Below are 55,896 nucleotides of genomic sequence, written 5' to 3'. Positions count from 1 at the left end.
GTCGACGTCTCGGGCTCGATAACCCAGGACACGACGTGGGACTGCCGGTACCGGATGACCGGCGACGTGACCGTCACGAACGGCGCGACGCTGTTCGTCACCGGCGCGCTGGTCGAGGCGGAACAGGACACGATACTCTCGGTCGAGGACGGGACGCTCGTCACCGACGGCACACAGCAGGAGCCCCCCGAGTTTCGCAGCGTGGAGGGCGACCCCGGTAGCTGGAAGGGTATCGAGATAACCGCCGACAGCACCGACTCGTCGCTGCGAAACGCCGTCGTCCGCGACGGCGGCGCGAGCGGCTGGGCCAACGTCTACGTCCAGAACGGAGCCGCGGTGTCGTTCAACGGCTGCCTGTTCGACAGGTCCGCGACCTACGGCATCGACGCGGAGGAAAACACCACGCTCCAGCGGTTCAGGAACTGCTCGTTCCGCGACAACCAGACGCGAGCGATGCGGGTTCCCGCGACGGTCCTGGGCAGTCTCGACACGGCGACCGCGTACGACAACACCACTGAACCGGGCGGTGTCGACGTCCGGAACGAGACCGTCACCAGTGACACAATCTGGCTGGACATCGGCGAGAACTACTACTTCCCAAGCGGTGTGGCGATAGAGGCCGAGGTGGTTATCCGCGAGGGAGCCGACCTCCGCTTCGGTCAGGACACTCGGTTCAGCGTCGAAACGGGCGGGTTGCTCAGAGCCGAAGGCAGTTCGGGCAGCCAGGTCACCTTCACCGGCGAACAGACCAACACGCCGGGATACTGGCACGGTATCGAAATCGTCTCCGACAACCGGAACAACCTCTCATACGCCACTGTCGTCGACGGCGGTGGCGACGGCTGGGCGAACGTCTACGTCCAGAACGGCGGGCGTGTCAGCATCGACAACTGCACGCTCAGAGCCTCGGAGACCTACGGACTCCACGCGGAGGCCAACACCACGCTGGAGTCGTTCACGGGCAACGACGTGTGGGCGGGCGGGACGGGGTCGATGTACATTCCGCTTGCGAACCTCGACGACATCGACGCCGACACGACGTTCACCGGGTCGGGCGACCAGACGCGGGTCGAGGTCACCGCCGAGACCGTCCCGCGCCAGACGACCTGGCCCGCGCTGGACACCACGGTACACTTCACGGAGAGTTGCAGTATCGACGCCCCGGTCACGGTGGACCCGGGCGCGTCCTTTACCTTCGCACAGGGCTCGCTTCTCAGTGTGGAGCAGGGCGGGAGCCTCAACGCGGTCGGCACCGCCAACGACCCGATAACGTTCGAAGGGGAGACGGACGTGTCGGGCTTCTGGGGCGGTATCGAGGTCGTCTCGCTCGAACCCGACAACGTCTTCGACCACTGTGAGATCGCCAACGGCGGCAGCGGAGGCTGGGCCAACGTCTACATCCAGGACTCGGGCATGGCGACGGTCCGGAACTCCACGCTCCGGGATAGTTCGACGTACGCCATCTACGTCGAGGACGGCGGTCGGCTCACGCGGTCGAACAACACCTTCTCGGGGAACGCCAGCGGTCAGGTCTCGCCGTAGGCCGCGCCGTCGTGCGCTTCCGGCGACGACGCCCCGCTCATGAACGGCGGGCCGAACCGCTCGACAGGCCGACCGTACCGAGCGTCGGACCGCCAGTCCCGCGGGAGCGAGCGGACGACTGCCGCGGTGACGCCAGCGCGCATCGGTTCCGGGCCCGATAAGCCACCCCACAGCGGCGTGTGCCAACACATAACTAACTCGGCGCGGGACCGACTGTCCGCCGTGGAACACAGCCGCCGGGCTGGCCACACAGAGCCATGGCAACACAGGAGCCGGAGACAGACGTGGAACAGCAGATGACCGACACCTTCGGGCAGGTCCCGCCGCCGCTGGGCACCATCCCCGAGGACGACGCGGAGAGCGAGTGGCCGTTCTTCGAGAAGTACACCGTGGGCGAGTCGGAGATTCCGCCGAAGTATCGGGAGCTGATGGGACTGGCCGTCGCGGCCAACATCAAGTGTCCCTACTGCGCGCACTTCCACCGCAAGGCCGCGCGGCTACACGGCGCGACAGAGGCCGAACTCGAAGAGACATACGCGCTGTCGAGCCTGACCTCGCGCTACAGCGCGATGCTCCACGCCCAGGAGTACGACCTCGACCAGTTCAGAGTCGAAGTGGCACAGATGGCCGACCACCTCCAGGCACAGGCCGACGACTGATACTGGTCGCTGTAACAAACGGAGATAGTTCGCCACCCCGGGGCGGCGAATATTTTTGCGAACGGACAGCCACCAGTACGAGGGCCGCGAGCGACACCCCTTTATTCCCCTTCTGGCAACTGCGGGTATGCAACCGCCCGAAGCCGGCGTCGTGCTCGTCCGCCACGGCGAACTCGGCGTCAAGAGCGAGCAGGTCCGCCGGAAGATGGAGGGCCGGCTGGCCGAGAACCTGCGGGCGATGCTCGACAGCCGCGGCCTGTCGGCCGACATCGAGCGGCGGCGCAACCGGCTGTTCGTCCACACCGACGACGCGGACGCGGCGGCCGACGCCGCGGCTGACACCTTCGGGGTCGTCTCGGCCTCGCCGGCGGTGACGGTCGAGCCGACGCTAGACGCCATAGAGACGGCGCTCGCGGCGGCCGCCGAGAGCCACCACGACGGCGGCAGCTTCGCCGTCGACGCCACTCGGGCCGGCCCCAGCGACGCCCACCCCTTCGCCAGCACCGACATCGAGTCCGAGGGCGGCGCGGCGGTGTGGGCGGCCATCGAGTCGCTGGGCCACGAGCCGGAGGTCGACCTCGACGACCCGGAGTTCCGGCTGTTCGTCGAGTGTCGACGCGAGGCGGCGTACGTCTTCCTGGAGAAGCGAGCGGGACCGGGCGGGCTACCGCTCGGGACCCAGCGACCGGTGGTCGCACTCATCAGCGGCGGTATCGACTCGCCGGTCGCCGCCTGGAAGCTGATGGCTCGGGGCTGTCCCGTCGTCCCCGTGTACGTCGACCTGGGGGACTACGGCGGTCCGGACCACCGGGCGCGAGCGCGGGCGACCGTCGAGACGCTTGCGGGCTACGCGCCGGGCGAGGCGATGGCGCTGCACGTCGTCGACGCCGGCGCGGTCGTGGCCGACCTCGAAACGGGGATGGGCGACCTGCGGATGCTCGCGCTCCGACGATACATGCTCGCGACGGCCGAGGCGGTCGCCGAGAGCGAGGGGGCCGTCGGCGTCGTGACCGGCGAGGCCATCGGCCAGAAGTCCAGCCAGACGAGCGCGAACCTCGCCGTCACCGACCCGGCGACGAGCCTGCCGGTCCACCGCCCGCTGGTCGCGACGGACAAATCGGAGATTACGCAACTCGCCCGGCACATCGGCACCTTCGAGGACGCCACGGTCGACACCGGCTGTAACCGGGTTGCCCCCGAACTCCCCGAGACGAACGCCGACATCGAGACGGTCCGGGCGGCCGAGCCCGACGACCTGTTCGAACGAGCGCGGGCCTGCGCTGCCGAGCGGTCGGTCGTCCCCATCGAAAGGTAAATTTCCGGGGGGCTGGTGAGTCGTGGTATGGCGCAGGTGTGTCTCGTCGGGAGCGACGACGTGAACCTCCGGTACGAGTTGCTCTCCCGAGAGACCGCGCGGAACGCGCTGGTCACCTACGACCTCCGTGAGCCCTTCGAGAACACGCTGCAGGTCGAGACGGTGAGCCTGGGTGCGGCGGTCGCCCTGCTCAACGACCTCAACTGGTATCTCGTCCGCTTCACCGATGCCGCGTTCGTGAAGGTGCCCTCCATCAGCGAGAGCGAGTGGCTCTCGCGGGAGCTGGCGACCGCAATCAGGGACGACGAGCTAGGGCCCGACGAGACCGGGCGGTTCCTGACGGTGTATGGCGTGGTCGCGGCCGACGACGACGGTGACGAGAATGCGGACGTCGGCACCGACCGGCCGCCGAGGCTCGTAGAGCCGATGCTGTTGACCCGGACGGGCCAGACGATTCCCGACTACGACCTCCGCGAGGTCGACGAGACGCTGGTCGTGCGCGTCACGGAGACGGAGTTCGGAGCGTGAGAAGCGCAGTCGTCTCGGACGTGTCTTCGTGGCGTCCCCACCGGACGCCGCGCCGAGTCACCGGTCAGTCCGTAATTGAATAGAGACCGCCAGAGGCGTCACTGACGAACAACCGGCCACCAACGGCAATCGGCCCGGCTATCCGGCTATCGGAGACGCTGTACTGCCAGTTGGCGTCGCCGGTCGCCGCATCGTACGAGTGGAGTGTCCCGGCTTGGTCCGCGAAGTGTACCGCGCCGTCGACGAGAACCGGCGACGAGACGATACCCGCGTCGACGCTGTCTGACCACACGGCGTCGCCCGTCCCGCTCTCGACGGCGTTGACCATCCCGTCGACGGTGGCGTAGTACACCGTGTCAGCGTCGACCGCCGGTGAGGTCTTGACGCCGGCATCGGGCGTAATCGTCCACTGGCTGGCGCCCGTCTCCGCATCGAGTGCGATGACTCGCGGCGCGTCCCGCCACCCGGTGATATAGACGGTTCCGTCGCGGAGTGTCTGTTTCCCCTTGAAGTCGGCCGGTGTGTGCTCCCAGTTCGAGGAGCCATCTGCGCGGTTCAGGGCGAAGAACGGGTGGTTCTTGTCCCGGGCCTCCATGTAGACGAGGTCCGGGCCCACGGCCGGGGCCGAGAACGTGCCCCAGCCGAGCACGTTCTCCCATTCTTCACTGCCGTCGTCGGCCGAGACGGCGTAGCCGGTCCCCTGGAGATACGTCGAGTCGCTCCCCTTGGTCCCGAAGTAGACGGTCCCATCGGCGACGGTCGGCTGGGCCGTCACGCCGCCCTGGGGGGTGTACGTCCAGCGTTCAGCGCCGGTCGACGCGTCGAGCGCGTACAGGGTGCCGTATCGAGGGCTGTGATGGCCGTCGTCCTGCTTGTGCGTCCCGATGTACACCGTTCCGTCGACGACGGCGGCCGGGGAGCCGACCGGATGTTCGAGGGTGGTTTCCCACGCGATGTCGCCAGTCGCCCTCTCGACGGCCACGACCTGTCCCTCCGTGCCGTCGGTCTGGTCGGTCCCGACGCCGACGAAGAGGTAGCTGTCGTTCGCCACCGGTCGCGTCACGTTCCGGCTCCCGAAGGAGGTTTCCCACTCCAGAGCGGGCTCAGCCGCGATACTGGTCCCGGCGGAACTCGTCCCGGTGTTCCGGCTGTCGAACTGGAACATCGGCCACTCCCCGGCCGTCTGACCGGACGGACTGACCGAGACGGTGACCGACTGTCCGCTGGCGCCGTCGTTGCCGCTGGCGTCGGCGGCAGTGTCCAGCGTGGCCGTGAAGCGCCCGTCCGAGTCCGCCTCGTAGGTCGCCTCGTAGGTGTAGCTCCCGCCGCCGGCCGTCCTGGCAAAGTCGCTCGTCGTCAGAATCACGTCCGCCTCGCCGCTGATTGAGACCTGTATCGTCGCCACCGCCTCGGTGGCATCGAACGACGTTCGGAGGGTCTGGCCGGACGGGTTCGAGAGACTGAACGCAGAGATGGACGGCGGAGTCGTGTCCGGTTCGGGCGTTTCGGTCGGTTCCGGCGTTTCGGTCGGCTCGGGCGTCTCCGTCGGCTCCGGCGTCTCCGTCGGCTCCGGCGTCTCCGTCGGTTCGGGCGTTTCGGTCGGTTCGGGCGTTTCGGTCGGTTCGGGCGTTTCGGTCGGCTCCGGAACTGTCGCCGTCGGTTCGGGCGTCTCGGTCGGCTCCGGAACTGTCGCCGTCAGCGTCGCGCTCTCCGGCGGGGTGAATCGGCCGAGCGTCGAGGGCGTCTCCTTCCCGACGTAGACGAGACGGACCGTCTCACGCAGCCCGACCGATTGCTCCCAGTTGAGGATGTCCGCACCGAGGACGGCCGTCGCGCCCGCACCGAGTTGCTCGTCGGGACCGGTGAGCGTCGACCCCAGCTGGGCCCAGCTGGCTTGCTTGCCGGTAGAGGACCGAATCTGGAGATTGCGAGCCAGGATGGTCGCGCCACCGTCGAACCGAATCTGTAGCTGTTGGCCGTCCGACGCGTACTCGAACGTGAACTTCGCCCCACCGAGGTCGGCGGCCGGTGTCGACTCCTGAGACGACTGCGTCATCGACCGAAGGTCGGTACATCCGGCTAACCCGGTGAAACCCGTCGCGGAAAGTGCCAGTAAGTACTTCCGCCGCGTCGGCTGCTCACCCATACAGGTACGCGTCAACAATCCGTAATAAAGAGTTACATCCAATATCAAGTTCTGATACTCGTCCCGCGAGAACCGAGCGGGTGCCACAGCGGCCCCCCATCGTCACGGCTGGCTGTCAGAGGCACGGCACCGTGACGAGTGGACAGTCCTGTCGAGTGTCAGTCACAGGCGTGGCCACCCGTCGGAACGGACGGCGGCCAGATACATATACCGAGCTTCCGGGAAAATTCCCACATCCTGACGAGCCGCCGAGTCCGGTGGTCGAAACCGCAACAGCCATCAGATAGTGACCGAGTTACTCACAGGATGGTAACGGTGCCGAACGACGCCGACGTCGTCGCGAAGCGGCGGGACGTGCTCGCCGCGCTCTCGACGCCGAAGACGAAGCCCGCGCTCGTCGAGGCGCTCGACGCTTCGCGGTCGACCGTCGACCGGGCCGTGGACGCGCTGCAGGAGCACGATTTCGTCACGCGCCGGGGCAGCGAGTACGTGGCGACCTACGCCGGTCGGGCAGCGGTCGACGCCTACGGACAGTACCTCGACCGGCTCGACGCCCTCGCGGCGGCCCAACCGGTCGTGGCCGAGTTGCCGCCCGACGTGGACATCCCGCCCGCGGTCCTCGACGGTGCAACAGTCACCGAGTCCGTGCCGGAGGCGCCGGAAGCGCCCGTGGAGACGAACGTCCCGATAGTCACCGATGCCAGGCGGTTTCGGGGCACGGGACCGGTGGTCCTCCCGCGGTACATCGACGTGACCGCGTCGCTCGTCGAGTCGGGGACCGAGACGGAACTGGTGCTTACCGAGGCCGTCGTCGACGTGCTCGCCGAGACGTACCCCGAGGGCCTCTCGACGTTCGAAGCAAACGACGGCATCTCGCTGTACGTCACCGACGAGCAGATGCCGTACGCGGTCTGGACGGCCGAGACCCCCGAGGGGACGGTCAGCGGTATCGTCGTCTACAGCGAGAGCGGGATCGTCGGGAACATCAACAACGACACGACGGCGATGAACGAGTGGGCGGCCAGCCAGTACGACCGAATCAGGCGCGAGGCTCGTCCGCTCGATTAGTCGAACATCCCGGTCGACATATACCGCTCGCCGCTGTCCCAGTAGACCGTGACGACGAGCGGGTCGGTCACGCCCGCCTCGAGCAACTCACCGGCCACCTCGCGGGCTGCGAGGCTCGACGCGCCCGAGGACTGGCCGACGAGGATGCCCTCCTCGCGGGCGAGGCGGCGACACTCGGCTTCGGCGTCGTCCAGTTCCACCGTCTTCACGTCGTCGAGCAGGTCGACGTCCAGGTTGTCGCTGACGAAGCCCGGCCCCATCCCCTGGAAGCTGTCCTCGCCGGTGCCCGGCTCCAGCCCCGAGAGGACGGCGTTTTTCGCCGGTTCGACCGCGACGACGCGCAGGTCGGGGAACGCCTCGTGCAGTCGGCGGCCGGTGCCCGTGATGGTGCCGCCGGTGCCGACGCCGGCGACGAGCGCGTCGACGGTCCGGTCCCCGACCTGGTCGAGTATCTCCGGCCCCGTCGTCTCGTAGTGGGCCTGCGGGTTCGCGGGGTTCTCGAACTGGCGCAACTGGACGTGGCCGTCGCGGTCGGTCAACTCGTCGGCGCGGTCCTTGGCGGCGGAGATGTCGCCCTCGACGAGTTCGATGTCGGCGCCGTAGGCTTTCATTATCTGGCGGCGCTCGGGCGACTTCGAGGCCGGCATCACCAGCACCACGTCGTAGCCCTTTCCGGCGCCGACCATCGCCATCCCGATACCCGTGTTGCCGCTGGTCGGTTCGACGAGCGTGTCGCCCGGGCTGATGACACCCTCCCGCTCGGCGCGCTCTATCATGAACCGCGCCGGGCGGTCCTTCGCGGAGCCGCCGGGGTTGAACGACTCGACCTTCGCGGCCACGGTCGCGCCCTCGGGCGCGGCGACCGACACCAGCGGCGAGCCGATGGTCTCGACGATGGAGTCGCTGAGTGACTCGTGCATGGGTCGCGGCTACGCCGTCGCCGGTTAAAACCCCCCGTGGAACCGCCAAGGCCGACGGGGAGTCGCGAGTGTCGGCAGTTCTTTCCGGCAGCGGAGCCAACTGCCGCCCATGAGCGGGACCGTCTCCGAGACCTACGTCGCGGCGATACAGCACGACCTGGCCGACCTCGACGGCGGGGAGACGCTCGTCGGCGTGGTCCGCGAGCCGACCGGCTGGTTCCACGCGGCGGTCGACGAGAACGTCGCCGAACTGGGACCGCCGTCTGCCCTGCTCGAAGAGACGAAACAACGCGCCGAGGACCTCAAGCTACAGGGGCTCTGCGAGGAGGGCGCCCACAACGCCGCCTGGGACGAGACGGAGTTCGAGTCCCGGTATCTGGCCCACCTTGCGGACGCGGCCCCCCGGCGCGCGCTCGACGACCTCACCGACCGCGTCGCCGACGGCGAAGACGTCGTCCTCGTCTGCTTCGAGGGCGAACGCAAGCGCTGTCACCGGACGCTCCTCCGGGACCGGCTCCGTGACCGGGTCGACGGGGGCCGGGAGCCGGGAGCTTCAAGCCGGTCGCCGCGCAACAGGGGGCCATGAGTGAGACAGGTCACCTCGAGACGATGGAACCGAACCCGGTCTGGGTCCAGGACGCCTACGCCGACACGGTCGACCTACTGACCCGATACCGGAACGAACTCGACTACCACATCTGGGGTGGCGACTGGTGCAAGGACTGTCGCGCGCAGTTGCCCGACTTCGGCGCCGCCCTGGAGGCCGCCGAGGTCCCCGAGCGGCGTATCCACCACCACCCGACCGAGAAGGAAGACGACGGCTCGAAGACCGGCCCCGGCGTCGAGGAGTACGGTATCGAGTTCATCCCGACGGTCGTGGTCGAACGCGGCGGGGAGGAAATCGCCCGCTTCGTCGAGGAGGAACGCGTGCCCATCGCCGTCTATCTCGCCGACGAAATCGAATCCGCGCTCTGAGGCCACCGCGTCGTCTCCAGCCACAGCGTCCGAGACGGCCGACAACCAGCGTGACGACGCCGCATACTTTTAGGTCCCCTCGGGGAGGAGTTGTTATATGGCTGAAACTTGGAACGTGCTGGTCCCACGGCAGATAGACCCGTCCGGGCCGGAGTCGATAGCCGACTTCGCGGCGTGTACCGGCATGGACGAGTACGACAGCGTCGACGCCGCGCTCGACGATATCGACCGCTACGACGCCGTCGTCGTCAGGGTCGCCGAACTCGACGCCGCGGTCATCGACCGGGCGGACCGGTTGCGCGTTATCGCCAAACACGGCGCGGGGCTGGACAACGTCGACATCGAGGCGGCCTCGGAGCGGGGCATCGTCGTCTGTAACACGCCCGGCGCGAACTCCCGCTCGGTCGCGGAGCACGCGCTCTCCTTGCTGTTTGCCCTGCGGCGCAACCATCGGGCCGCCGACCAGCACGTCCGGGGCGGCGGCTGGGACCGCGGGGCCTACACCGGCCGGGAACTGACCGGGAACACGCTCGGCCTCTTTGGCTTCGGCGCTATCGCCAGGGAGACCTCCGACCTGGCACACGGCATCGGCCAGGACGTGCTCATGTACGACCCGTACGTCCCCGACGACGACGTGCCGACGCGGGTCGAACGCGTGACCGACTTCCGGGAACTGTTCGCCCGGTCGGACGCGGTGAGCATCCACGCGCCGCTGACGCCCGAAACACGACACGTGGTCTCGACCGACGAACTGACGGCCCTGGGCGAGCGCGGCGTCCTCATCAACACCGCCCGCGGGCCAATCGTCGACGAGGAGGCGTTGCTGGAGGCGCTGGACAGCGGCGCGCTGGGCGGCGCGGGCCTCGACACGTTCGAGGAGGAGCCACCGGCCGAGGACCATCCGCTGTTTGGCCGGGACGACGTCCTCCTGACACCCCACGTCGGTGGCGTCACCGAGGAGGCGCTCGCCCGGATGAGCCAGCGGGCGGCCGCGAACGTCCGGACCGTCTACGAGGGCGGGGTCCCCCCGTCGACGGTGAACCGCGACGCCGTCGAGGACGACGCGGAGTAGCCGACGGCTCCGTCGTGTGCTCGGTCGACGGGGACTACCGACGGCGCCTACCAGTCGAGGACCCGTTCGTCCACCCACACGACTAGCAGCGCCACCGCACCGGCCAGCATGCCGTACGCGGCGAAGATGTTCCCGAGAGGGCGCTCGCCGACCTGCGTGAGAAGCCCGACACCAGTGACTACCACTACGATGAGGGCGGATGCGAGTCGGGCCTTCCGAAACCAGTACGTTGGGTCGGTGTCCGCGGGCCGCGGGTGTCAGCTATCGGGTAGACGGACGCGACGCGACCGTACTCACCGGTCCTCGACGCTTTCGGCTCGCCAATGGGCGAACGCGTCGAGTGTATCGCTCTCGTCGAACCGTTCGATACACGGGACCTCGTGGGGGTGGAGTTCGAGGGCACGGTCCCGGAGGTCGGCGTACCGCTCCTCGGTCGTCTTCACCAGCAGTATCGTCTCCTCGTCGGTGTGAACCTCGCCCTCCCAGCGGTAGACGGAGTCACAGGGGACGCGGTTGACACAGGCGGCCAGTCGCTCGTCGACGAGCGCGCGGGCGATTTTCGGGGCCGCGTCCGGTGGTGCCGTGATGTAGACGGTCGGCATGTGTGGGCCGACGGCAGCGAGCGCAATCAGCGTGCTGCTCGGTGTCGATACCCTCGTCGAGGCCGGACCTGACGACGGAACGTCCGCCGGGCACCAACCAGGAGTTCCGGAGGTAGCGGGCACCGTCGTCGCCTGGCAGACAGCGGACGGTTTTTCCGACTCCGTCTCCCTGTCGAGACGGCCGCGAGTGACACTCTCTCGACACTACGTCGGGGAACTATCTTATACAATGATACGCAAGTACCGCCAGTATGGCTACCGATATTCACGTTCTTCATGTCGACGACGACCCGGATCTGGCTGCGGTGACTGCCGAGTTTCTCGAGCGCGACGACCGCTTCACTGTCGAGACTGCCCTCACTGCCGCCGAGGGGCTAGAGTGTCTGACCCAGGCGGTCGACGGCGTCATCTCCGATTACGATATGCCCGGGATGAACGGCCTCGAGTTCCTCGAGGCCGTCCGCGAGACATATCCCGACCTCCCCTTTCTCCTCTTTACTGGCAAAGGGAGCGAGGAGGTCGCGAGTGAGGCCCTCACCCTCGGAGCGACCGACTATCTCCAGAAAGCGGCTGGCACAGACCAGTACGAACTCCTCGCGAACCGGGTCAGTCGAGCGGTGGGGCAGTTTCGCGCGGAACGGGAACTGGAACGGAAAAACGAACTGCTGGAGAAGACACAGGACCTCGCCGACGTCGGAGCCTGGGAGTACGACCCACAGGAGGAGGCGGCGTACTTCACGGACCATGTGTACGAGATCTACGGCGTCGACCGGAGCCACGACCCGGAGCCGGAGTCGGATATCCGGCAGTTCTACCATCCCGCGGATCAAGCGACGGTTCGGACGGCCGTGGCGCGAGCGCTGGAGGACGGCGAGCCCTACGACATCGAGGTCCGCATCACTGCCGCCGACGGCACCGAGAAGTGGGTCCGAACGCGCGCCGACCCGCAGTTCGAGGACGGCGCCTGCCAGCGCGTCCGCGGGACGATTCGGGATATCACCGAGCGCAAGGAGCGCGAGCGCGAACGCGAGCGCCAGAACGGCCGACTCGACGAGTTCGTCACGGTGGTCAGTCACGACCTCCGGAACCCGCTGCGGACGCTGTCCGCGTCGCTGGACCTGCTCGAGACGGACGCCGACTCCCTCGAGCGGTGTCACCGGGCGGTCGCTCGCATGGAGCGTCTGATCGACGACCTCGTGCGCCTGGCACGACACGGCGAGACGGAGTTAGCGCCGGCTCCGGCCCACCTTCCGGCCCTCGCGCGGGAGTGCGCACGGACGACCGGGCTGTCCGACGAGGCGCTCTCGGTCACCACGGACGCGACCGTCGTCGCCGACGAAGCGCGGCTCAGACACCTGTTCGAGAACCTCTTCGCGAACAGTATCGAACACGGCTCGCCAGCCCCCGACTCGCAGGCCTCAGAGAGCGCACCCGACCGCGACGGGCAGCCGGTCTCGCTCACGCTCGGGCGCCTCGACGACGGCTTCTACGTCGCCGACGACGGGTCGGGCATCCCGACGGCCGACCGCGACCGGGTCTTTCGGGTCGGCTACTCGACGGGCGAGGAGGGCACCGGCTTCGGGTTGAACATCGTCAGGCAGGTCGTCGAGGCACACGGCTGGGAGATCCGAGTGACAGAGAGCGACGGGGGCGGAGCCCGCTTCGATATCACCGGTGTCGAGTTCGCCGACAACTCAGCGCGGGCAAGTGGCAGTGCTGGCGGGTAGTGACACTGCTGAGAACGGCGACCCCGCCTCGCTGGCGTGTCAGACTGTTCGAACGGCCGGAACTCGCCAGCGACGACGATACCACTCGGGCAGCGCCAGAGGGTCGTCGCGGGGGCAAAGTACACCATGCTGGGCGACAGAAACTTGGCTACTAATGCCCGAAATCACCGTCACCGAGTCACAGCGTGAGCGCCTGGCGGCCATCGAAGGGGAACTCGACGCGGCCTACATCGACACCTACGGCTGCATACGGACGAAAGATGTCGTCCAGTATCTCCTCGACACGTACACCCCGCCGGAAGAGCGGGGCGCCGACGCCGCGTACGACCGGCTGGCGACGGCCGATTTCCAGGCCCTCCAGGCTGTCGCTGCCGACGTCGAGGGCGTCCCCGGCAGCGGCATCGACGCGGAGACCATGCGGGGGGAACTGCTCTCGGCGCTGGGCGCCGCGGAGTTCGCGGCGCGACTCGCCGACGCCGACGACGATGTGGCCCAAGCGCCCGCGGACGCGGGCGAGACGACTCCCGACGGCGACGCGGCGGGCGAGAGCGACGCGGACGACGCGTCGGCAGATGACGACGACACCGAGAGCGACGCGGACGACGACGCCAGCGACGAGACGGGAAGCCAGTCCGGGTCGACGCCGGGCGGCGACGGGCCGGGCGCGATTCTCTCGGCGGCCAATCAGCTGTTAGACGACCACGACGACAAGTGGCGCGACGGCGGCTCCGACGAGCCATACGAGGTCGACCTGCCCGACGGGACGACGAAGAAGGTCCGGACCAAGGACGACATCAGAGGGCTGCTGTTCAAACACTACTGAGGGGCGCGACGGGCCGCGGATTTAGTTCTCGCCCCAGTCCAGCGCCGCCCCGAGGTCGTGCCGGGGCGGCGAGCAGGCGAAGTTCCGGCAGGCGTACACCGTCGGCTCGCCGTCGGCGGCGTCCCGCCCGGCCCAGATGGGCGGCGCCTCGGCGAGGTCCAGCGTCTCCAGCCACGAGTCGAACGTCGCGTCGTCGGCCGGTCGGGGGGCCAGCAGGCGGCGCGGGACGTACCGGTCGGCGAGCGTCTCGGTCCACTCGGCGGGCGGGTCCGCTGGGTCACAGACGAGCGTGAGTTCGAGCGACCCCTGCTCGTAGGTGTCCGTCGCCAGCGTGAGCGAGGCGTGTTGCAGCGGGTTCGCCGAGGTCCGGTCGGCGTGGCTCCGAATCGCCTGTTCGGCCACCTCGGCGAAGCGGTCGTCGCCGCTGAAGTGAGCCAGTTCGAGCAGCAGCGACACCGCGACGCCGGTGCTGGAGGGCGTCGACTGGTCGGTCAGCTCCTGGGGCCGGGCGACCAGCGACTCGCCGCCGGTCGGGGTGAAATACAGCGTCTCCTCGGTCTCGTCCCAGAACGCCTCGACGATAGCGGCCGCGAGGTCCAGCGCGAAATCGAGGTAGTCGACCTCGCCCGTCGCCTGATAGCAGTCGAAGGCGCCCCGCCCGAGGAAGGCGTAGTCCTCCAGGTAGCCGTCGATGGCCACGTCGCCGTCCTTGTAGCGCCGTGAGAGGCGCTGTTCGCTCTCGTCCCAGAGCTGTTCGCGGACGAAGCCCAGCGCGTCTGCGGCCACGTCGGCGTAGGCGTCGTCGAGCACGATTGCCCCCTCGGCGAGGGCGGATATCATCAGCCCGTTCCAGCCGGCCAGAATCTTCTCGTCGCGGGCGGGCCGCGGGCGGTCCGCGCGGGCCTGGAAGGCCTCGGTGAGCGCGGTCTGGAGCGTCTCGGTCAGTTCCGCCTCGCTCGTCTCGTACTCCTCGGCGAGCACGTCGACGGGCTTGCGCACGCCAAGCACCGTCGCGCCCTCGAAGTTGCCCCGCTCGCTGACGCCGAAGTACTCACAGAAGATATCGGCCGCTTGCTCGTCGCTCACGGCGTCGTGGACCTGCTCGGGCGTCCAGACGTAGAAGGCGCCCTCCTCGGTGTCGGCCTCTGCGTCGCTCCCAGGTGGTCGACTGACGGCGTCTAACGTACTGAAGAAGCCGCCATCCTCGTGCTGGAGTTCCCGCTGGACGAACTCGAACGTCTCTCTGACCACCGAGGCGTACCGCTCCGACCCGATGGCCTGATAGCCCGCGAGGAACGCCCGCGGGATTTCGGCGTTGTCGTACAGCATCTTCTCGAAGTGAGGGACCGCCCACTGCATGTCCGTCGAGTAGCGGTGGAAGCCGCCGCCGACGTGGTCGTACAGCCCCCGGTCGGCCATCGCGTTCAGCGTCTGCTCGACGACGGTGAGGTAGTCGTCGTCGGGCTGTGAGTCGCCCTGTGGGCCGGCGAGACCGGCGCCACTCGGGGACTGTCCATCGGCGTGTGCGCGAAGCAGCGCGTGGATGCGTCCGGTCTGGGGGAACTTCGGCCCGCCGGAGCCCCAGCCGCCGTGGTCGCGGTCGGCACCCCGGTGGGCGATGGTCGCCGCCGTCCCGACGATGTTCTCGTCCGGGTCGCCCGGTTCGCCGACGTCCTCCAGGTCGCTCTCGATGGCGTCGGTCCACTGCTGGGCGCGATTCTCCATCTCCGTGCGCTGTTCGGGGTCCGACCAGGAGTCCGCGAGCCGTTCTATGAGCTGCGAGAAGCCGGGGCGGCCCTGCTTCTCCTCGGGCGGGAAGTACGTCCCGACGTAGAAGGGCTTGCCCTCGGGCGTGAGCCACGCGGAGAGGGGCCACCCGCCGCCGCCGGTCACCTGCTGGCAGATGCTCATGTAGACCGAATCGAGGTCGGGCCGCTCCTCGCGGTCGACCTTGATAGGGACGAAGTTCTCGTTCAGCAGTTCGGCGACGGCCTCGTCCTCGAAGCTCTCTTCCTCCATGACGTGACACCAGTGGCAGGCGGCGTAGCCGATAGAGAGGAAGATGGGCATCTCGCGTTCCCTGGCCGCTTCGAGGGCCTGCTCGTCCCAGGGCTGCCAGTTGACGGGGTTGTCGGCGTGCTGGCGGAGATAGGGGCTCTCGGCCTCGTCGAGTCGGTTCCGCTCTGTGGGCTCGGCGCTGTCGCTCATGTCTACGCTTCGGTGGGCCGGCCTCAAAAGGGGGTCGGACGCGAGTACCACCGCTGGGGCGGCCCAGACGCGACACTCCGGAGATACCCCACCGGAACGCATTTCTCGGTTGTCATGTAATCCATATGTATATGCCGCGACTCACCGAGAGCGACCGTCAGCAGTTGCGTGCGGAGTTCGACCGCCAGCTAGACGTCGGCCTCCACCACGGCGCCCAGTTGGCCGTCTACGTCGACGGCGAGCGCGTCGTCGACTTCGCCGGCGGGACGACCGGGCCGGACGGGGGCGAGACCACGCCGGAGACACGTCACCTCGTCTTCTCGTGTACGAAACCCTACGCGGGCGTGGGACTGCACCAGCTCGTCGAGGACGGGAAGGCCGACTACGACGACCCAGTCGTCGACCACTGGCCCGAGTTCGCCGATGCGGGCACGCAGAAGGCCGACATCACCGTCCGGCAGGTACTCAGCCACACCGCCGGTATCCCGTACGGCGAGTTCGACGACGCGGCCGAGCAGTGGGGCGACTGGGACGCCGTCGTCCAGGCCATGGAGGACATCGAACCGGTGTTCGAGCCCGGCGAGCAGCCGGCGTATCACACGTTCAACTACGGCTGGGTCGTGGGTGAACTCGTCCACCGCCTCAGCGGCCAGCACGTCGACGAATACGTCGCCGAGAACGTCTTCGAGCCGCTCGGGATGGACCAGTCGTCTATCGGGCTCGGACCGGACGAACCGGACGACGTGGCCACGCTCTCCGGCTTCGAGATGTTCGACCGCTGCCGCGACCCGGGCGAGGGGCTCGGGATTCCGGCCGCCGAGTCCGCGGCGGCGTTCAACGACGACGCCGTCCGGCGGGCCGTCATCCCGGCGGCGAACGGCATCGGGACGGCCCGCGACATGGCGCGGTTCTACGCCTGCATAGCCAACGGCGGCGAACTCGACGGGACGCGCCTGCTCGAACAAGAGACGGTCGACGTGGCGACCGAAACCCACGCGGAGACTGACTCGGACGGCACCCTCTCCCGGCCCGCCCGGTACGGCCTCGGCTTCTGGACCGGCGGCCTGGCAAACGACATGTTCGGCTCGTTCAGCCGGGAGCGGATGTTCGGTCACGCCGGGCTCGGGAGCATCTTCGGCTGGGGCGACCCGGACCTGAACGTCGGGTTCGCCTACGTCACCAACGGCATCCGCGAGGAGTCCTGGGAACACGCGGCCCGCGTCGCCGGCATGTCCGACGCCGTCCGGCTGGCGTTGCTGGAGTAGCCCGCAGACGCCGCCGACGGCGGCGTCCACCGGGGAAAGACAATACTTACGTCGAAGCCAGCCAGGGCATGAGGTATGACAGAGACAGTGCTGCTCGTGGGTGGCGGCGGCCGCGAACACGCCGTCGCGCGCGCACTCGCAGACTCCGACGCCGAACTCTACGCCTGTGCGGGCAACCGCAACCCCGGTATCGTCGACATCGCCGTCGGGTTCGAGACGCTGGACACGACGAACCCCCAGGCCGTCACCGAGTACGCCGAAGCAGTGGGCGCGACACTGGCCGTCGTCGGTCCGGAGGCGCCCCTCGCGGCCGGCGTGGCCGACGCGTTAGACGAGGCCGGCGTCTACGCCTTCGGCCCGCAGGCCGAGGAGGCCCGCATCGAGACGGACAAGGCCTTCCAGCGCCGGTTCATGGCCGAACACGACATCCCCGGCTGTCCGGACTTCGAGACGTTCGACGACATGGAAGCGGCGTGTGAGTACATCGACGAGTACGACGGCGACCTGGCGGTCAAGCCCGCCGGTCTGACCGGTGGGAAAGGCGTCCGCGTCATCGGTGACCAGTGTACCGCCGAGGAGGCCAAGGCGTACCTCCGTGACGCCGACTACGACCGCGTCGTCCTCGAAGAACGGCTCGTCGGCGAGGAGTTCACCGTCCAGGCGTTCGTCGCGAACGGCCAGCTACGGGTCACGCCCGCGGTACAGGACCACAAGCGCGCCTACGAGGGCGACGAGGGCCCCAACACCGGCGGCATGGGCAGCTACTCCGACGCCAGCCTCGAACTCCCCTTCATGACCGAGGCGGACTACGACGCCGCCGTCGACGTGCTGCGAGCGACCGTGGACGCCCTGGAAGGGTACAAGGGCGTGCTGTACGGCCAGTTCATGCTGACCGAGACCGGTCCCCGGGTGGTGGAGTTCAACGCTCGCTTCGGCGACCCCGAGGCGATGAACACTCTGCCGGTGTTGAACACCGACTTCCTCGACGTGCTCGTCGCCGCCCGCGAGGAGCGGGCGATTCCCCAGCTCTCTTTCCAGCCCAAGGCGACGGTCTGTAAGTACGCCGTCCCCGACGGCTACCCGACCGACCCCGAGGCCGGCGCGAAGGTGACCATCGACGCCGAGAACGCGGGCGACGCCCTGCTGTTCTACGCCTCCGTCGACGACCGCGAGGACGGCATCTACACGACGACCTCCCGCTCCTACGCCGTCGTCGGCATCGCCGACACCGTCACCGAGGCCGAGGCCATCGCCGAGGGCGCCCTGGAACGCGCCGGTACCGAGGGCCTGCGGGTCCGCCACGACATCGGCAAGCCCGACCTCGTCAAGCAGCGCATCGACCACATGGACGAGATTCGGGACTAGGTGCGGTATTTTTCTTCGGTAGAGTGGCTGCTGAGAGCCTCACTGCGAGTGAGAGGCATTTCGACAGCCAGAAAGCCCCCGAGCGTTGCACGAACCCCGGCGATGCAAGCACCGCAGGAACGAGCGCAGCGAGTGACGAGACGCGCAGCGAGCCGCGGGAGTGCAACGGAGGGGCTTTCTGGCTGTTCGCGAATCCGCTGGCGTCCCCGTTCACGACTTCGTGCTCGAAAGCTAGCGGGGTGTTCAAGACAGTCGCCGTTCTACCGGCGGGCGTGAGCGACGCGACAGAGCCGGACGAGACGCACGGAGAGACCGACACGGAGCCGCGACACGACCGACTCCATCGCGTCGCGACGCCGGGGCCGCGCAACTCGCTTTACCCGTGGCCCGACGCCAAACACCCGCTGCGGGTGATGCTCAACTACGCTGTCGTGCTGGTCTGTCGGGTGTCGCCGAGCCTCCCGCTGAAGAACTGGCTCCTGCGTCGCCTCGGGACGACCGTCGGCGAGGGGGTCGCGTGGGGGCTCGAATCGACGCCGGACGTGTTCTGGCCGGAGCTTATCACCGTCGAGGACGACGCGATAATCGGCTACGACGCGACGCTGCTCTGTCACGAGTTCCTGCAAGACGAGTACCGCACCGGTGAGGTGGTCGTCGGCGAGCGGGCGATGATAGGCGCGGGGGCTATCGTCCTGCCGGGCGTCGAAATCGGCGCCGACGCGCAGGTGGCGGCGAACTCGCTGGTCGTCGAGGACGTGTCCCCCGGCGAGACGGTGGCGGGTGTTCCGGCGGAACCGCTGGGCGATGACACGGGCGCCGACGAGGAGTGAGCCGCTGCGAGCGGACGGCTACCGACGAGTGTCTCAGTCCCGGACGCGGACGATACCCTCTTGCATCACTTTCCGGTTCGGGATGATGTACTCCTGGCCGTCGCTCTCGACGCGGGTGACGAACATATCGACTTCCTGGACGATGCCGCGCTGGTCGCCGATGACGACCTCGTCGCCGATGCTGTAGGGTTCTGTCAGGAGCAAGTAGAGACCGGCGGCGGCGGCGGCGAGCAGGTCCTTCAGCGCGAGTCCGGTGAGAAAGACCAGGCCGAAGGCGTAGGCGGCGAGCAGGATGAGCAGCGCCATCGTCGCCACGCCCAACTGTCCGAGCGCGACGAGGACCGCCAGAGAGAAGATGCTGTACTTGACGAGTTCGGGGATAACGCCCGCCTCGGGCAGCTTGACGCTCCGCAACCGCTCGGAGACGACCAGCTTCGCCTTGTCGCCGGCGATGAGGCCGATGATGATGGCGAAGACCGCGATGAACAGATTTGGAAGGAAGGCGGTAAAGCGGGTCCAGTACGCCTCCGGCTGGACGAGCTGGGCGATGTTCAGAGCGACCGTGATGGCGATGATGTAGACGAACAGCGCCGCCAGATTCGAGACGATACCCACCGTCGACGTGCCCAGACTGCGAGCGGTCCGCTCGAAGGGGGTGCCCTCGACGGTCTCGGGGACGCCGATCTCCTCCATGAACTGCCGGGCGGCCCGCCAGACGATAAAGCCGGCAAGCAAGCCGATGCCGAGGACGATGAGGGAGACGACGAACGTCCCCTGCGGGGAGAACAGCGTCCGAATGACCTCCGGCCAGTCCGATATCGACTGCATCGTCAGTACTCCTCGGGGTCGATCTCCATGACGAGTTCACCGCCCTTGAACGCGCGGACGAGCCCGTCGCTCTCCGAGAGGACGATTGCCGTCGCGTTCGTGTCGCGGGTGATGGCCCCACCGGCCATGTGCCGGGCGCCCAGCCCCTTCGGGATGTCGACGCCCTCGGCGGAGGGTTCGAGATAGCGGTAGGCCGAGACGATTTTGCCGGCGTCGGAGATGACAAAGGCGCCGTCGAGCCGGGAGAACTCCTTTAACATCACGTTGACGATGGGGTCGCCGACGTGGACGTGGGACTTCTCGAAGGGGTTGTACGAGAGCGGGCGGGACTTGTTCATCACCTTGCCGGCGTCGCCGACGACGAACAGCGCGCCGACGGGTTTGCCCTTCTGGCCCTTCTTGCCGAGTTCGACGGCCACCTCGAAGACGTCCCGGACGACGCCGGGTTCGGCCCGCGAGTTGACGAACAGGTCGTAGACGCCGGAAGGGGAGAACTCGTTGGTCTGGATGCGGGCCACGGTGTTTGCCGTCCCGTTCATGAAGTCCGAGACACAGACTACCTCGTCACCCTCCTCGATGAGTTCCTGGTCGAGGGCGCCCTCGATACCGAACCGGATGCGGCCCTCCAGGTCGGTGAAGTCGATGGGGAGTTCGACGAACTCGTCGGCGTCGACAGTGTTCTCGGGTCCGACCACGACCACGGTGCCGTCGGCCTCCCCGAGCGCCTCGAAGTTGCTCATGCTCGGCGAGAAGAGGAAGACGGCGTCGGTATCTGCGACCAGCCCCTCGAACAGGTCGCGCAACTCGTTCATTGTCCCTATTGCGACGGCAAACGGGAAAAAACCTTATGCGGAGTCAGCCGCCCGTCAGCGCGGCGTCTGACGATTCGCCACTCGCTCTCATCTGTCGGCTACCAGCGCGTCGAAGGCACCGCGTTCCGGGTGGACGTGACAGTAGGTGGCGACCGTGGCGTACTCGGTCAGTCCGTCGCGGTCGCCGTCGATACCGTCGCCCCGCTCGACGTCGAAGGCGAACCTGGCGTCGCCGTCGACCGTCGCCGCGGAGTAGTGGAACTCGTGGCCACGCCGGCGGCTCCCCGTGGCCCCGACCGGCGTCTCTCGCGTCGCCCGCAGTTCCACGTGGTCCAGTGCCTGGTACCGCTCGCGCATCTCGACGGTCGCCGGGAGGACGCCGGCCATCCCGTACGTGTCGCCATCGACGGTCGTCAGCGACTCCGACAGGGCCATCAGGCCGCCGCACTCGCCGTAGACCGGGAGGCCGTCGGCCGCCCTGTCAGCGATGTCGTCGAGCGTCGCGGACGCCGAAAGCGCCTCGGCGTGGAGTTCCGGGTAGCCGCCGGGGAGGTAGACGGCGTCGGCGTCGGGCACCGGGTCGCCGGCCAGCGGCGAGAACGACTCGATGCGGCCCGCGAACCGGTCGCGGAGGCTCGGATACCGGAAACAGAAGGCCGCGTCGCTGGCGACGGCGAGCGTGGCGCCGGAGTCCGGCGCCGTCTCCGGGGCCGCTGTCGGCGGCTCACGAGCGATGGCGGCGATGGCATCCGCGTCGATATGTTCGGCGGCATCGTCGAGTGTGCCGGTGTCGACCGGCGACTCGCTGCCCATCTCCAGGCCCAGGTGGCGGTCCGGAATCGAAAGGTCCGGCGTCGGCGGAATCCGCCCGAGATAGGCGATGTCCTCGGGCAGCGCCTCCCGGATGCCGTCGGCGTGGCGTCCCCCGTGAGCACGCTGGGCGAGGACGCCGGCCACGTCGATGTCGACGCCGGCGTGGGCGGCGTACGCCCGGAACCCGAGCGCCGTCGCGCCGACGCTCTGCATCCCGGCTTTCGCGTCGACGACGAGGACGACGGGGAGGTCAAGCACCTCGGCCACGCGGGCCGTCGACACCTTCGTCCCGTCGTAGAGGCCCATCATCCCCTCGACGACGCAGACATCGCCCTCGCCCCGGTGGTAGGTCCGCCGGGTCCCCTCCTCGCCGGCCAGCCACGGGTCCAGCGACCGCGAGGGTCTGTCGGCGACGGCCGCGTGGTGGCTCGGGTCGATGAAGTCCGGGCCAGCCTTCGCGGGTTGCGGGTCGTACCCCGCCGCGTCCAGCGCCCGCATGGTCGCCATCGCGGCCACGGTCTTGCCGACGCCCGAGGCGGTCCCGCCCAGCACGACCCCCTTCATCCAGACCCACCGCTGGCGGGCGATTTCTCGGCGTCGGTAGCGTCGCTCTCCAGGAGGTCGTCGTACACCCCGGCGAACCGCTCGCGCACCTCGGCCATCGGAACCCCGGCGCGGTCGGAAAGCGCCAGCGCCCCGCCCATCCCGACGCCCTCCTTGGCCTCGCCGGCGACGAAGCGTGCCATCCCGACGTGGTCGCTCGCGTCGAAGCCGGGGTCGGTGACGGTCAGGTCGAGGCCGAGGCCCGCGGCGCTGGCCCGGAGGTCCGCCGTGGGGTCGTCGGCGACGTAGCTCGTCGTCGCCAGCCCCAGTCGCCCCTCGTAGCCGGTGTGTCGGACCAGCGCCGCCACGGCGAGTTGCTGGGTGCCGCCCGCGAGCGTCACGGGCGTGTCGGTCTCCAGGGCCCCCGTCGCCAGCCCCGAAAGCGTCGCCAGCACGGGGTCGCCCATCCGCCTGACCGCCCGCTTTGGCTCGCCGGCGGCCTCGCCCGGCGCCAGCGAACTCGCTTCGAGCCCCTCGCTGACGGCGGCTCGTTTTCGCTCGACGGGGTTCTCGGGCAGCGACGAGGAGACCATCGCGTCCTCGCCCAGCGCCCGCAGTACCCCCAGCGCCGTCGTCGTCCCGCCGGGCACGGTCTCGGCCAGCCACAGTTCGTTCGTCGGCAGTCGGCGGCCGAACTGCCGGGCCGCCTCGAAGGCGCCGTACGCCGTCGGCACCGGGTCCTGTTCGCCGATGTCGCGGCCCACGCCCGCACCGACCGAGACGGTGGGGGCGCCCGTCGGCTCCGCGAGACCCCCGTCGACGACCGTCAGGTCAAAGCCCACCAGTTCCCGCACCGCTCGCGTCACCAGCGCCGGCGTGGGACAGCCGCTCGGACTCACCGGGACCGTGTCGGTCCTGACCGGCCGGCCGTAGGTGAGCAGCTCCGCGTCGGCGGCGGGCGTCGTCGACAGCAGGTCCGGGTCCGCGCCGGCGGCGCTCAACCCGTCCCGCCGCGCCGTCTCCGTCGTGCCGGCCACCAGTACGAATCGCGTGGCCTCGGGGGACCGTTGCATACTAAGTTGGGTTACTGCAACCGGACTTTAACGCATCGGTCCTGGCAGTCGTCGGTGGAGTACGACGAACAGTGTCAGCCAGCCGTATCGCCGACAGCCGGGAAGCCCCCTTTCAGTCCCGCCCGTGCCCGCTGTGCAACCGGCTACGGGTGGACTGACGGCGGGCGGGCGCTTTCCGGCTGTACGAACCCTGCGAATCAGCCCTCGAGTCGGCCTCCCCTCCACCGCTAGCACCCACAATTTAAGCGGTCCGGGCTAGCACATCTCGGTATGGAAGATTTCGACGAGATAGTCTCCTCGCTGACGCCGCGGGAGGACAACGCGGCCATCAAGTCCTACCAGAACACGACGGCGGTGGCCTGTCCGGCCTGCGAGAAGCCCTTCGACGACATGGTCGTCTGCAAGGACCCGCCGACGTCGCTGAACCTGGACTTCGAGATGGACCTCTGTACGGGCATCCACGACGACCGCGTCGTCATCTTCACCCACCGATAGCGTCGAGGACGGCCCGCCGGTCGGCCGCGTCGAGCGTCGCGGCGCTCTCGTCGGTGGCCGCTCGGGCCGCGTCGAGTTTCCGACGGCTGGCTCCGCGCTCGACGGCTCGGTAGTACCGGTCCACGGCGTCGACGTAGGCCCGCCGGTCCTCGTGTCTGTCGACCAGCGCCTCGACCGACGACTCCGTGACCGGCGCGTCGAGACGTGTCTCGGCGAGGTCCGCGAGCGGTTCGGGAACGTCCCCGACGACGGCGACGACTGTCTCGGCCGTCATCGTCACGAGCCAGCGGACCGCGTCCGGGTGCTCCCGGACCATCGCCGCGTCGAGGACCACTACGGCGCAGGCTTCGACCACCGCCGAGCGCACCGCCGCCCGCGAGTCCGCGTACACCACCCGGGAGCCGTGGTACTCCCGGTCGGTGCCCGGCTCCAGCGTCTGTTCGAGATGGCGCCTGCTCATGTCCCAACCCTCTGTGTGTCGTCGGCTAGCGATTAGTCGACCAGAGACATAAAATTACGCTCGTGGGCGAGCGATGAGTGCGTGACTCTGGCTCGGAACTCACGAACTGTTCGCGGAGAAGTCCCGGTTGGATTGCTGCTCGCGAGGACTCAGGGCTCACTGCGCAGGCCGTTCGTCTCTCCGAGGCGCTCACTATGTTCGCGCCTCGCTTTGCGCGGGACCGGATTTGAACCGGAGGGAGACGTGCTCACTACGCTGCGCGCGACTCCCAGGGTTCAAATCCTCTCGCACAGACACGTCTCTCACATGCGTTCGAGACGGTATGCGCGGGACCGGATTTGAACCGGCGGACCCCTACGGGATAGCGTCCTAAGCGCTACGCCTTTTCCTGGCTCGGCAACCCGCGCCCGTTCCACCGTATCCGGGAGTCGTCTAAAAACCCGTCGCTTGCGGGCGAGCGTTTACGGTCCTCGGGACCCACCCACGGGTATGTACCGGGCCAGCGACCGAATCGAACAGGACGAGTGGCTGGGCGAGATAGAGGCCACGGCGGAGACGCTAGATTTGGGCACGGAGGCGCGCTCACACGCCGTAGACCTGTTCCTCTCGACGCTGCCCGACGAGGAGCGCTCGAAGCGGGCGTCGATGGCGGCGAGCATCTACGTCGGCGCGCTGGTCGCGGGCGAGGAGCGCTCCCAGACGGCCGTCGCCGACGCCGCCGGGGTCTCGCGGCTGACCATCCAGCAGCGCTGGAAGGAACTCATCGAGCGCGTCGGCCTGGAGGCCCCGGACTGGTAGCTAGGTGGGTTTCCCGCGGCCGTCCCGCTCGGGCGTGAGGGTCCCGTGTTCGTCGATTTCCCCGTTGACGATGCGGGTCGAGGAGATGATGTCGCCGTCGTCGGCCCGGACGTGGGGGACGACTTCGAGTTCCAGCGGCGCCAGCCCGCGCTCCCGACGGATTTCGTTGATGCGCTTGCCGCCGGTCTCGGTCTCTGGCGAGACGACGAGGGCGTCGAACTGGGGCTCGGTTGCGATGCCGGTGGGCTCGGAGAGCTCCCGGACGGTCCAGGCCCGGCCGTGGGTCTCGGCGAGCCGTTCCAGTTCGGCCGAGAGGTCGGCGCGGCGCTCGTCGAACGAACGGACGTGGCGCTCGTCGTGTCTGGTGTTGGGGGCGAGTTCGTCGCTGGTGAGCCCCACAGTCACGTCGCCGAGTTCGAACGCGCGCTCGAACAGCGCCCGGTGTCCGTCGTGGACGGGGTCGAAGGTCCCACCCAGCGCCACATTCATACCCGCGCTAAAGACGGCGCCCGATTTAGTAATGTCGCCTCAGGCACCCCGCGGGAGCGGCTCACACGCCGCCGCTGTCGGTCGGTGACGCGGTCACTCGTCGTCGTCCGTGGCGTCTTCGACGGAGATGGTCACCGGTTCGTCCGCGTCCTCCGCCGGCCCCATCTCGCTGAGGTGGGCGTCCAGGTTGAACACCGTGTTCAGTTCGGCCTGGACGTCGCCGACGATGGCCTCGACGAGTTCGCTCGGCGCGATGGCGCTGTACTCGTAGGGGTTGTTGCCGGCGCCGTCGCTCTCGCGTTTCTCCCGCCGGACCTTCCCCTCCTCGTGGAGCGCGGCCAGCGCCTCGCGGACGGTGCTCGGGTACAGCCCCGTCGAATCGGCGATTTCGTCGCTCGTGCTCCCCGGGTGCTGCCGGAGGCTGACGTAGATGCGGGCGCGGGTCTCGGTGTCGAGCACCCACGCGAGCAGGTCCACGATGCCCTCGTCGAACTGCTCGACCGCGCGGTCGGCCTCCTGTTCCAGGCGATTCCGTACCTCCCCCGCGTCGTCGAGCGGGTCGGTGTCGTTCTCCGGGTCGTCTGCGGACATGTGTTGTCTCTGTGGGGACGAAAGCGATTGCCGGATAAAAAGTTTGGCTCGCCCCGGGGGGAGTGGCTCCCGTAGATAGCCGACCGCTAGATTCGCTCGGTGTGTTAAAATTCCCGTTCTCGTTTCCGGTTTGAAATATCTATATTTAAATGAAGGCCGAAAGTGGGGGCTGCTATCGCCCGTGAGAGTGACCCTCTGGTATTTTAACGTCGTAACCGAAACGGATGGGTGTCGCTGGGCGTGACTCGACGCCGTGTTCGCGCGGTTTGCGATGTCTGACGCGGTCACCGTCGGGGGGCGGTGCCGCAGTCGGTTCGGAACGCGACACACGAGGCGGTGGGGAACACCGACCGGTGGGCGGGGCGGTAGTGGCAACCCAGAGTTTTCGCCGGGTCCGTGGCTGATTCGTTTTAGTACCGGAGTTCCAGCGCGTCGACGAGCGACGCCTGGCTCTCGTTCCGGAGGCGGCGCTGCCGTTGTGCGCCGCTCTCGGCCTCGAACACCGCCCGAATGCCGTCGACGTCCAGTCGGTCGCACTCGGCCGCGACCACGTCCGCGAGCGCGCGGGTCGACTCGCCGTCCCTGGCGAGCAGCGACGCCGACTGCCCGTGGCGAATCGCGCGCCACTTGTTCTCGTCGAGTAGCTCCCGCCGCATCTCCGTCCCTGACTCGCCGTCCTCGTAGCGGGCCGCGAGGTCGGTGACGAGCGCGTGGACGTACTCGACGAACGCCAGCACCCGGTCGGGGTCGGCCTGGGCGTCCGGGGCGCGGACCTCGACGGTCCCGTGGCCGGAGTGGGGCCGCACGTCGAACCAGAGTTCCCCGCGGTCGTCGATGCTCCCGCTCTCGACCATCCGGCGCTCGAACCGCTCGAAGGTCGCGTAGTCGTCGAACGCCGTCGGGATGCCGGTGTTTGGCAGCCCCTCGAAAATCTTCGCCCGGGCGGACTGCAGGCCGGTGTCGAAGCCGTTCCAGTACGGCGAGTTCGCCGACAGCGCCAGCATGACGGGGACGTGCCAGCGCAGTTCGTTCGCCACCCACACCGCCTTGTCCGGGTCGTCGACGCCGACGTGGACGTGCAGCCCCGCCGTCGTGTTGCGGTGTTGGGGGTACTGGATGCGGTCGAGCTGGGCCCGGTAGCGGGGTTTCTCGGCGTGTTCGAGTTCCCGCCACTTCCCCAGCGGATGCAGCCCCGCCGCGGCGATACCGAACCCCTCGCTGGCGGCGTACTCCACGAGGGCCTCACGGACTGCTAGCAGGTGTTCGCGAGCGGCGTTCGGGTCCTCGATGAGCGGCGTCTGCGTCTCGATGACGCACTTGAACAGCTCGTGGTCCAATCTGTCTTGCAGCAACTCGGGCGGGTCGCCCTCGTAGACGAGTTCGTCCGTGCCCGAGGTGGGCCGGCCGTGGTCGTCGACGACGTAACACTCCTCCTCGATACCGAGCGTGCCCATCCGGGTGAAGTTCTCGGGAGACCCCGTCTCGTCCATCGACCGGAACGTCGCAATCGACCCGCTAAAGCCTTCCGTCCGCTGGCTAGGAGAGGGTGGAGAAAACGAGGAGAAAGATGTCCAGAGAGTCACGACGACCACTGGAAATCAGAACAGCCAGAAAGCCCCGGCCTGCTACACTCCCGCGGCTCGCTGTGCTCCTCACTCCCGATGGTCGTTGCGGTGCTTGCGTCGCCGGGGTTCGTGTAGCAGGCCGCCCCTTTCAGTCCCGCCCGCTGCGGTTGCTCAGTCGGCTACAACCGTGGGATTGTGGCATTCGGGAGAAACAGCGCCTACTCCAGCGGCCGCGCGACCACACCCAAGTGGTCCTCGTGGTAGGGGTCGAGCGGTTCGGTGTCGAGCACCTCGTAGCTCGCTTCGAGTTCGGCGACGACAGCCTCGAACACCTCCTCGGGGTCGGCCGTCACGTCCTCGCTGCGGGCCTTGACGGCCGCGAGGAGTCGGCCGTCGCCGTCGAGGAACTGGCGGTTCAGCGCCGCCACACGGGCCTGGCCGCGGGTGGCGACGTCCTGGACGACGACGTCGACCGGTTCCACGACGTGGGCGTACGTCCCGGGCTTGCGGGCGTCTTTTAGCAGCGGAAAGAGGTTGTCGCGGTGGCCGGCCACGTCGAGCAGGTCCCGGGCGGGTCGGGGTGCGAACTCGACGGCGTAGGTCGGTCCGCCGAAGTCAGCGACGTGGCTCACCGTGGTCCCGGCGGCGGCGCCCAGGTACAGCGTCGGCTGGCCGGCTTCGAGGCCGGTGTCCATCCCCAGCGCGAGCATCGCGCCGAGCTTCGAGCGGTGTGGGTCCCAGCGCCGGTACTCGCCGTCGGTCGCCTCGCCATACTCTGGATGGCCCCGCGTGGCGATACCCGTGGTCCCGTCGAAGTCGTGGCGGGCGACGCCGTCGGGGAGCGGGGGCGTCATTGGTCGCCCCCGCGCGAGCGGATGCGTTCGATGCGCTCGTCGAGTTCCCGCTGCAGGTCGGGCCGTCGGTCGCCGCTGTAGTGGTCGATGCGGGCGGCGATGGAGAGCTTCCCCGCCAGGGCGCGGGCGGCCGACCCGCGCTCCTCGCGGCGGGTGCCGCTGACGTACTCGTGGGTGAAGATGATACCGTGCTTGGGCGAGGGCGCGCCGCCGCGGAGGTGCGCGAAGAGGGCGTCCTCGGCGCCCAGGACCTGGACGGTGCCGCTGGGCTGTTTCGCGAGCGGTTCGAGCCCGCCCGAGAGCGAGATGAGCCGGGCGGCCAGGACGGGCCCGGCCAGCATCGAGAGGTTCGGCGCGACGGCCGGCGCCGTGCGCTCGATGTACGCCCGGAGGTCGTCGGCCTCGCCGGCAACGTCTACGACGCGCTCCGCGAGCGAGCGCAGCGCCCGGTCCCCGCCGTCGCCCGAGGTGTCACTTTCGTCGGGGTCGCCCACGTCGCCGTCGGCGATGCGCCGGGCGTAGCCGACGCCGCTGCCGCCCTCGCCGTAGCGGCTCTTGCCCCACTCGGCGACCCGCTCGGCCAGTTCGTTGGCGGTGCGTTCGCAGTCGGCCATCGCCCGCACCGCGTGGACGAGTTGCTGGTCGTCGGCGGTCTCGCGCTCGGTGACGGCGGCCTCGGTGGCGGCGATGGTCGCCGCGCGGAGCCGTGCGTAGTAGTCGTCGGCGTCGGCGGCGTAGCCGGCCTCGACGGCCCGGGCGGGCCAGTCGTCGGGCGCGTCTGCGCTCCCGCTCGCGACCCGCTCGGCCGCCGCTGTCGTGTCGTCGGGGTCGAGGTCTGCGAACCAGCCCCCGGTGTCGTCGGTCATGGCTGGTGTGAGTGGTCACGGGGGTATAGGTGTCATTGTTCGGACTGTGGTGAACTACACTTTCACTCCGGTCTACTCAGTTTTTAATCAAGAGAAATTGAACGACCAATGGCAATGTCAAACAACCTTGTGATTTCAGGGGTGAGCTGACCGAATGCGGGTACTGGCGCGGTTGCGAGCGCGGTCCGACGCCGCCTACGACAACACGTACCACAACAAGCTCCGCGGGCGACTGTGGGGCGCACTGGAGGACACCGAGTACGACGCCCTCCACGACGCAGAGCGGCCCAAGCCGTTCACTTATAGCAACCCCTTCCCGCCCGGCGATATGCGCGAGGGGGACGAACGGACGCTGCTCGTCGCCTCGCCCGACGAGGAACTGCTCGCACACGTCGCGGCGGACTTGCAGGACACTCCCGAGTTGAACATCGGCGAGATGCCGTTCACTGTCGAGGATTTCTCGGCCCTGTCGCCCGACGTGGGCGAACCCGGCACCTCGGGGACTATCGACACCGGCACCGGCGTGCTTGTCAGGATACCTCCGTGGCGCTTCGCGGAGTACGGGATAGATGTCGACCACGACGAAGCCGAGTTCTGGCGACCGGAACACACGATGGAACCGTTCCGAAACCAGATCGAGGCGAACCTGGACAAGAAACACGACCTGTACTGTCCGGACTACCTGCCCGGCCCCTCGGAGGTGGACGGCGACCTCTTCGAGGGGTACGAACTCATCAAGACCTTCGCGATTCCGGTGACGCCGACGACCGGCCAGCGCGAGACGTGGGTGTTGAGCAAGTGGCGCTTCGACTATCGCGTTCGGGACGACGACCACCGACGCCATCTCAACCTGGCGTTAGATGTCGGGCTGGGCGAGCGGAACTCGCTCGGGTTCGGGTTCGTGAACATCACGGAGAAGACACAACCCGGTGAGACACGGCTGGAGGGGAGAGATGCTTTCGCCTGACGATTTCGAGAAGCGGTACCCGCCGGAGAAACTGGCCGCGGAGCTGCCGGACGCACCGATATCCTCCCTGCGTTCGCTCCAGTACCTGTACGGTAAGCTCTACACGCTGGCGACAGCCGGGGGCGGACAGTTCGCCCCGTACCTCACACCGGACGCCGCGAGCAACCTTATCGATACGGGAGACAGCCTCATCGTCGTCCGTGTCGACCTCTCGGGTTCGACCCCACGGCTGGCCGCCGACAACGAACGCGGTGCTGTATGGGTGACGAAGTACTCTGACGACCGAGTCGAGAAGGTCGGCCACTGCAAGTATGCCGCAGCTCGCGGTATCGACCACAGTATCACGCATCAGGCCGGTCGGAACAGCAAGCCCGAAAAGCTCGCGCGCTACGCGAAAGAACGTCTAACGAAGTGGGCCGTCGACGATGAAGTGCAGAAGGTCGCGGCCGACCACGAAGACGGCTGGATAATCGACGGTCTCGCGGCGTTGAGCGAAGATGAAGCAGCGCTCGACACCATTGAACGACGGGTTGAAGAGGAACTCGATGGCGAGTCCGCAACGGCGTTGCTCACCGTTCAAGTTCGGACCCAGGAAGACGGCGAGTACCAGTGGCCGGGTACGCTAGACGTGTTCAACGAGGCAATGCGAGGCCGCAAGCTGTCGAAGCTCGTGACCAAGAACAAGGCAACCAACTCCTCGGGTGATGCGACCGACCTCGTCTCGGGAGCGTCGGCCCGCACAGTCGGGACATCAGAGGACCCACAGAACTACTACCTCGGCAAACAACTGGAGAAGTTTCCGGGGCTCGACATCGAAGAGGCGTGGCGAACCCATCCTATCTCGGAGGATGCAGCGGTGACGGTGATGAACGCCGAAACGTTCGTCGAGGCCTGCACCTATCGCACGTTCGGCACGAAAGTGTACTACCTGCCGTATTTCTTCGGTCGTTCACCCCCCGAGGAGACATACGAGCTATACCGGACGCTCTACCGAGCAGTAGTAGAAGACGGCGACGGTACAACGCCTGTAGAAGATGCGTACGACATCTTCGGGGGGACAGAAATCGAAGACAGGCTACGGTTCTACGTCTCAGCGGTGATGCCCCACCAGATGTCACGCTACGACGTCTTCGGCGAGACACTGAACGGACGATTGCTGTATCCGCGAGAACTCGCCCGGGAACACGACCGCGTCGTCAGCAGCAGTGGAGCGTTCAACGCCGACCCCGGCGTGACCACGCCGGAGCGTGAGGAGTGGACCGCGCCACTGCCGACAAACGAGAAGTGGGACCTGCTCGTCGACAGCGGGGAGCGACTCAGTTCTATCTCCACGGGCTGGTACTTCTTCCAGACGTTCGCCGAACGGGACGACACGGACGCAGATGCCGACGACCCGCGCATCGGGGCGCTCGTCTCGGTGTTGAGCGGCGACAGTATCGCCGTGGAGACGCTACTGAGCGAGTACGTCGATAGAATCATCGCCGAGTCGGACGACGACGAGGGCAACGGGTTCCCGTTCTTCCTCGTCGCCAGTCAGTTCGCACAGCTGTGCGCGCTCGCCAAGGACGACCTGGATATGTTGACCACGTCAAGTGCTGCCCGAGAACCGATCACTCACGAACCGACTTACGAGAATTACGAACTCGATTCACTCGAAACAATGACCATCGCAGACGGCGGCGACCCCGCCACGGCCAAACTGGAATCGTTCATCGAAAATACACCCGCACTGAAGCGGAACGGCGGGGCCGTGACTGACGAACAGTCGGTTAACAACCAGCGGCGCGGCGCCTTCCTGTTGGGCGCGCTCGTCGGTGCCGTCGGGAACTATCAGGAGTATCACGAAGAACGCTCGACGACGCTCGTCGACAACTTCCCGGTCAAGTCACTCAGCCAGTCCCGGATAAAGAAGGTGGCACAGGAGACCGTCGCCAAGACCTTGACGTACACGAGAGAGCGAAAGAGGCAGACTGGGGGGTTCCCCGGGACGCTCTTCGAGCATCTCGTCGAGGAACTGCGAAAGACGATACTCGACCCGGACCCGGACGAGTGGGCCCTCGATACCGACGACCTCCGGTTCTACTACGCGCTCGGGGTCACCTACGGCATGAACGACCGCAGAGAGACCCGCGAACAGACGACCGACTCCCAGGAGGCAAACTAACATGACAGAACCCACCGATACCGTCGAGAACCGTTCCGAAATCATCTTCCTGTACGACGCCGTCGACGCCAACCCGAACGGGAATCCACTGAGTGGGTCGAACCGACCGCGTATCGACCCACAGACGAATCAGGCGATCGTCACCGACGTTCGGCTCAAACGCTATCTTCGTGACCAGTTGGACGACGACGGTCACGGCGTCTACATCCGGAACGTTCACTCGGACGACGGGTACCAGGCGACCCGCGAGGAGTTACTCGAAGCACGGTTGAAGGAAATCGACCTTGACGGCTACGATACCGACGATGATGCCGATATGCAGCAGTTACGGGACGATGTCTTCGGGACGTTTCTGGACAACAGCACCGACGTCCGGTACTTCGGTGCCACGATGTCGATAGACACCGAGGACGATTACGAGGATGCGCTACCGGACCACTTCACGGGTCCCGTACAGTTCTCACCGGGCAAGTCGATGCACGCAGTCACGGAGAACGAGGAGTACGACAGCCTCACGAGCGTGATTGCGACCCAAGGGGAGAAAGAACAGGGCGGTTTCGACCTCGACGACCACCGCATCCAGTACGGACTCATCCGGTTTCACGGGCTCGTAGACGAACACGGCGCGCCGGACACGAATCTGACTCGAAGTGACGTACAGCGCCTCGACACGCTCTGCTGGCGCGCCATCAAGAATCAGACGATAAGCCGTAGCAAGGTCGGACAGGAACCTCGCCTCTACTGCCGCGTCGAATACGCCGACGAGAGTTACCATCTCGGCGGGTTGGACAAGGACCTCCAGTTCGACGAGGAGGCCTCGGCTCCTGAAGAGGAACTCCGTAACGTCAGGGACGTTACCGTCGCCATTGACGAGTTCGTCCAGCGGCTATCCGGTGCTAGCGAACGTATCGCCCGTGTTCGAGTCGTCGTCAGTGACGTACTGGAACTGTCCTACGACGGTGAGCGGGGTGGACCGGACCTGCTCTATGAGGCCCTCGGGGAGGCAGTCGGTTCCGATGCAGTCCAGATAGTCGACGTTTACGACGAACACACCGAGACGCTCCCGTCGGACGAGTGACAATGGCAGGAGAATCGGTCGACGAGCAGGCCACAGGACGGGGGCGGCTACCCGCCAGCAGGTGTCTCTCGTTCACCGTACGGGGCCCGTGGGGCCACTTCCGCCGGGTCGAAGGGAACATCGTAAAACAGACCTACCGAATCATTCCCCGAACGACCGTTGCCGGCTTGCTCGCAGCCGTGCTGGGTCTCGGCCGCGACGAGTACTACGATATCTTCGGGCCGCAATCATCGGCTATCGCGGTCGAACCGACCAGCCGTCTCAGGACGGTGAATATGCCGATGAACACGCTTTCAACGGCTAGTAGCGACCTGCAATCACTCAACCCCCGAGGCAAGATTAGTGTGAGACTGCCAGACCCTACGAAGCTCCGACAACAACACAACTACGAGGTACTCGTGGACCCCGCATATAGAATCGACGTGGCCCTAGCCGACGACGATACGTATCAGACGCTACGGGAGTATCTCAAGGTCGGCAAGTCACACTATATACCGAGCTTGGGGCTCTCCGAACACCTCGCAGAGATAGAGTACCACGGAGAGTTCGACATCGAGGACCAACCGGTCGACGGGACCGGCACCGTCGACTCGGCGGTCCCCGACGCAGTAGACGACGTGTTGATTGAACCTGGTACTCGATGTCAAGTAGAGCAATCGCCCGCGTTCATGACGGCCGATTCCGGCGGTCGGACGACGACAGCGTTCACGACGTATGCGTACAGCCCGGACGCAGAACCACTGAAAGTTCGCAGTATCGAGGCGGCACGTGTCGGTGAACGGACTGTGGTGTTCGTCTGAAATGCCGGTGCGGTATTCCCATCCGCCGACAGACGACGATGGGGTGCGCCTCAAGTCACACCTCGAAGACGTTGCCGAGCGAATCCAGTACATCGTCGCCGATGAGGCGACGACCCCGGCTGGCGAGTCCCTTAGAGCTGTCGTCGAAACGCTCGGATATGTCCACGACTTCGGCAAGGCGACAACTTACTTCCAGCGGTACCTGTGTGACGACGACCACCCGACTCCCGAGATGCTGCGATATCACGCCCCACTCGGCTCGTTCGCAGCGTACTACGCTCTCGACTCGCGCGGCTTCGCATCCGAAACCTGTCTGGCCGGTTTCGTGGCCGTCGCGAAGCACCACGGGCAGATTCCCGACGTAGCCGAGTACGTTCATAGCCGAGCCCACCGGCGTGATGGCAAGGCTGACGTCGACCCCACCAGCACAGAGCGGCGTCAGAACGCTATCGGCAAGCAAATCGAGGACATAAACGACCGTGTGCCAGAACTGGCCGGATGGGTCCTCGACCAGGCGACAGACGGGCAAGGTGACTGGCTCGATTTCGGCACAGCGTTCACATCCCTGTTAAACAAGGTCGCAACGCAAGTCGAATCGGGGGGCGGGGCCGGCCAGCTCAGTCGTGACTCGCTGTCGTCGTCCTGTTACGAGCACACATTACAGTGCTGGAGCGCGCTTGTACTTGCCGACAAGACCAGCGCGGCGGGGGCACAAGCCGCCCCCGAAACATATGCTGCGAACCCCCCCTCGTTCGAGACACTCGAAAAGTACGTCGACGAGATAGAGGCCCAGACGACAGCAGACCCGGAGGGGACACGAGCCGAGCGTCTCGACTACTTACGCGCGCGAGCCAGGCGAACGGTTCTGGACAACGTATCGGCACTTGCTACAGACGGTGATGCAGTGGGGAGGCTGACGTTGCCGACGGGGCTGGGCAAGACGCTCACGGGGCTGTCAGCCGCGCTCGCATTACGGGACGAAACCGACGCTGAACGGGTCGTCTACGCATTACCGTTTACCAGCGTCATCGACCAGGTCGTGGCAGATGTAGAGACAGTCTATGACACGACGGCCGGCAGCCGGTTACTCACCGCACATCATCACCTGACCGAGACGACGTTTCGCGACGTGGACGATTCGACCGCCGACGAAGCCGATAAATCGGACGATATTGACGGGATGCTAGCGGAGAGTTGGCGCGCCGGGCTGACAGTAACCACGTTCGTGCAGTTGTTCGAGAGCCTCGCCGGACCGAACAACCGACAGTCGATGAAACTACCGGCGCTCTACAACAGCATCGTCGTCCTCGACGAACCACAGAGTCTCCCCCTCGAATGGTGGAAGCTCGCGCCACGCCTCGTCGAAGTACTGACCGAACGGTACGATGCGACGGTGATTACCATGACCGCCACGCCGCCAGAGCTGTTCGACGATGTGACGGCGCTGGTCGACGACGAACGGATGTATTTCGACGCCGTCGAGCGGGTCTCGTACGAACTCGACGAGTCCGCTGAACGGTACGTCGACGAACCGCAGGCGGCACAGCCAAAGTCCTATCAGGCTGCGGCAGACGAACTATGTCGGGTTTTCGACACCGACGAGAGTGCCCTGGCAGTGTGTAACACTATCGATAGCGCGCGGGAGTTGACAGACCGGGTCACAACAGCAGTGGATACGGCCGTGAGTGTCGGAGCGGTATACACTGAACACCTCGAAGACGGAGGGACTGTCGACGCTATCGACCCGAGCGCGGTTGCCGAGGCCGTTTCGGACGCTGACGGGAACGCGGTACTACACCTCTCGACCCGGCTACGACCGGCTGACAGATTACGACTAATCGCGACGGCCAAGGAGTTAACCAAGCGGGGCCATCCGTTCGTGACGGTGTCGACACAACTCGTCGAGGCCGGCGTGGATATCAGTTTCGACAGCGTCTATCGTGACCTGGCCCCGGTCGATAGCATCGTGCAGGCCGCGGGACGCTGCAACCGCTCGTTCGAACGCGACAAGGGCCGAGTCACGGTCTGGTGGCTGGAATCGCCCGAAGAGCAGACCAAAACACCGGCACAGGCAGTCTACAACAAAGACGTGCGCTTACTGCCCGTAGCGGCGAAAACGTTAGCATCCGTCCGGACTGATGATGGAGAGTTGTCCGAATCGGCAGTCGCCAGAACAGCAGTCAAAGAGTATTACGACCGGCTCAAGTCCCAGAAAGATATCGGCAAGCAGGAGTACGTAGAGTACGTCGACGACGCGCGCGGCGATAAACTGTCCAATCTTTCGCTTATCGACCAGCGCCAGACAGTCGATATACTCGTCTGTCGAACGCCCGACGAGAGAGCGCTCGTCGAGTCGATTCGCATCGCGAATCGAAAGTACGAATTCGACCGCCTCGACCGGTTGCTGGAGCAGTCGAAACCACTCCGGATATCCGTACCGATATACCGAGCCGATAGTGAAACAGCGGAAGCGGTAGGTCGTCTCAACAAACTGCTAGAGGACCGTAACCTGTACGCACTCGATACCCGTCAACACAGCTCACAGTTCGACGACACTACCGGATTCGTCGCAGCAAGCAGCGTCAATGATAGAATCTTATGACTGACTCGACAGCTTCCGATGACCCGGTGGAGAAACTACTTCGCTCTGCCCGCGATGAATCCGTCGACGAACCGTTCCACGTCACGGGCGTGATGATGCAGTATTACGAGGTGTGTACGCGGGAACTCTGGTTCGCCTCGCGTCATCTCGAAATCGACCGTGACAACGTGTCCATCGTCCGTGGTACGCGAGTCGACGATTCGGCCTACGAAGACAAACGGAGAAATGTCGCTATCGACGGGAGAATCGCTATCGACGTACTGGACGACGGCCGAGTGATGGAGGTCAAACCGTCGTCCTCGCTAGTCAAGCCGGCTAAACTCCAGTTACTCTACTATCTGTGGTATCTCGACCGCGTCGTCGGCATCGAACGCGAGGGCGTACTCGCGCATCCGACCGAACGAAAGCGTGAATCGGTCGAACTGAGCGAATCGAACGCCGACTGGGTCGAGAACGCGATACGCGGTGTCCACGATATCGTCACCGACGACTCGCCACCGCCGGCCGAGGAAAAGCCGTTCTGTGAATCCTGCGCGTATCACGACTTCTGTTGGAGCTGCTGACCATGAACGATAATTATCACATCTTTAGCGACGGACGCCTCGAACGACACGACGACACGGTGCGACTCGTGACCGAAGGCGGGGAGAAAAAGTATCTCCCGATCGAGAACGCGGAAGCGTTGTACCTACACGGTCAAATCGACTACAACACGCGTCTGATGTCGTTTCTCAACGACCACGGCATCGCGCTGCACGTCTTCGGCTGGAACGATTACTACGCGGGGTCGGTAATGCCCGAACGCGGGCAGACATCGGGACAGACTGTCGTCTCACAGGTGCGAGCGTACGACGACCCCGAGCATCGGCAATCGCTCGCTCGGAAGTTCATACGCGGTAGCATCCACAATATGCGAGCGAACGTCAAATACTACGACGGTCGTGGATACGATTTCGGAGACGTTCTCGGCCGCCTCGAAGTCCAGCGACGTGCACTAGAACCAGGGATGGACACGTCCGAGTTGATGGGCGTCGAAGCGACTGCTCGTCGGGCGTACTACGCTACGTTTGACGAGATACTACCAGACCCGTTCGTCTTCGGTGGGCGACAGTACAATCCACCGGACAACGAAGCTAACAGTCTCATCTCGTTTGGAAATTCGCTCGTCTACGCGAATATCGTCTCCGCGATTCGCGCTACTGCACTCGACCCCGCTGTGAGCTTCCTCCATGAACCGGGTGAGCGTCGCTACTCGCTTGCGCTTGACATCGCTGACCTGTTCAAACCGCTGCTCGCGGACCGCGTTATCTTTCGCCTTGTCAACCGCAATCAACTCACCGTCGACGACTTCGAGACAGACCTCAACGGCTGTTTACTCACTGAAAGCGGACGGAAAACGTACTCGAAGGCGTTCGAGGAGACGCTGGAGGAAACTATCGAGCATCCGCGGCTCAATCGAAAGGTCAGCTACCAGTACCTCCTCCGAATAGAGGCCTACAAACTCAAGAAACACCTCCTCACCGGCGAGGAGTACGTCCCGTTCGAGCGGTGGTGGTGACGATGCCTTACGCCATCATCGTCTACGACGTGCAGGCCGACCGGACATCGAAGTTTCTCAAGTATCTCCGGCGGTTCCTCACGCACGCCCAGTACTCCGTGTTCGAAGGGCAGCTTACCGAAGGGCGCCTGGAAGAGGTCGAGTCGACGCTGCAGTCGATGCTCGAACCCGGTGAGTCGGTAATCTGCTACCGGATGTCCGCCGAGGAGTACGTCGACCGATCCGTTTTCGGTGAGGACCCGATGGACGATAGCAAATTTCTGTGACGTTTCATCGACCCCCCGGGGGTCGAGGGGGTATTGGAGGTCGACGACAATCTTGATGTGGGTTCAGGCTGTAGCGGGGCTATGGCCGGCGAATCGGTCATGGTTTCAGACGGACCCTTGTGGGGTTGAAGCTGCCCGCGCGGCCGCGGCGGCCTCGCGCCTCTCAGTGTTTCAGACGGACCCTTGTGGGGTTGAAGCGACCGACGCACAGCAAGCAGCCAACCTCACCGACCGGTTTCAGACGGACCCTTGTGGGGTTGAAGCTATGGAACGCCGTTCGGATTCGTCGACGAGCTCTTCGGTTTCAGACGGACCCTTGTGGGGTTGAAGCCTGTCGTCGCCGCCCTCGAGGACTACCTGGACCATCGTTTCAGACGGACCCTTGTGGGGTTGAAGCTTTCACGTTCGTGGGGACGTACACACCGATTTGCGAGTTTCAGACGGACCCTTGTGGGGTTGAAGCGACTGGTCCCGAATCGACGAGGCGGACCAGTACGCCGTTTCAGACGGACCCTTGTGGGGTTGAAGCGGGTAACTCTGAAGACGTTTGGAGTACTGACGCCAGTTTCAGACGGACCCTTGTGGGGTTGAAGCAATCCCGCCGCCAGTCGCCGCCTTGACCGCTCGCTTGTTTCAGACGGACCCTTGTGGGGTTGAAGCTCGCGCAGCACGTCCGGGGCCACCGACGCCCCGCAGGTTTCAGACGGACCCTTGTGGGGTTGAAGCGAAAAGCTTGCTGACCGCTACGAGGGCGAGGTGCTGGTTTCAGACGGACCCTTGTGGGGTTGAAGCACCGCATTCGCCTTCGCCAAGATGTTCGGCGAGAACGGTTTCAGACGGACCCTTGTGGGGTTGAAGCGAGCGCCGTAAAGAAGTGTTTAACTTTTGGTATCTGAGTTTCAGACGGACCCTTGTGGGGTTGAAGCACCGCGCGCCCGTCCGACCTGGAGTGGGCCGACGGTTTCAGACGGACCCTTGTGGGGTTGAAGCCGCGGGTCGACGACGACCGTCATACGACGAACTCCTGTTTCAGACGGACCCTTGTGGGGTTGAAGCGTTTATCTCTACCGTCAGCAATTCCACCGACTGGTTGTTTCAGACGGACCCTTGTGGGGTTGAAGCAGCGAACTGACCCAGCTGACAGCTCTGCGGGCCACGTTTCAGACGGACCCTTGTGGGGTTGAAGCGGACACTCGACCGCCATAGTTACCGCGCCTCCTGGTTTCAGACGGACCCTTGTGGGGTTGAAGCCTTCTGGACCGATGGGACGACTACGACGAAAAGGAGTTTCAGACGGACCCTTGTGGGGTTGAAGCCGCTGTTCGGTCCGCGTCAGGTTCCGCGGGTCGACGGTTTCAGACGGACCCTTGTGGGGTTGAAGCTGACGCTCGCGAGCACGCTGGACACGGATATTTTCAAGTTTCAGACGGACCCTTGTGGGGTTGAAGCTCCAGCACCCACCAGTCCGGGCTGAGATCGTCGACAGTTTCAGACGGACCCTTGTGGGGTTGAAGCACAGCGGTAGGTCGCTACCCAAGGGGAACCCCGGGTTTCAGACGGACCCTTGTGGGGTTGAAGCATTGTCTCCGGCATTAGCAAATGCGAGTCCGATAGCGTTTCAGACGGACCCTTGTGGGGTTGAAGCGATCAGATCCACGCCCGACAGCAGACTATTCACACCTGTTTCAGTCGGACCCTTGTGGGGTTGAAGCATCGAGGAACAACACCAGCACGACCAGCCAGAACCCGTTTCAGACGGACCCTTGTGGGGTTGAAGCTGTAAGGGGTGTACGCGATGAAAGGTGTATCCAATGTTTCAGACGGACCCTTGTGGGGTTGAAGCGACCAGCACACGATGGTTTACGGGCTCAAAGGGGGTTTCAGACGGACCCTTGTGGGGTTGAAGCGGAGATAGTGACCGTCGACTTAGCGAACGATAAAAGTTTCAGACGGACCCTTGTGGGGTTGAAGCCTTGAAGGCGAGCACGTGCACGTCGACGAAGAGTGGGTTTCAGACGGACCCTTGTGGGGTTGAAGCGCCGCCGTCGTCGATGGACTCGGCCTGGATGTGCACGGTTTCAGACGGACCCTTGTGGGGTTGAAGCAGCGCACGGTTCGCGCCGGGGCTGACCGGGAACGGTTTCAGACGGACCCTTGTGGGGTTGAAGCAGGACCCCAGAACCAGAGGAGAGATATGTTGCGGCGTTTCAGACGGACCCTTGTGGGGTTGAAGCGTCTATATCGTCATCGAGGCGGAAACTGGCCTGAGCGTTTCAGACGGACCCTTGTGGGGTTGAAGCGCTTGTCGCTCAATCCCGATGAACTCTCTATTGAGGCTGTTTCAGACGGACCCTTGTGGGGTTGAAGCGGCCAGTTGGAAACTGACAGTGTCGAACGTCAACCGTTTCAGACGGACCCTTGTGGGGTTGAAGCAAGAGAAGGACCGTCAGCAGCACGTCGATGAGCGAGTTTCAGATGGACTCTCGCGAGATTGATAGCGGGACGCGACATGCGACAGCGGGAGAACCGCTACGGCGACCTGCTATCACACGTCCATATCAGCTTATATCTTCTCCTGACCTATCTAAAGCCGTTATGAGAGAACAGCGATACCCCTTCGACGGCATGGAACAGTTCTTCGACCAGATGCGCCGCGAGATGTTCGGCCCCTGGGGGCGACCGGCCATCGCGGGTCGCCAGTTCGGCGATAGCTGGGGACAGGACGGCGACATCGAGCGCGCCGACGTCGGTGGCTGGGACGCGGGCATCTCCGTCGAGGAGACCGACGACGGCTTCGTGGTCCTCGCTGACCTCCCGGGCTTTGACCGGGACGAGCTCTCCCTGCGCCTCGACGACGACGTGCTCTCCCTCAGCGGCGAACACGAGGTCGATGACGGCACCAGCTACCGGAGCCGACGGGTCAGCGAGCGGATTGCGCTCCCGGCCCGCGCCGACCCCGACGGCGTGAGCGCGAGCTACCACAACGGCGTACTCGAAGTCCGGTTCGTGGTCGACGCCGACGAGGACGACTCCGGGACGGACATCCACATCGAATAGCTCACCGATTGCGCTCGGCCCCCGTGGTTGCTATCGGGACCGGACAGCGGCTATCGGATTTTGAAACTGTTTACAACGTGCATAGTGTTACCAGCCCGTACATACTTGTCCGTCCTCGGTGAACTACGACGAGATGGGTGCCACACCGAGCTGGTACGACGCAGAAGCGGGCTACGACGACGAGGTAATCGAGATGGATACGCTCGGTGAGCTGTTCGCGTCGACGGCGGCGCGAAACGCCGGCCGCGACGCCCAGCGGTACAAGGGCGGCGTCTACGACCGGTCGCTGACCGGCGGGATACTGCCGGCGCCGCCCGCCGGCGAGTACGGCGGGCTCAGCTACGAGCGGATGCACGAACTGGTGAAGTGTCTCGCCGCCGGCTTCCGCGAACTCGGCGTGACCGGGGACACCCGCGTGGGTCTCTTCGCGTCGACGCGGATGGAGTGGGCGCTGACCGACTTCGCCGTGCTGTCGGCCGGCGGCGTCGTGACGACGGTGTACACCGATTCGTCCGAGCGGCAGGTGCAGTACCTCTTCGACGACCCGGACGCCGAGGTCGCCGTCGTGGGCACCGAAGCCCAGCTAGAGCGCGTGCTGGCGGTGGAGGACGCCCTCGACGTAGCGGCCGTCGTCACGATGGACGACTGCGCGCCGGACCGCGACGACGTGCTGACGCTCGCGGACGTCTACGAGCGGGGCGCGGCGGCGTTCGAGGCGAGCGCCTACGAGTCGTGGCTCGCCGAGCGGTCGGTCGACGACCTCGCGAGCATCATCTACACCTCCGGCACCACCGGCCAGCCGAAGGGCGTTGAGCTGACACACCGGAACTTCCGTTCGAACGTCAACCAGACCAGACGACGGCTGGCCCCCCGCCCGGACAAGGACCCCGACATCCCGACGGTGGCGGCCGGCAAACGCTCTATCGCCTTCCTCCCGCTGGCTCACGTCTTCGAGCGACTTGCGGGCCACTTCTTCATGTTCGCCTCGGGCGTGACCGTCTGCTACGCGGAGAGTCCGGACACGCTCGCCGACGACCTGCTGGCCGTGCGCCCGCACATGGGCGCCAGCGTCCCCCGCGTCTACGAGCGCATCTTCCGCCGGATGCGAGAGCAGGCCGGCGACTCCCCCGTCAAAGAGCGCCTCTTCGAGTGGGCGCTTGGCGTCGCCCGGCGGCACGCCCGCACCGACGACCCCGGCGCCGGCTTGCGGCTCCAGCACGGGCTGGCCGACCGCCTCGTCTACAGCACGGTCAGGGACGGGCTTGGCGGCGAGGTGGAGTTCATGGTCAGCGGCGGCGGGAGCCTCTCGAAGGAGCTCTGTGAGACGTTCATCGGGATGGGCGTCGACATCGTCGAGGGGTACGGCCTCACCGAGACCGCGCCGGTCATCTCCATCAACCCGCCGGAGGACCTCCGGCCGGGGACGCTGGGCTACCCGGTCACCGAACTGGACGTCCACATCGACGAACACGTCGTCGACGACGCGGAGTTCGACGACGCCAGCGGTCGGCTAGGTGAGCTACTCGTCGACGGGCCCAACGTCACCGACGGCTACTGGGCGAACCCGGGCGAGACGACCCGCGGGTTCACCGAACTGGACGGCCGGCGCTGGTTCCGGACCGGCGACGTCGTCGAGCAGACAGAGGACGGCTTCCTGGTGTACCACGACCGAATCAAGCAGTTACTGGTGCTCTCGACGGGCAAGAACGTCGCGCCCCAGCCAATCGAGGACCTGTTCGCCACGGTCGACCTAGTCGACCAGATAATGGTCGTCGGCGACGACCGGAAGTTCGTGGGCGCGCTCGTCGTCCCGGACTTCGAGGAAGTCGAGCGACTGGCGGCCCGCGAGGGAATCGACCTGCCCGCCGACCCGGCGGCGAAGTGCGAGCACGAGGCCGTGCGCCGCTGGATACGGGACGCCGTCGACGAGGCCAACGCCGAACTGGAACGCACCGAGCGAATCAAGGAGTTCGAACTGGTCCCCGAGGAGTGGACGACGCGCAACGACCTGCTGACCCCGTCGATGAAGAAGAAGCGCCGCAACATCCACCGGAAGTTCGAGGACGCGGTCGACGCGATCTACGCCGAGCAGTAGTATTCTATCTGATAACTGGCCCACTGCGTTGAAGTAGCTACTCGACCAGTCTTACACAATGCCCGACGGCACACCCCGGGTCACTACCGACGGGGGCCGGTCCTGTGACACGAACCGACCGGACCCGCTGTTCGACGCGCTCCCCGACCCGGCGGTGCTCGCCGACCTCGGCGCCGACGACCCGACCGTCTGTCGTATCAACGACGCGTTCGCGCGGACGTTCGGCTACGACGCCGAGGCGGTGGTCGGCGACCCGGTCCGCGACCTGCTGGCGTCACCGCCCGCGGACGCGCTCGCCGCCCTCCGGAGCCCGGCGGCCGACGCCTGCGAGGTGCGACGCGAGACGGCCGCCGGGCGAGCCCGCGACTACCTGTTCCGGTGTGTCCCGGCCGACGCGGCGGACCGCGTGTACGCGGTGTACACCGACATCACCGAGCGAGCGGCCCACGCGGCGACCCTGACGGCGCTGCACGAGACGGCCCGCGAGCTGATGGCCGCCCAGTCGGCCGAGGAGGTTGTCGACATCGGCGTCCACACCGCCAGGGACGTCCTGGGCTACGAGATGACGGCCATCCACCGCTACGACGAGGCGACCGCGTCGCTGGTCCCAGCGGTGACGACCGGCCGCACGACCGCGATACTGGGCGATGTCCCGGCGCTCTCGGCCGATAGCATCGCGTGGCGGGCGTTCGAGACCGGAGAGGCGGTCGTCTGTGACGACGTCCGGGACCACCCCGACGTGTTCAACGACGCCACCCCGGTCCGCTCGGAGATGCTGTTCCCGCTCGGGGACCACGGCGTGTTGCTGGTCTTCGCCACCGAGCCGTCGGCCTTCGACGAGACGGACCGGTCGCTTGGACAGTTGCTCGCCGCGAACATCGAGTCGGCGCTCCAGCAGGCCGACCGGGAGGCGACGCTCCGGGAGCGCGAGCGGGCGCTGGAACGCCAGAACGAGCGCTTAGAGGAGTTCGCCTCCATCGTCTCGCACGACCTGCGGACGCCGCTCGACCTCGCGGGCGCTCACCTCGAACTGGCCGCCGAGGACGGCGACACCGGGGACCACCTCGACGACGTCGCGGCGGCCCACAGCCGGATGTCGGCCCTCATCGACGACGTGCTCACCTGGGCCCGCGAGGGCGACGCCGTCGAGGCGACCGAACCGGTCTCCCTGCCCTCGCTGCTCTCGGAGTGCTGGGCGGACCGCCAGCCGGACGGGGCGACGCTCGAAGTCGAGACCGAGCGCACGGTACCGGCCGACCGCAGTCGGCTCCGCCGGCTGTTCGACAACCTGCTCGACAACGCGGTCACCTACGCCGGACCGGAGGCGACGGTTCGCGTCGGGGACTGCGACGGCGGCGTCTACGTCGCCGACGACGGCCCGGGCATCCCGCCCGAGGAGCGAGACGCGGTCTTCGAGTTCGGTCACGCGCTCGCCGCCGAGAGCACCGGCTTCGGACTCGCCATCGTCGGCCAGATAGTCGAGGCCCACGGCTGGTCGATACGCCTCACCGAGAGCGCCGAGGGCGGCGCGCGCTTCGAGATACGGTTCTGAGACCGGTCGTGTCCGGCGCGGGCACGCGACCGCCGCACTGAAACGGCTCGCGCGGGTAGGGCGGCCATGCCCGAGGACTACGCCGACGAGCTCCGACAGTCTCGTGCCGAGAAAGACGACTTCTTCGCCCAGCATCCCCAGTCACCGATTCCCCCCGGGGAGCGCGAGCGCTTCGACGGGCTGGCGTACTTCGACCCCGACCCGACCTATCGCGTGGACGCGACGGTGACCCGCCACGGCGAGCCCGACCCCGTCGAGATGGAGACGACCGACGGCCGCGTCGTCCGGTATCTCCACGTCGTCACGTTCGCGTTCGATATCGACGGCGAGCCCTGCGAACTCCAGGGCTACCGGCAGGCCGGAGACGACCCCGGACAGCTGTTCGTCCCGTTCAGGGACAAGACCACGGGCCAGCAGACGTACGACAAGGGCCGGTACATGGAGCTGGAACACGAGGGCGAACTGTCCGACGGCGACACGGTGACGCTGGACTTCAACCTCGCGTACGCCCCCTTCTGTGCCTACAGCGACACCTTCTCCTGCCCGCTCCCGCCGGAGGCCAACTGGCTCGACGTGGTCGTCGCGGCCGGCGAGCGGACGGCGTGACCGACGGAGAGGGAACGGCTTTTGGGGCCGTCGTTGCTACTGGCGGGTATGTCAACCGTTCCACGCGAGCGGCCCCGCCTCCAGTCGGCCATCGCGCTGGTCGCCGCGCTGAGTCTCGGGGCCGGCGGACTCGCCCTCGGGTTCGCGTTGCTCGTGCTGACGGTGCTGGGTATCGGGCTCGTCACGGGAACGCAGCTCTCCGGCTTCGCCTTCCTCGTGTTGAGTCTCGTCTTCGTGCAGGGCATCGGCTGTGGCGGCGTCGCCCTGAGTTACTACAAACTCAGGCCGGTCATCGCGCCCCGCGTCCGGTCGGCGCTGAACATCAGCGGTGACGGCTCGGCGTTCGGGATTCCCCTCTCGGTACCGAGCCTGCGCCAGGCGGGTATCGTCGTCGCGGGCTACGCCGCGGCCATCGTCTGGGTGATGGTCTCGGGCATCGCGCTGACCATCGTCCAGAACCTCCGGGACCAGCCGATACAGACCGGGAACAACGCCGCCGCGGAGCTCGGACGGACGAATCCGGAACTACTCCTGCTGCTGATTCCGGCCTCGATTCTCCTCATCGGCCCGGGCGAGGAACTCCTCTTTCGCGGCGTCGTCCAGGGGCGGCTTCGGGAGCGGTTCAGCCGCGTGCCCGGCATCGCCATCGCCAGCCTGTTTTTCGCGGCGCTGCACATCGTCGCGCTCGTCGGCGGCTCGATGCTGGGGAACCTCGTCGTCGTCAGCATCCTCTTTGGCACCGCGACGGTCTTCGGCGTCGCCTACGAGTACGCCGAGAACATCGTCGTGCCGTCGCTGATACACGGCCTCTACAACGCGACGCTGTTTACGCTGCTGTACGTCAGCCTGAAGTTCGGCGATGCGATGGGGTCGCAGGCGCTGCTTGCGCTCCCGTAGCTACGCCCGGGCCGCCTCGATGTGGGCGGTCGCCTCCTCGGGGGTCATCCCGCGGACCCCGCAGGCACACGAGAGTAACTCCGGGTCCCGAAGCTCGTCGACCTGCTCCCGGTCGGTCCGCGTCAGCGACTCCTGCTCGGCGTCGTACTCGAAGTAGACGCGGTAGCTGACCTGGGCGACGCCCTCGATACGGTGGTCAGCGCTCGGGTCGGGGTCGTGGATAGCGTCGTCGTGTTCGGCCTGCATCGTCTCTTTCCACGCCGCGAGGTTCGATTCGGGGTCGGTGTCGTCGGTCATGTGGAGGGGGTCGGGACAGACGGCGAAAAAAGCGCTGCCTCCACGCTGGCGGCCACAATCAGGCCCCGGGCGGGCAACGTCCGCAGTGTGAGCCGTTCCACCGACAGCGGACCGATCGACCGGCGGGAGAAGAATGCTGTCGGCGGGACGACAGTACTTATTAGCACGTCGGCCGACCCCGGTACCGTGACACACACGATAGCTCGTTACACGGTGCGGCGCCGACCGGAGGCGTGGCGATGACCCAGTTACTCGACGGCAAGACCGCGGTCGTCACGGGGGCCGCGAGCGGCCTCGGTCGGGCCATCTCGCTGACCTTCGCCGAGCACGGCGCGGACGTCGTCGTCGCCGACATCCGCGAAGAGCCAAAGGAGGGCGGCGAACCGACTCACGAACGTATCGAAGCCGGGACCGGCCAGCGCGCCGAGTACGTCGAGTGTGACGTGACCGACCCGGACGACCACGCGGTGGCCGCCGCCGCGGCCGCTGAACTCGGCGGGCTGGACGTCTGGGTGAACAACGCCGGCGTCATCTCCCACATCGACTTCCTGGATATCACCGAAGACGACTTCGACCGGGTGATGGACATCGACGTGAAAGGCGTCTTCTTCGGCGCGCAGGCCGCCGCGAGACAGTTCCTCGAAAGCGACAGCGACGGGACCATCATCAACATGTCGAGTCTGGCCGCCGTTCGAACGGGCGGGGACATGCCCCTCTACGGCCCGGCGAAGGCCGGCGTCCAGCAACTGACCTACTCGCTGGCCGACCGCTTTGGCGGCGACGGCATCCGCGTCAACTGCATCAACCCCGGCTGGACCGAGACGCAGATGCTCGCCGAGTCACCGATGGGCGAGGGCGAGGCGGGCCAGCGGTTCCAGGAGATGCTGCTGGGGGCGATACCGCAGGGCCGCTTCGGCAAGCCCGAGGAAGTCGCGAACGTCGCGCTGTTCCTCGCCAGCGACCTCGCCTCCTACGTCAACGGCGAGCGTATCGTCGTCGACGGCGGGTTCGCGAACACCTGAGCGGCCCGCGCCGGCCGGTGGTTTATCCCTCTGTGGCCACTTTTCAAACCACTGACTCGTATGACGTACACAGCGACAGTCGTCGACAGGTATCCGCTCACGCCCCGGGTGTCCGGGTTCCGTCTGCGCGTGCCGGGTCATACCTTCGAGCACCGGCCCGGCCAACACACCACGGTCCGGTTCGACTCGGGCGACGAGCGGGTCGTGCGGCCGTACACTCCCACGAACCTCCCCGGGACGGACGAACTCACCTTCGCCATCAGGCGCTACGACGGTGGGCTGGCCTCCTCGTACATGCACACCACGCGACCCGGCGACGAGGTGACCATCGGCGAACTGGAGGGGAACCTCGGCATAGACGATTTCGGCCGCGACGTGGCCTTCCTCGCGACGGGGACGGGCATCACGCCGATGCTCGCGATGCTCCGACAGTACCTCCGGGAGGGGAGCGGCGACGCGACGCTGCTGTTTGGCGAGCACGACGAGGACTCGCTCATCCACCGCGGGACGCTGAACGAACTCGCCGCGACGTACCCCGCCCTCGACGTCGAGTTCACGCTCTCGGACCCCAACTGGGAGTGGACCGGACGAGCGGGGTACGTCCAGACGCACCTCGACGCGCTGTTCGAGGACTTCGAGGGGACGGACTTCTACGTCTGTGGCGTGCCGGGGATGGTCGTCGACACCACCGACCGACTCGCGGAACTCGGCGCCCCTGACGAGCGCGTCCACAGCGAGGGCTGGGAACAGGACGCCGTCGGCGAGGAGTGACCACTAGCGACGGAGGACACACCATGCAAAGCACGAACCCGTACACGACCGACGTACTGGACAGCTACGAGACGCCGACCGACGACGAGGTCGAGGCGGCAGTAGAGCGAGCCGTAGACCGCTTCCCGGCGTGGGCCGACCGGCCGGTGCAGGACCGCTGTCGGATACTCGACCGGGCGGGCGACCTGCTGGAAGACCGGGTCGACGAGTACGCCTCGCTGCTGACCCGCGAGATGGGCAAACCCATCGAGCAGGCCCGCGCCGAGGTCGAGAAGTGCGCGTGGCTCTGTGCGTACTACGCCGAGCGTGCGCCGGAACAGCTCGCCGACGAGGTCGTCGGCACCGAAGCGGACGCGCGGACGCTGGTGAGCTACGAGCCAATCGGCCCGGTGCTCGCGGTCATGCCGTGGAACTTCCCGTTCTGGCAGGTGTTTCGCTTCGCCGTCCCGAACCTCGCGGCGGGCAACGTCGGCCTGCTGAAACACGCCTCCAACGTCCCCGGCTGTGCGCGAGCTATCGAGGACGTCCTGCACGAGGCGGGCGTTCCCGAGGGCGCGTTCCAGTCGCTGCTCGTCGGTTCGGACACCGTGGGCGGCCTCGTCGAGGACGACCGGATTCGCGGGGTGACGCTCACCGGGAGCGAGGGCGCCGGGCGCGCCGTCGCCGAACAGGCCGGGAGCGAACTGAAGAAGAGCGTCCTCGAACTCGGCGGGTCGGACCCCTTCGTCGTCCTCGACGACGCGCCGGTCGAGGCCACGGCGGAGAAGGCCGTCACCGCCCGCACCCAGAACAACGGCCAGTCCTGTATCGCCGCGAAGCGGTTCGTCGTCCACACCGACGTCTACGACGAGTTCGTCGGGGCCTTCGAGGCGAAACTGGACGCCCTGACCGTCGGCGACCCGCGCGAGGAGTCGGTCGACGTGGGGCCGCTGGCGCGACCGGACCTCGTCGACGACCTTCACGAACAGGTCGAAGAGACGGTCGAGGCCGGCGCGACGCTGGCGCTGGGCGGGGAGCCCCCGGACCGCGAGGGTGCGTTCTACCCGCCGACGCTGTTGACCGACGTGCCACGCGACGCGCCCGCCGCGACCGAGGAGACGTTCGGCCCCGCGGCGGCCGTCTTCGAGGTCGAGAGCGAGGCCGAGGCGCTCGAACTCGCGAACGACACGAGCTTCGGGCTGGGTGCGAGCGTCTGGACGGCCGACGTAGAGCGGGGCGAGCGCGTCGCTCGCGAGTTCGAGGCCGGGCTGTGTTTCGTCAACGAGTACGTCAAGTCTGACCCGCGACTGCCCTTCGGCGGCGTGAAAGAGTCGGGCTACGGCCGCGAACTCGCCCGCCAGGGCATCCGGGAGTTCGTCAACCGCAAGACGGTGTGGGTCCAGCACGGGCTGGGCGAGGAACGTGAATGAGTGGGTGTCGCCCGGAACACTAACGTCCGGCATCATCCTCGGCGGTGTGCCACGTCAGCCGGCAAACCCTCGTGCCGGGCGGGCGGCCGTCAGGCCGCCAGGTGCCAAGGCGGTGGTAACCGCCGGGCGAGCGACGCGGTACGCGCGTCAGGCGAGCGGCTCGCGGCCGCCAGTCGGGCAGGTAACGCCTGCCACTCTGTGTGTCCCGCGCCCGGGTTCTCCGGACTGTCATCGTCCCGATGGACGGGCCTCGGCCGGGGATTAGAGGCGCGCACTAGCTCTAAAGACCGCCCGTATCTAAGCGTGGCGCTCGCGACCTGCCGGCTCAGATGGCGTAGTCCGCCTCGCGGAGCTGGACGTAGCGGCCGTCGCGGTAGCCGAACTTGCCCCACTTGTACTGAACGACCAGTTTCAGCCCCTCCAGGCCGCCCCGCAGCGCCGCGTCGGCCTTGATACCGCGGGCGTCCATCAGGTCCTTCGCGGTCCGGAACGCGCGGTCCCAGTCCCGGGGCCGCCAGTCCCGGACCATGTCCGCGAACGTGACGTTCCGGAGAATCTCGTCGCCGATGGCGGCGTGCCACTCGCGGTTGTACCGTTCCAGCGACTCCTCGGCGGCGAGTCGGCCGGCTATCTTCCCGGTGCGGACGGCGACGTGGTCGCCGCCCTCGTGGAACGCCGACGTGGCGCCCATCGCGCCGCCGGTGACGGCGATGCCCGCGCTTGCGGGCGACTCGATGGGGCGGGTCGAGGAGATTGGGTAGGTCTCGGTCCCCTTCGACTTCCCGCGGTCCTCGACGATGGGGAAGTCGGCGAGGTCGTAGCCGGGGAACTGGCGTTCGAGCAGGCGCTCTATGTACTGGGTCCCGCGGGGGATGCCGTCGTCGTCGGGACGGAGCAGCGCCCACTCGTCTTTCTCGAAGTCGTCGATGTCCAGCCCGATGGGCATCGTCAGGCCGATGCGGGCGACGTGGTCGTCGTTCGGGAAAATCCACGGGTAGGCGGTGTGGCCGGGCATCATCCCCCACCAGAACTCGATGAAGTCGGGGTCGAACAGCTCCGCTGGCATCCGGCGGTGTTCCTGGTAGGCGATGTGGTTGACCTCGTTCGAGGGCATGATTTCGCCCATCGTCCGGTCCAGCAGGAACTGGTCCAGCGTCGGACCGGTGACGGTCCGCTGCGGGCCGTCGGCGAGGACGACGTAGTCGGTCCGGATGTCCTCACCACCGGCGAGTTCGAGGGTGTGTCGGGGCGAGGCGGCGAGTTCGGTGTCGACGCCCGTCACCGAGACGCCGACGCGGTAGTCGGCGCCCGCGTCCTCGGCGCGCTCGCGGAGCCAGTCGTCGAATCTCGCGCGGTGGAACGTGAAGCCGAAGCCGTCGTAGCTGGCGTCGATGCCGGTCTCGGTCAGCGACAGTTCCGAACTGGGACCGTAGAACTTCGCCCCGTCGAGTTCGCTGAGGACGATGTCCTCGGGTATCTCGTCGGGCGCGTACTCCATGATGTCGAGCCAGTAGTCGAGCAACCCGGCGGCGTCCGTCGAATCCGGGCCCGGGCCGTCACGGTCGGCCCGGGGTACCCCCTTCTCCAGAACGACCGTGTCAGCGCCGCGGGCGGCGGCCGCCTCGGCGGCCGACGACCCCGCCGGCCCACCGCCGACGATGGCCACGTCTACGTCTTCCATACGCGCTACGGTGCCCCCCGGCGGCTAAAACCTATTGTCTCGGTCGCGTTAGGGCGACTCCCGTAGCGAGGGGTCGCTCGACGGCGGTCGCCGGTCTCGGCCCGAGCGGTCGACGGCCGATGCGACGTCACGCCCGACGCGCTCGAGCGCGGCGTCCGCGTCCTCGAGGGTCTCGACCGCTCGCTGGTAGGTCGGGTCACCGAGAAGTTGCTCGCGCGGGACCGAGACCTCGACGATTCGCCGACGGGTCTCAAGCGCCGCGAGCCGTCGGTGTCGCGTCGGACGCCCGGCGACGGCCGCGGCCCGTTCGATTCGCGACAGCACCGTCTCTCGGTCCACCGGTTTCTGCAGGTAGTCGTCGACCGGAACGTCGAGCAGGTCCGCGCCCGGTCGCACACCGCTTATCATCACCACTCCGGGGGCGGCGTCCCTCCGGTCGAGTTCGCGCGCGACGGCGACGCCGTCCTTTCGGGGCATCTCCCGGTCAAGCACGACCACGTCGACCGTCTCGTCGAGCGCCGCGAGCGCCTCGACCCCGTCGGCCGCCGTCAGCACGTCACCGGACGACGCCAGCCAGCAGCGGTACAGCGAGCGCATGTCGCTGTCGTCGTCGGCGACCAGCACCGTCCCGGCGGTACGTGTCATACTAGCCGTGCCGAGTGTGAAGGACATATACTCCCCCGACCGTTTGGACCGTTCACGACCGTTCAATCGGTCGAGTCGAGCCGTGAGAGCGGAAACGGGCGGCGCGAGAGGGGCAGGGTCGCCACCGTTTTTGCGCCGCCGGGCGACGCCACTGGTATGCCCGACATCGTCGTCCGCCGCCACAGCGTCCACGGGATGCCCACCGAGGAGTACGCGTCGGCCCTGCGCGAGCGCCTCCCCGACCGCGAGGTCGCAGTCGCGCGGACGCCGGCCAGCGAACGGGACCTCGTCACCGACGCGGCCGTCCTCACGGGGAGCGCTATCGACGAGAGCCTACTGGAGCGGGCCGAGTCGCTGCGCCTGTTCGCCAGCACCTACGCCGGCTACGACCACCTGCCACTCGACGCGCTGGCCGACCGCGGCGTCGCGCTGACGACCGCTTCCGGCGTCCACGGCCCGAACATCGCCGAGTACGTCGTCGGCGCGTGGCTCTCGCTGGCCCGGGGCTTCCTCCGGGCGCGCCGCCAGCAGCGCGAGGGGGTCTGGCAGGCGTTCCAGGCCGACGATTTCGCCGGCAGTCGGGTCTGTGTCGTCGGTCTGGGTGCCATCGGCGAGGCCATCGTCGACAGGCTCGACGGCTTCGACGTCGAGACGGTCGCCGTCCGCCACTCCCCGGAGAAAGGGGCAGCCACGGACGAGGTGTACGGCTACGACGAGGCCCACGAGGCGATGGCCGACGCCCGGTACGTCGCGCTGGCCTGCCCGCTGACCGACGAGACGCGCGGGCTGGTCGACCGGGCGCTCCTGCGGACCATGCATCCGGACTGCGTCCTGGTGAACGTCGCCCGCGGCCCCGTGGCCGACACCGACGCGCTGGTCGAGGCCTTCCAGCGCAACCACCTCGGCGGCGCCGTGCTGGACGTGACCGACCCCGAACCGCTCCCCGGCGACCACCCGCTGTGGGACTTCGAGAACGTCCTCCTCACGCCCCACAACGCCGGCCACACGCCGGCGTACTACGAGCGACTGGCCGACATCGTCGCCGAGAACGTCCGGCGGGCCGAGTCGACGGGGTCGTGGGACGGACTGGAGAATCAGGTCGGCCTGTAGTGGAGCGGCCCCGTGCCGACTCCGCCGCCGTCACGACGGCCGCGTCTGGCGGTACGCGTCGCGGCTCTCGTAGTACCAGTAGCCGGCGAAGACGGCCAGGACCGCCGCCCACGCGACCGTCCCGAGGGACTGCCCGGCGACCTCGACCCGGGCGAAGGCGTTGCCAAGCGTCACCGCGAGGACGCCGAAGACGACGAGTCCGACGAACCGCCAGCGGGCGTCGACCGGCACGGAGTCGCCGTCGCCCCGGAGCGCGAGGTAGGCGTGTGCCCCGGCGAAGACGAGGACGTAGAAGGTGACGACGAGCAGCCCGGAGGCAATCGGGTTCGCGAGCCCGAACCCGAGCCAGAGGGTCGCGAGCGCCATCGCGAGCGCGACGGCGGCGAGTTGCGTCTTGGTTTCACGGAGGGCCATACCAGTTTGTTCACCGCCCCGACCGATAAGAAGAGGGGGTCGCCGACCTACAGATAGCCGCGCTGGTTCAGCAACTCGCCGTTGAGGATGCTCGCCCCGGCGGCGCCACGCATCGTGTTGTGGGCGAGGCAGTTGAACTGCACGCCGTCGGTCGTCTCGCGGAACCCGCCGACGCCGACGCCCATGCCGCCCTCGGTGTTCCGGTCGAGGCGGGGCTGGGGCCGGTCCGGCTCCTCGAAGACTTTGATAAGCTGGTCGGGCGAGGAGTGGAGGTCGATACCGGTGACGGCGGCCATCGCGTCCGCGGCGCCCTCGGCGGTCACGTCCTCGGCCGTGTCGGCCCAGACGTTCTCCAGGTGGCCGTCGAGCGTCGGGATGCGGTTACAGGAGGCGGCGACGTCCATCTCGTGCATCTGCACCTCGGCGCCGTCGAAGCTCCCGAGCAGCTTCCGGGACTCGGTCTCCATCTTCTGCTCCTCGCCGCCGATGTGTGGGATGGCGTTGTCGATAATCTGCATCGAGGAGACGCCGGAGTAGCCCGCGCCCGACACCGCCTGCAGCGTCGAGACGCGCACGTCGGTCACGTCGAAGGCCTGGTCCAGCGCCTTCAGCGCGGGGACCATCGTGATGGTCGAGCAGTTGGGGTTCTTCAGCAGGGCGCCGTCCCAGCCGCGTTCGTCGCGCTGGACCTCGATGAGGTCGACGTGGTCGGCGTTGACCTCGGGGATGGTGAGGGGGACGTCCTCGTCCATCCGACCGTTCGAGGAGTTCGAGGAGACGACGTAGCCCGCCTCGCAGAACTCGGGTTCGACGTCGGCGCCGATGCCGGAGGGGAGCGAGGAGAAGATGAGTTCCACGTCGTCGGGGACGGCCTCGGGCGCCGTCGCGCCGACCTCGATTTCGGCGACATCGTCCGGGATGGGCGCGTCGACGCGCCACTTCGCGGCCTCTCGGTACGTCTTGCCGGCGCTCGATTCGCTCGCCGTCAGCGCGGCGATTTCGAACTCCGGGTGCGGGTCGAGTAGCTGGATGAGTCGCTGTCCGACTGCCCCTGTGGCGCCGAGGACGCCTACGCGTACAGACATAGACTTGCGTCTGCTTGCGGTACTCAAAACCGTTTGGGTATTGTCTCGGAGTGACACACGCCGAGCGGCCGCCGGGACACAGCGCCCGCGGGTCGGCGCCGCCCGGTCAGTAGTCGATACTCCCCGACGCGTTGTTCGTGATGGTGTTGTTCGACTCGGTGAGCGTCGAGTCGCCGTCGACGTCCACCCCGTAACCGGCGCTCTCTCGGACGGTGCTGTGCTGCAGGGAGAGACGCGACCCCTCGATGACGACGACGTTCGCGGGCTCCTGGGCCCACGTGAAGCGGTCGCCGCCGCCGTACTCGACGACGCAGTAGTGGAGCCGGTTCTCCGTGCGGTTGGACTGGTAGAACTGCAGGCCCTGCCAGTAGCCCCGAGTCCGCTGCTCGCCCGTGAACGTAATCGTGTCGACCGACTCGTCGGCGTTCATCCCGACGGCCGTCAGCTGACCCGGGCCGACGTCGTCCATCGTCATCGCGGCGTCCTGGCCGAACTCGACGGTCGTCCCCGGCTCGATTGTGAGGTGGCCCTGCACGGTCACGTCGGCGCCGCTGACGACGTAGTAGGGCACGTCGATGCCGTCCCAGG

The 55,896-nt window shown here is 66.8% G+C and carries 54 protein-coding genes, 1 tRNA gene and 1 CRISPR repeat array (2 of these 56 running past the window's edge); of the genes, 32 read left to right on the top strand and 23 right to left on the bottom strand.

Translation table 11 applies throughout. From position 1 onward, the window contains the following. On the top strand, positions 1–1,542 hold the 3' portion of the coding sequence (locus NDI86_RS04835; RefSeq protein ID WP_310899269.1) for a right-handed parallel beta-helix repeat-containing protein. It extends 192 nt beyond the left edge of the window; only the last 1,542 of its 1,734 coding nucleotides appear in the window; the start codon falls outside the window, past its left edge; its stop codon occupies positions 1,540–1,542. On the opposite strand, the gene NDI86_RS04830 is transcribed toward NDI86_RS04835, so the two are convergent. Continuing rightward, entirely contained in the window at positions 1,527–1,685 is a 159-nt protein-coding gene (locus tag NDI86_RS04830) for a hypothetical protein (protein WP_310899268.1), read from the bottom strand. The genes NDI86_RS04835 and NDI86_RS04830 overlap by 16 nt on opposite strands. A 114-nt stretch (positions 1,686–1,799) precedes the next feature. On the opposite strand from NDI86_RS04830, the gene NDI86_RS04825 reads away from it, so the two are divergent. The 3 genes from NDI86_RS04825 (at position 1,800) to NDI86_RS04815 (ending at position 4,044) form a co-directional block, all read left to right on the top strand. Further along, positions 1,800–2,201, top strand: a complete 402-nt coding sequence (locus NDI86_RS04825; RefSeq protein ID WP_310899267.1) for a carboxymuconolactone decarboxylase family protein — start codon at positions 1,800–1,802, stop codon at positions 2,199–2,201. A 127-nt stretch (positions 2,202–2,328) separates the two neighbouring features. Next, positions 2,329–3,516 (top strand): tRNA sulfurtransferase, encoded by a 1,188-nt coding sequence (locus NDI86_RS04820; RefSeq protein ID WP_310899266.1) that lies wholly within the window; start codon positions 2,329–2,331, stop codon positions 3,514–3,516. Between the two features lie 27 nt (positions 3,517–3,543). Continuing rightward, positions 3,544–4,044, top strand: a complete 501-nt coding sequence (locus NDI86_RS04815) for a DUF5804 family protein (protein WP_310899265.1) — start codon at positions 3,544–3,546, stop codon at positions 4,042–4,044. A gap of 64 nt (positions 4,045–4,108) precedes the next feature. Here NDI86_RS04815 and NDI86_RS04810 read toward each other — a convergent pair whose 3' ends face one another. After that, positions 4,109–6,100, bottom strand: coding sequence for an outer membrane protein assembly factor BamB family protein (locus NDI86_RS04810; protein WP_310899264.1), 1,992 nt, complete (start codon positions 6,098–6,100; stop codon positions 4,109–4,111). Positions 6,101–6,496: 396 nt separating this feature from the next. On the opposite strand from NDI86_RS04810, the gene NDI86_RS04805 reads away from it, so the two are divergent. Further along, the gene (locus NDI86_RS04805) at positions 6,497–7,258 is read left to right on the top strand and encodes a helix-turn-helix transcriptional regulator (RefSeq protein WP_310899263.1); all 762 of its coding nucleotides are present in this window, start codon (positions 6,497–6,499) and stop codon (positions 7,256–7,258) included. Here NDI86_RS04805 and NDI86_RS04800 read toward each other — a convergent pair. Then, positions 7,255–8,178, bottom strand: a complete 924-nt coding sequence (locus NDI86_RS04800) for a PLP-dependent cysteine synthase family protein (protein WP_310899262.1) — start codon at positions 8,176–8,178, stop codon at positions 7,255–7,257. The two genes, NDI86_RS04805 and NDI86_RS04800, sit on opposite strands and share 4 nt — an antisense overlap. Positions 8,179–8,287: 109 nt before the next feature. Between NDI86_RS04800 and NDI86_RS04795 the strand changes: the two genes are divergently transcribed. The 3 genes from NDI86_RS04795 (at position 8,288) to NDI86_RS04785 (ending at position 10,225) form a co-directional block, all read left to right on the top strand. Then, positions 8,288–8,764 carry a DUF488 family protein, N3 subclade gene (locus NDI86_RS04795; RefSeq protein ID WP_310899261.1) on the top strand — a complete coding sequence of 159 codons (477 nt, stop codon included), beginning with the start codon at positions 8,288–8,290 and terminating at the stop codon, positions 8,762–8,764. Beyond that, the gene (locus NDI86_RS04790) at positions 8,761–9,153 is read left to right on the top strand and encodes a thioredoxin domain-containing protein (RefSeq protein WP_310899260.1); all 393 of its coding nucleotides are present in this window, start codon (positions 8,761–8,763) and stop codon (positions 9,151–9,153) included. Before NDI86_RS04795 ends, NDI86_RS04790 begins: the two co-directional genes overlap by 4 nt. A gap of 97 nt (positions 9,154–9,250) precedes the next feature. Beyond that, positions 9,251–10,225 carry a hydroxyacid dehydrogenase gene (locus NDI86_RS04785; RefSeq protein ID WP_310899259.1) on the top strand — a complete coding sequence of 325 codons (975 nt, stop codon included), beginning with the start codon at positions 9,251–9,253 and terminating at the stop codon, positions 10,223–10,225. Between the two features lie 47 nt (positions 10,226–10,272). On the opposite strand, the gene NDI86_RS04780 is transcribed toward NDI86_RS04785, so the two are convergent. Then, positions 10,273–10,410, bottom strand: coding sequence for a hypothetical protein (locus NDI86_RS04780; RefSeq protein WP_310899258.1), 138 nt, complete (start codon positions 10,408–10,410; stop codon positions 10,273–10,275). Positions 10,411–10,518: 108 nt separating this feature from the next. After that, a complete protein-coding gene (gene cutA / locus NDI86_RS04775) occupies positions 10,519–10,827 on the bottom strand; it encodes a divalent-cation tolerance protein CutA (protein WP_310899257.1) in 309 nt (102 codons plus the stop codon). A 251-nt stretch (positions 10,828–11,078) separates the two neighbouring features. Here cutA and NDI86_RS04770 point away from each other — a divergent pair, with 251 nt between their 5' ends. Together NDI86_RS04770 and NDI86_RS04765 are read left to right on the top strand one after the other, a co-directional pair. Next, positions 11,079–12,554, top strand: a complete 1,476-nt coding sequence (locus NDI86_RS04770; RefSeq protein WP_310899256.1) for a sensor histidine kinase — start codon at positions 11,079–11,081, stop codon at positions 12,552–12,554. 154 nt (positions 12,555–12,708) lie between these two features. Continuing rightward, on the top strand, positions 12,709–13,377 hold the full coding sequence (locus tag NDI86_RS04765; RefSeq protein WP_310899255.1) for a hypothetical protein: 669 nt from the start codon (positions 12,709–12,711) through the stop codon (positions 13,375–13,377). Between the two features lie 21 nt (positions 13,378–13,398). On the opposite strand, the gene NDI86_RS04760 is transcribed toward NDI86_RS04765, so the two are convergent. Next, entirely contained in the window at positions 13,399–15,585 is a 2,187-nt protein-coding gene (locus NDI86_RS04760; protein WP_310899254.1) for a thioredoxin domain-containing protein, read from the bottom strand. Between the two features lie 131 nt (positions 15,586–15,716). Here NDI86_RS04760 and NDI86_RS04755 point away from each other — a divergent pair, with 131 nt between their 5' ends. From NDI86_RS04755 to NDI86_RS04745, 3 genes are all read left to right on the top strand, one after another. Continuing rightward, entirely contained in the window at positions 15,717–16,850 is a 1,134-nt protein-coding gene (locus NDI86_RS04755) for a serine hydrolase domain-containing protein (RefSeq protein WP_310899253.1), read from the top strand. A 75-nt stretch (positions 16,851–16,925) separates the two neighbouring features. Continuing rightward, on the top strand, positions 16,926–18,215 hold the full coding sequence (gene purD / locus NDI86_RS04750; RefSeq protein WP_310899252.1) for a phosphoribosylamine--glycine ligase: 1,290 nt from the start codon (positions 16,926–16,928) through the stop codon (positions 18,213–18,215). 272 nt (positions 18,216–18,487) lie between these two features. Beyond that, a complete protein-coding gene (locus tag NDI86_RS04745) occupies positions 18,488–19,045 on the top strand; it encodes an acyltransferase (RefSeq protein WP_310899251.1) in 558 nt (185 codons plus the stop codon). A 33-nt stretch (positions 19,046–19,078) separates the two neighbouring features. On the opposite strand, the gene NDI86_RS04740 is transcribed toward NDI86_RS04745, so the two are convergent. The 4 genes from NDI86_RS04740 to cobT form a co-directional block, all read right to left on the bottom strand. Further along, the gene (locus NDI86_RS04740; protein WP_310899250.1) at positions 19,079–19,873 is read right to left on the bottom strand and encodes a mechanosensitive ion channel domain-containing protein; all 795 of its coding nucleotides are present in this window, start codon (positions 19,871–19,873) and stop codon (positions 19,079–19,081) included. Between the two features lie 2 nt (positions 19,874–19,875). After that, positions 19,876–20,685, bottom strand: a complete 810-nt coding sequence (gene dacZ, locus NDI86_RS04735) for a diadenylate cyclase DacZ (RefSeq protein WP_310899249.1) — start codon at positions 20,683–20,685, stop codon at positions 19,876–19,878. A gap of 87 nt (positions 20,686–20,772) precedes the next feature. Next, the gene (locus tag NDI86_RS04730) at positions 20,773–22,062 is read right to left on the bottom strand and encodes a cobyrinic acid a,c-diamide synthase (RefSeq protein WP_310899248.1); all 1,290 of its coding nucleotides are present in this window, start codon (positions 22,060–22,062) and stop codon (positions 20,773–20,775) included. Further along, the gene (gene cobT, locus NDI86_RS04725) at positions 22,059–23,114 is read right to left on the bottom strand and encodes a nicotinate mononucleotide-dependent phosphoribosyltransferase CobT (protein WP_310899247.1); all 1,056 of its coding nucleotides are present in this window, start codon (positions 23,112–23,114) and stop codon (positions 22,059–22,061) included. The genes NDI86_RS04730 and cobT overlap by 4 nt, the downstream gene beginning before the upstream one ends. Positions 23,115–23,384: 270 nt before the next feature. Here cobT and NDI86_RS04720 point away from each other — a divergent pair, with 270 nt between their 5' ends. Further along, entirely contained in the window at positions 23,385–23,609 is a 225-nt protein-coding gene (locus NDI86_RS04720; protein ID WP_310899246.1) for a DUF7385 family protein, read from the top strand. Here NDI86_RS04720 and NDI86_RS04715 read toward each other — a convergent pair. Further along, positions 23,596–24,069, bottom strand: coding sequence for a hypothetical protein (locus NDI86_RS04715; RefSeq protein ID WP_310899245.1), 474 nt, complete (start codon positions 24,067–24,069; stop codon positions 23,596–23,598). The two genes, NDI86_RS04720 and NDI86_RS04715, sit on opposite strands and share 14 nt — an antisense overlap. 323 nt (positions 24,070–24,392) lie before the next feature. Further along, positions 24,393–24,476: transfer RNA gene (locus tag NDI86_RS04710), tRNA-Leu, on the bottom strand. A gap of 82 nt (positions 24,477–24,558) precedes the next feature. Here NDI86_RS04710 and NDI86_RS04705 point away from each other — a divergent pair. Beyond that, positions 24,559–24,867, top strand: coding sequence for a cyclin family protein (locus NDI86_RS04705; protein ID WP_310899244.1), 309 nt, complete (start codon positions 24,559–24,561; stop codon positions 24,865–24,867). Here NDI86_RS04705 and NDI86_RS04700 read toward each other — a convergent pair whose 3' ends face one another. From NDI86_RS04700 to NDI86_RS04680, 5 genes are all read right to left on the bottom strand, one after another. Then, on the bottom strand, positions 24,868–25,356 hold the full coding sequence (locus NDI86_RS04700) for a phosphopantetheine adenylyltransferase (protein WP_310899243.1): 489 nt from the start codon (positions 25,354–25,356) through the stop codon (positions 24,868–24,870). 93 nt (positions 25,357–25,449) lie between these two features. Then, positions 25,450–25,947, bottom strand: a complete 498-nt coding sequence (locus tag NDI86_RS04695) for a helix-turn-helix domain-containing protein (RefSeq protein ID WP_310899242.1) — start codon at positions 25,945–25,947, stop codon at positions 25,450–25,452. A gap of 410 nt (positions 25,948–26,357) precedes the next feature. Then, on the bottom strand, positions 26,358–27,437 hold the full coding sequence (locus NDI86_RS04690; protein ID WP_310899241.1) for a glutamate--cysteine ligase: 1,080 nt from the start codon (positions 27,435–27,437) through the stop codon (positions 26,358–26,360). A 293-nt stretch (positions 27,438–27,730) separates the two neighbouring features. After that, positions 27,731–28,366 (bottom strand): fibrillarin-like rRNA/tRNA 2'-O-methyltransferase, encoded by a 636-nt coding sequence (locus NDI86_RS04685; RefSeq protein ID WP_310899240.1) that lies wholly within the window; start codon positions 28,364–28,366, stop codon positions 27,731–27,733. After that, a complete protein-coding gene (locus tag NDI86_RS04680) occupies positions 28,363–29,232 on the bottom strand; it encodes an NOP5/NOP56 family protein (protein WP_310899239.1) in 870 nt (289 codons plus the stop codon). The genes NDI86_RS04685 and NDI86_RS04680 overlap by 4 nt, the downstream gene beginning before the upstream one ends. A 154-nt stretch (positions 29,233–29,386) precedes the next feature. Between NDI86_RS04680 and cas6 the strand changes: the two genes are divergently transcribed. The 13 genes from cas6 to NDI86_RS04615 all read left to right on the top strand — a co-directional run bounded on the left by cas6 (position 29,387) and on the right by NDI86_RS04615 (position 46,874). After that, the gene (cas6, locus tag NDI86_RS04675) at positions 29,387–30,199 is read left to right on the top strand and encodes a CRISPR-associated endoribonuclease Cas6 (RefSeq protein WP_310899238.1); all 813 of its coding nucleotides are present in this window, start codon (positions 29,387–29,389) and stop codon (positions 30,197–30,199) included. Continuing rightward, positions 30,186–32,363: a type I-B CRISPR-associated protein Cas8b/Csh1 gene (cas8b, locus tag NDI86_RS04670; RefSeq protein ID WP_310899237.1), complete on the top strand. Its 2,178-nt coding sequence runs from the start codon at positions 30,186–30,188 to the stop codon at positions 32,361–32,363. Before cas6 ends, cas8b begins: the two co-directional genes overlap by 14 nt. 1 nt (position 32,364) lies before the next feature. Further along, a complete protein-coding gene (cas7b, locus tag NDI86_RS04665; protein WP_310899236.1) occupies positions 32,365–33,441 on the top strand; it encodes a type I-B CRISPR-associated protein Cas7/Csh2 in 1,077 nt (358 codons plus the stop codon). Positions 33,442–33,443: 2 nt separating this feature from the next. Then, positions 33,444–34,241 carry a type I-B CRISPR-associated protein Cas5b gene (gene cas5b / locus NDI86_RS04660; RefSeq protein WP_310899235.1) on the top strand — a complete coding sequence of 266 codons (798 nt, stop codon included), beginning with the start codon at positions 33,444–33,446 and terminating at the stop codon, positions 34,239–34,241. A 1-nt stretch (position 34,242) separates the two neighbouring features. Next, complete coding sequence (locus tag NDI86_RS04655; protein ID WP_310899234.1) at positions 34,243–36,843, top strand: CRISPR-associated endonuclease Cas3''; 2,601 nt, start codon at positions 34,243–34,245, stop codon at positions 36,841–36,843. Beyond that, positions 36,840–37,406 (top strand): CRISPR-associated protein Cas4, encoded by a 567-nt coding sequence (gene cas4, locus NDI86_RS04650; protein ID WP_310899233.1) that lies wholly within the window; start codon positions 36,840–36,842, stop codon positions 37,404–37,406. Before NDI86_RS04655 ends, cas4 begins: the two co-directional genes overlap by 4 nt. A gap of 2 nt (positions 37,407–37,408) precedes the next feature. Next, positions 37,409–38,401 (top strand): type I-B CRISPR-associated endonuclease Cas1b, encoded by a 993-nt coding sequence (gene cas1b / locus NDI86_RS04645; protein WP_310899232.1) that lies wholly within the window; start codon positions 37,409–37,411, stop codon positions 38,399–38,401. A 2-nt stretch (positions 38,402–38,403) separates the two neighbouring features. Beyond that, a complete protein-coding gene (gene cas2, locus NDI86_RS04640; protein WP_310899231.1) occupies positions 38,404–38,667 on the top strand; it encodes a CRISPR-associated endonuclease Cas2 in 264 nt (87 codons plus the stop codon). Between the two features lie 102 nt (positions 38,668–38,769). Further along, positions 38,770–41,100: direct repeats of the CRISPR family, unit length 30 nt; unit sequence GTTTCAGACGGACCCTTGTGGGGTTGAAGC. A gap of 162 nt (positions 41,101–41,262) precedes the next feature. Further along, positions 41,263–41,724 carry an Hsp20/alpha crystallin family protein gene (locus NDI86_RS04635; protein ID WP_310899230.1) on the top strand — a complete coding sequence of 154 codons (462 nt, stop codon included), beginning with the start codon at positions 41,263–41,265 and terminating at the stop codon, positions 41,722–41,724. Between the two features lie 133 nt (positions 41,725–41,857). Further along, positions 41,858–43,819 carry an AMP-dependent synthetase/ligase gene (locus tag NDI86_RS04630; protein ID WP_310899229.1) on the top strand — a complete coding sequence of 654 codons (1,962 nt, stop codon included), beginning with the start codon at positions 41,858–41,860 and terminating at the stop codon, positions 43,817–43,819. A gap of 58 nt (positions 43,820–43,877) precedes the next feature. Then, entirely contained in the window at positions 43,878–45,371 is a 1,494-nt protein-coding gene (locus NDI86_RS04625; protein WP_310899228.1) for an ATP-binding protein, read from the top strand. A gap of 66 nt (positions 45,372–45,437) precedes the next feature. Then, positions 45,438–45,977, top strand: a complete 540-nt coding sequence (locus NDI86_RS04620) for a DUF1684 domain-containing protein (protein WP_310899227.1) — start codon at positions 45,438–45,440, stop codon at positions 45,975–45,977. 48 nt (positions 45,978–46,025) lie between these two features. Next, complete coding sequence (locus tag NDI86_RS04615; RefSeq protein WP_310899226.1) at positions 46,026–46,874, top strand: CPBP family intramembrane glutamic endopeptidase; 849 nt, start codon at positions 46,026–46,028, stop codon at positions 46,872–46,874. Here the strand turns inward: NDI86_RS04615 and NDI86_RS04610 are convergent, their stop codons facing one another. Next, positions 46,875–47,171 (bottom strand): hypothetical protein, encoded by a 297-nt coding sequence (locus tag NDI86_RS04610; RefSeq protein WP_310899225.1) that lies wholly within the window; start codon positions 47,169–47,171, stop codon positions 46,875–46,877. It abuts the gene before it with no gap. Positions 47,172–47,410: 239 nt separating this feature from the next. On the opposite strand from NDI86_RS04610, the gene NDI86_RS04605 reads away from it, so the two are divergent. From NDI86_RS04605 to NDI86_RS04595, 3 genes are read left to right on the top strand one after another with little or no spacing between them, the layout of a single operon-like run. Continuing rightward, positions 47,411–48,193 carry an SDR family NAD(P)-dependent oxidoreductase gene (locus NDI86_RS04605; protein WP_310899224.1) on the top strand — a complete coding sequence of 261 codons (783 nt, stop codon included), beginning with the start codon at positions 47,411–47,413 and terminating at the stop codon, positions 48,191–48,193. Positions 48,194–48,253: 60 nt separating this feature from the next. Further along, the gene (locus NDI86_RS04600; RefSeq protein WP_310899223.1) at positions 48,254–48,964 is read left to right on the top strand and encodes a ferredoxin--NADP reductase; all 711 of its coding nucleotides are present in this window, start codon (positions 48,254–48,256) and stop codon (positions 48,962–48,964) included. Continuing rightward, on the top strand, positions 48,961–50,373 hold the full coding sequence (locus tag NDI86_RS04595) for an NAD-dependent succinate-semialdehyde dehydrogenase (RefSeq protein ID WP_310899222.1): 1,413 nt from the start codon (positions 48,961–48,963) through the stop codon (positions 50,371–50,373). Before NDI86_RS04600 ends, NDI86_RS04595 begins: the two co-directional genes overlap by 4 nt. 325 nt (positions 50,374–50,698) lie before the next feature. On the opposite strand, the gene NDI86_RS04590 is transcribed toward NDI86_RS04595, so the two are convergent. Together NDI86_RS04590 and NDI86_RS04585 are read right to left on the bottom strand one after the other, a co-directional pair. Next, positions 50,699–52,054 (bottom strand): NAD(P)/FAD-dependent oxidoreductase, encoded by a 1,356-nt coding sequence (locus tag NDI86_RS04590; protein WP_310899221.1) that lies wholly within the window; start codon positions 52,052–52,054, stop codon positions 50,699–50,701. A gap of 48 nt (positions 52,055–52,102) precedes the next feature. Then, positions 52,103–52,699 carry a response regulator transcription factor gene (locus tag NDI86_RS04585; RefSeq protein WP_310899220.1) on the bottom strand — a complete coding sequence of 199 codons (597 nt, stop codon included), beginning with the start codon at positions 52,697–52,699 and terminating at the stop codon, positions 52,103–52,105. A gap of 156 nt (positions 52,700–52,855) precedes the next feature. On the opposite strand from NDI86_RS04585, the gene NDI86_RS04580 reads away from it, so the two are divergent. After that, positions 52,856–53,809: a D-2-hydroxyacid dehydrogenase gene (locus NDI86_RS04580; protein WP_310899219.1), complete on the top strand. Its 954-nt coding sequence runs from the start codon at positions 52,856–52,858 to the stop codon at positions 53,807–53,809. A 30-nt stretch (positions 53,810–53,839) separates the two neighbouring features. Here NDI86_RS04580 and NDI86_RS04575 read toward each other — a convergent pair whose 3' ends face one another. The 3 genes from NDI86_RS04575 to NDI86_RS04565 form a co-directional block, all read right to left on the bottom strand. Beyond that, complete coding sequence (locus NDI86_RS04575) at positions 53,840–54,223, bottom strand: hypothetical protein (protein WP_310899218.1); 384 nt, start codon at positions 54,221–54,223, stop codon at positions 53,840–53,842. Positions 54,224–54,270: 47 nt separating this feature from the next. Further along, entirely contained in the window at positions 54,271–55,308 is a 1,038-nt protein-coding gene (gene asd, locus NDI86_RS04570) for an aspartate-semialdehyde dehydrogenase (protein ID WP_310899217.1), read from the bottom strand. A 106-nt stretch (positions 55,309–55,414) separates the two neighbouring features. After that, positions 55,415–55,896, bottom strand: partial view of a right-handed parallel beta-helix repeat-containing protein gene (locus tag NDI86_RS04565; protein WP_310899216.1) — the 3' end only. It continues 1,456 nt past the right edge of the window; only the last 482 of its 1,938 coding nucleotides appear in the window; the start codon falls outside the window, past its right edge; the stop codon is at positions 55,415–55,417.

Source organism: Haloarcula onubensis, assembly GCF_031624605.1.
Classification (GTDB): Archaea; Halobacteriota; Halobacteria; order Halobacteriales; family Haloarculaceae; genus Haloarcula; species Haloarcula onubensis.
This window is presented reverse-complemented; position numbering and strand designations above follow the sequence as displayed.

Excerpts from the sequence above, each read along its gene's own strand:
- NDI86_RS04760 (WP_310899254.1), bottom strand. The coding sequence starts at position 15,585 with ATGAGCGACAGCGCCGAGCCCACAGAGCGGAACCGACTCGACGAGGCC.
- cas5b (WP_310899235.1), top strand. The coding sequence starts at position 33,444 with ATGGCAGGAGAATCGGTCGACGAGCAGGCCACAGGACGGGGGCGGCTA.
- NDI86_RS04825 (WP_310899267.1), top strand. The coding sequence starts at position 1,800 with ATGGCAACACAGGAGCCGGAGACAGACGTGGAACAGCAGATGACCGAC.
- NDI86_RS04680 (WP_310899239.1), bottom strand. The coding sequence starts at position 29,232 with ATGACCGACGACACCGGGGGCTGGTTCGCAGACCTCGACCCCGACGAC.
- NDI86_RS04580 (WP_310899219.1), top strand. The coding sequence starts at position 52,856 with ATGCCCGACATCGTCGTCCGCCGCCACAGCGTCCACGGGATGCCCACC.
- NDI86_RS04615 (WP_310899226.1), top strand. The coding sequence starts at position 46,026 with ATGTCAACCGTTCCACGCGAGCGGCCCCGCCTCCAGTCGGCCATCGCG.
- NDI86_RS04705 (WP_310899244.1), top strand. The coding sequence starts at position 24,559 with ATGTACCGGGCCAGCGACCGAATCGAACAGGACGAGTGGCTGGGCGAG.
- cutA (WP_310899257.1), bottom strand. The coding sequence starts at position 10,827 with ATGCCGACCGTCTACATCACGGCACCACCGGACGCGGCCCCGAAAATC.
- NDI86_RS04810 (WP_310899264.1), bottom strand. The coding sequence starts at position 6,100 with ATGACGCAGTCGTCTCAGGAGTCGACACCGGCCGCCGACCTCGGTGGG.
- dacZ (WP_310899249.1), bottom strand. The coding sequence starts at position 20,685 with ATGAACGAGTTGCGCGACCTGTTCGAGGGGCTGGTCGCAGATACCGAC.
- NDI86_RS04655 (WP_310899234.1), top strand. The coding sequence starts at position 34,243 with ATGCCGGTGCGGTATTCCCATCCGCCGACAGACGACGATGGGGTGCGC.
- NDI86_RS04690 (WP_310899241.1), bottom strand. The coding sequence starts at position 27,437 with ATGGACGAGACGGGGTCTCCCGAGAACTTCACCCGGATGGGCACGCTC.
- NDI86_RS04820 (WP_310899266.1), top strand. The coding sequence starts at position 2,329 with ATGCAACCGCCCGAAGCCGGCGTCGTGCTCGTCCGCCACGGCGAACTC.
- NDI86_RS04770 (WP_310899256.1), top strand. The coding sequence starts at position 11,079 with ATGGCTACCGATATTCACGTTCTTCATGTCGACGACGACCCGGATCTG.
- NDI86_RS04610 (WP_310899225.1), bottom strand. The coding sequence starts at position 47,171 with ATGACCGACGACACCGACCCCGAATCGAACCTCGCGGCGTGGAAAGAG.
- cas2 (WP_310899231.1), top strand. The coding sequence starts at position 38,404 with ATGCCTTACGCCATCATCGTCTACGACGTGCAGGCCGACCGGACATCG.
- NDI86_RS04730 (WP_310899248.1), bottom strand. The coding sequence starts at position 22,062 with ATGAAGGGGGTCGTGCTGGGCGGGACCGCCTCGGGCGTCGGCAAGACC.
- cas8b (WP_310899237.1), top strand. The coding sequence starts at position 30,186 with ATGCTTTCGCCTGACGATTTCGAGAAGCGGTACCCGCCGGAGAAACTG.
- NDI86_RS04795 (WP_310899261.1), top strand. The coding sequence starts at position 8,288 with ATGAGCGGGACCGTCTCCGAGACCTACGTCGCGGCGATACAGCACGAC.
- NDI86_RS04715 (WP_310899245.1), bottom strand. The coding sequence starts at position 24,069 with ATGAGCAGGCGCCATCTCGAACAGACGCTGGAGCCGGGCACCGACCGG.
- NDI86_RS04575 (WP_310899218.1), bottom strand. The coding sequence starts at position 54,223 with ATGGCCCTCCGTGAAACCAAGACGCAACTCGCCGCCGTCGCGCTCGCG.
- NDI86_RS04695 (WP_310899242.1), bottom strand. The coding sequence starts at position 25,947 with ATGTCCGCAGACGACCCGGAGAACGACACCGACCCGCTCGACGACGCG.
- NDI86_RS04625 (WP_310899228.1), top strand. The coding sequence starts at position 43,878 with ATGCCCGACGGCACACCCCGGGTCACTACCGACGGGGGCCGGTCCTGT.
- NDI86_RS04740 (WP_310899250.1), bottom strand. The coding sequence starts at position 19,873 with ATGCAGTCGATATCGGACTGGCCGGAGGTCATTCGGACGCTGTTCTCC.
- NDI86_RS04800 (WP_310899262.1), bottom strand. The coding sequence starts at position 8,178 with ATGCACGAGTCACTCAGCGACTCCATCGTCGAGACCATCGGCTCGCCG.
- NDI86_RS04765 (WP_310899255.1), top strand. The coding sequence starts at position 12,709 with ATGCCCGAAATCACCGTCACCGAGTCACAGCGTGAGCGCCTGGCGGCC.
- NDI86_RS04620 (WP_310899227.1), top strand. The coding sequence starts at position 45,438 with ATGCCCGAGGACTACGCCGACGAGCTCCGACAGTCTCGTGCCGAGAAA.
- NDI86_RS04720 (WP_310899246.1), top strand. The coding sequence starts at position 23,385 with ATGGAAGATTTCGACGAGATAGTCTCCTCGCTGACGCCGCGGGAGGAC.
- NDI86_RS04685 (WP_310899240.1), bottom strand. The coding sequence starts at position 28,366 with ATGACGCCCCCGCTCCCCGACGGCGTCGCCCGCCACGACTTCGACGGG.
- NDI86_RS04630 (WP_310899229.1), top strand. The coding sequence starts at position 41,858 with ATGGGTGCCACACCGAGCTGGTACGACGCAGAAGCGGGCTACGACGAC.
- cas6 (WP_310899238.1), top strand. The coding sequence starts at position 29,387 with ATGCGGGTACTGGCGCGGTTGCGAGCGCGGTCCGACGCCGCCTACGAC.
- purD (WP_310899252.1), top strand. The coding sequence starts at position 16,926 with ATGACAGAGACAGTGCTGCTCGTGGGTGGCGGCGGCCGCGAACACGCC.
- cas4 (WP_310899233.1), top strand. The coding sequence starts at position 36,840 with ATGACTGACTCGACAGCTTCCGATGACCCGGTGGAGAAACTACTTCGC.
- NDI86_RS04790 (WP_310899260.1), top strand. The coding sequence starts at position 8,761 with ATGAGTGAGACAGGTCACCTCGAGACGATGGAACCGAACCCGGTCTGG.
- NDI86_RS04605 (WP_310899224.1), top strand. The coding sequence starts at position 47,411 with ATGACCCAGTTACTCGACGGCAAGACCGCGGTCGTCACGGGGGCCGCG.
- NDI86_RS04755 (WP_310899253.1), top strand. The coding sequence starts at position 15,717 with ATGCCGCGACTCACCGAGAGCGACCGTCAGCAGTTGCGTGCGGAGTTC.
- asd (WP_310899217.1), bottom strand. The coding sequence starts at position 55,308 with ATGTCTGTACGCGTAGGCGTCCTCGGCGCCACAGGGGCAGTCGGACAG.
- NDI86_RS04785 (WP_310899259.1), top strand. The coding sequence starts at position 9,251 with ATGGCTGAAACTTGGAACGTGCTGGTCCCACGGCAGATAGACCCGTCC.
- NDI86_RS04600 (WP_310899223.1), top strand. The coding sequence starts at position 48,254 with ATGACGTACACAGCGACAGTCGTCGACAGGTATCCGCTCACGCCCCGG.
- NDI86_RS04700 (WP_310899243.1), bottom strand. The coding sequence starts at position 25,356 with ATGAATGTGGCGCTGGGTGGGACCTTCGACCCCGTCCACGACGGACAC.
- NDI86_RS04805 (WP_310899263.1), top strand. The coding sequence starts at position 6,497 with ATGGTAACGGTGCCGAACGACGCCGACGTCGTCGCGAAGCGGCGGGAC.
- NDI86_RS04590 (WP_310899221.1), bottom strand. The coding sequence starts at position 52,054 with ATGGAAGACGTAGACGTGGCCATCGTCGGCGGTGGGCCGGCGGGGTCG.
- cas1b (WP_310899232.1), top strand. The coding sequence starts at position 37,409 with ATGAACGATAATTATCACATCTTTAGCGACGGACGCCTCGAACGACAC.
- NDI86_RS04635 (WP_310899230.1), top strand. The coding sequence starts at position 41,263 with ATGAGAGAACAGCGATACCCCTTCGACGGCATGGAACAGTTCTTCGAC.
- cas7b (WP_310899236.1), top strand. The coding sequence starts at position 32,365 with ATGACAGAACCCACCGATACCGTCGAGAACCGTTCCGAAATCATCTTC.
- cobT (WP_310899247.1), bottom strand. The coding sequence starts at position 23,114 with ATGCAACGGTCCCCCGAGGCCACGCGATTCGTACTGGTGGCCGGCACG.
- NDI86_RS04830 (WP_310899268.1), bottom strand. The coding sequence starts at position 1,685 with ATGCGCGCTGGCGTCACCGCGGCAGTCGTCCGCTCGCTCCCGCGGGAC.
- NDI86_RS04815 (WP_310899265.1), top strand. The coding sequence starts at position 3,544 with ATGGCGCAGGTGTGTCTCGTCGGGAGCGACGACGTGAACCTCCGGTAC.
- NDI86_RS04585 (WP_310899220.1), bottom strand. The coding sequence starts at position 52,699 with ATGACACGTACCGCCGGGACGGTGCTGGTCGCCGACGACGACAGCGAC.